Source organism: Lentzea albidocapillata subsp. violacea (genome assembly GCF_900100275.1).
Lineage (GTDB): Bacteria > Actinomycetota > Actinomycetes > Mycobacteriales > Pseudonocardiaceae > Lentzea > Lentzea violacea.
On the sequence record NZ_FNET01000001.1, the window covers coordinates 575,737 to 632,726 of the forward strand.

At 69.6% G+C, this 56,990-nt stretch carries 51 protein-coding genes (2 of these 51 only partly in view); 28 read left to right on the top strand and 23 right to left on the bottom strand.

Translation table 11 applies throughout. The annotated features are described in order from the left end of the window. A protein-coding gene (locus BLR21_RS02325; RefSeq protein WP_090003948.1) for an ATP-binding protein crosses the window boundary here: on the top strand, positions 1-1,038 show its final stretch. Its footprint begins 1,785 nt before the window's first position; only the last 1,038 of its 2,823 coding nucleotides appear in the window; its start codon lies off the left edge, out of view; its stop codon occupies positions 1,036-1,038. Here the strand turns inward: BLR21_RS02325 and BLR21_RS02330 are convergent. Continuing rightward, positions 1,027-1,797: an SDR family NAD(P)-dependent oxidoreductase gene (locus BLR21_RS02330; protein ID WP_090003949.1), complete on the bottom strand. Its 771-nt coding sequence runs from the start codon at positions 1,795-1,797 to the stop codon at positions 1,027-1,029. The two genes, BLR21_RS02325 and BLR21_RS02330, sit on opposite strands and share 12 nt — an antisense overlap. Positions 1,798-1,893: 96 nt before the next feature. On the opposite strand from BLR21_RS02330, the gene BLR21_RS02335 reads away from it, so the two are divergent. Then, complete coding sequence (locus BLR21_RS02335; RefSeq protein ID WP_256334392.1) at positions 1,894-2,526, top strand: TetR/AcrR family transcriptional regulator; 633 nt, start codon at positions 1,894-1,896, stop codon at positions 2,524-2,526. On the opposite strand, the gene BLR21_RS02340 is transcribed toward BLR21_RS02335, so the two are convergent. Genes BLR21_RS02340 through BLR21_RS02360 form a run of 5 tightly spaced genes read right to left on the bottom strand, consistent with a single transcriptional unit; the run spans position 2,495 to position 7,401 of the window. Further along, entirely contained in the window at positions 2,495-3,886 is a 1,392-nt protein-coding gene (locus BLR21_RS02340; RefSeq protein WP_256334393.1) for an acyl-CoA synthetase, read from the bottom strand. The genes BLR21_RS02335 and BLR21_RS02340 overlap by 32 nt on opposite strands. Continuing rightward, positions 3,870-5,186, bottom strand: a complete 1,317-nt coding sequence (locus BLR21_RS02345) for an MFS transporter (RefSeq protein ID WP_090003951.1) — start codon at positions 5,184-5,186, stop codon at positions 3,870-3,872. The genes BLR21_RS02340 and BLR21_RS02345 overlap by 17 nt, the downstream gene beginning before the upstream one ends. A 9-nt stretch (positions 5,187-5,195) precedes the next feature. Continuing rightward, the gene (locus BLR21_RS02350) at positions 5,196-5,654 is read right to left on the bottom strand and encodes a MaoC family dehydratase (RefSeq protein WP_090003952.1); all 459 of its coding nucleotides are present in this window, start codon (positions 5,652-5,654) and stop codon (positions 5,196-5,198) included. Beyond that, entirely contained in the window at positions 5,651-6,526 is an 876-nt protein-coding gene (locus tag BLR21_RS02355; RefSeq protein WP_090003953.1) for an amidohydrolase family protein, read from the bottom strand. The genes BLR21_RS02350 and BLR21_RS02355 overlap by 4 nt, the downstream gene beginning before the upstream one ends. After that, complete coding sequence (locus BLR21_RS02360; protein WP_090003954.1) at positions 6,523-7,401, bottom strand: SDR family oxidoreductase; 879 nt, start codon at positions 7,399-7,401, stop codon at positions 6,523-6,525. The genes BLR21_RS02355 and BLR21_RS02360 overlap by 4 nt, the downstream gene beginning before the upstream one ends. A gap of 90 nt (positions 7,402-7,491) precedes the next feature. On the opposite strand from BLR21_RS02360, the gene BLR21_RS02365 reads away from it, so the two are divergent. Next, positions 7,492-8,283: a PaaX family transcriptional regulator gene (locus BLR21_RS02365; RefSeq protein WP_256334394.1), complete on the top strand. Its 792-nt coding sequence runs from the start codon at positions 7,492-7,494 to the stop codon at positions 8,281-8,283. 195 nt (positions 8,284-8,478) lie between these two features. On the opposite strand, the gene BLR21_RS02370 is transcribed toward BLR21_RS02365, so the two are convergent. Next, entirely contained in the window at positions 8,479-8,874 is a 396-nt protein-coding gene (locus tag BLR21_RS02370) for a RidA family protein (RefSeq protein ID WP_090003955.1), read from the bottom strand. A 95-nt stretch (positions 8,875-8,969) separates the two neighbouring features. Between BLR21_RS02370 and BLR21_RS02375 the strand changes: the two genes are divergently transcribed. After that, positions 8,970-9,935 (top strand): helix-turn-helix transcriptional regulator, encoded by a 966-nt coding sequence (locus BLR21_RS02375; RefSeq protein WP_090003956.1) that lies wholly within the window; start codon positions 8,970-8,972, stop codon positions 9,933-9,935. Further along, complete coding sequence (locus BLR21_RS02380) at positions 9,932-10,126, top strand: hypothetical protein (RefSeq protein WP_090003957.1); 195 nt, start codon at positions 9,932-9,934, stop codon at positions 10,124-10,126. Before BLR21_RS02375 ends, BLR21_RS02380 begins: the two co-directional genes overlap by 4 nt. A gap of 419 nt (positions 10,127-10,545) precedes the next feature. On the opposite strand, the gene BLR21_RS02385 is transcribed toward BLR21_RS02380, so the two are convergent. After that, positions 10,546-12,342: an NAD(P)/FAD-dependent oxidoreductase gene (locus tag BLR21_RS02385; protein WP_090004457.1), complete on the bottom strand. Its 1,797-nt coding sequence runs from the start codon at positions 12,340-12,342 to the stop codon at positions 10,546-10,548. 97 nt (positions 12,343-12,439) lie between these two features. Here BLR21_RS02385 and BLR21_RS02390 point away from each other — a divergent pair, with 97 nt between their 5' ends. Next, a complete protein-coding gene (locus BLR21_RS02390; protein ID WP_090003958.1) occupies positions 12,440-13,609 on the top strand; it encodes a sigma-54-dependent transcriptional regulator family protein in 1,170 nt (389 codons plus the stop codon). On the opposite strand, the gene BLR21_RS02395 is transcribed toward BLR21_RS02390, so the two are convergent. Next, positions 13,567-16,929 (bottom strand): P-loop domain-containing protein, encoded by a 3,363-nt coding sequence (locus BLR21_RS02395; RefSeq protein WP_090003959.1) that lies wholly within the window; start codon positions 16,927-16,929, stop codon positions 13,567-13,569. The genes BLR21_RS02390 and BLR21_RS02395 overlap by 43 nt on opposite strands. Before the next feature lie 118 nt (positions 16,930-17,047). Next, the gene (bdeA, locus tag BLR21_RS02400) at positions 17,048-17,863 is read right to left on the bottom strand and encodes a bis(hydroxyethyl) terephthalate hydrolase (protein ID WP_090004458.1); all 816 of its coding nucleotides are present in this window, start codon (positions 17,861-17,863) and stop codon (positions 17,048-17,050) included. A 226-nt stretch (positions 17,864-18,089) separates the two neighbouring features. Here bdeA and BLR21_RS02405 point away from each other — a divergent pair, with 226 nt between their 5' ends. From BLR21_RS02405 to BLR21_RS02420, 4 genes are all read left to right on the top strand, one after another. Then, the gene (locus BLR21_RS02405; RefSeq protein WP_090003960.1) at positions 18,090-20,459 is read left to right on the top strand and encodes a helix-turn-helix transcriptional regulator; all 2,370 of its coding nucleotides are present in this window, start codon (positions 18,090-18,092) and stop codon (positions 20,457-20,459) included. Between the two features lie 13 nt (positions 20,460-20,472). Beyond that, positions 20,473-20,886 carry an acyl-CoA thioesterase gene (locus tag BLR21_RS02410; protein WP_090003961.1) on the top strand — a complete coding sequence of 138 codons (414 nt, stop codon included), beginning with the start codon at positions 20,473-20,475 and terminating at the stop codon, positions 20,884-20,886. Further along, entirely contained in the window at positions 20,883-21,983 is a 1,101-nt protein-coding gene (locus BLR21_RS02415; RefSeq protein WP_090003962.1) for a zinc-binding dehydrogenase, read from the top strand. Before BLR21_RS02410 ends, BLR21_RS02415 begins: the two co-directional genes overlap by 4 nt. 98 nt (positions 21,984-22,081) lie before the next feature. Further along, positions 22,082-23,275 (top strand): S1 family peptidase, encoded by a 1,194-nt coding sequence (locus BLR21_RS02420; RefSeq protein ID WP_256334395.1) that lies wholly within the window; start codon positions 22,082-22,084, stop codon positions 23,273-23,275. A 46-nt stretch (positions 23,276-23,321) separates the two neighbouring features. Here BLR21_RS02420 and BLR21_RS02425 read toward each other — a convergent pair whose 3' ends face one another. Then, positions 23,322-24,683, bottom strand: a complete 1,362-nt coding sequence (locus BLR21_RS02425; RefSeq protein WP_090003963.1) for an alpha-amylase — start codon at positions 24,681-24,683, stop codon at positions 23,322-23,324. Between the two features lie 495 nt (positions 24,684-25,178). Between BLR21_RS02425 and BLR21_RS02430 the strand changes: the two genes are divergently transcribed. Together BLR21_RS02430 and BLR21_RS02435 are read left to right on the top strand one after the other, a co-directional pair. Next, positions 25,179-26,336: a glycosyltransferase gene (locus BLR21_RS02430; protein ID WP_090003964.1), complete on the top strand. Its 1,158-nt coding sequence runs from the start codon at positions 25,179-25,181 to the stop codon at positions 26,334-26,336. A gap of 24 nt (positions 26,337-26,360) precedes the next feature. After that, positions 26,361-29,357, top strand: coding sequence for an MGH1-like glycoside hydrolase domain-containing protein (locus BLR21_RS02435; RefSeq protein WP_256334396.1), 2,997 nt, complete (start codon positions 26,361-26,363; stop codon positions 29,355-29,357). Here the strand turns inward: BLR21_RS02435 and BLR21_RS02440 are convergent. The 4 genes from BLR21_RS02440 to BLR21_RS02455 form a co-directional block, all read right to left on the bottom strand. Next, positions 29,354-29,962, bottom strand: a complete 609-nt coding sequence (locus tag BLR21_RS02440; protein ID WP_090003966.1) for a TetR/AcrR family transcriptional regulator — start codon at positions 29,960-29,962, stop codon at positions 29,354-29,356. The genes BLR21_RS02435 and BLR21_RS02440 overlap by 4 nt on opposite strands. A gap of 61 nt (positions 29,963-30,023) precedes the next feature. Next, entirely contained in the window at positions 30,024-31,568 is a 1,545-nt protein-coding gene (locus BLR21_RS02445) for an acyl-CoA synthetase (protein ID WP_090003967.1), read from the bottom strand. Further along, a complete protein-coding gene (locus tag BLR21_RS02450) occupies positions 31,568-32,695 on the bottom strand; it encodes a DUF5938 domain-containing protein (RefSeq protein WP_090003968.1) in 1,128 nt (375 codons plus the stop codon). The genes BLR21_RS02445 and BLR21_RS02450 overlap by 1 nt, the downstream gene beginning before the upstream one ends. A gap of 2 nt (positions 32,696-32,697) precedes the next feature. Then, positions 32,698-33,501, bottom strand: coding sequence for an SDR family NAD(P)-dependent oxidoreductase (locus BLR21_RS02455; protein ID WP_090003969.1), 804 nt, complete (start codon positions 33,499-33,501; stop codon positions 32,698-32,700). A gap of 133 nt (positions 33,502-33,634) precedes the next feature. Between BLR21_RS02455 and BLR21_RS02460 the strand changes: the two genes are divergently transcribed. From BLR21_RS02460 to vanX, 4 genes are all read left to right on the top strand, one after another. Then, on the top strand, positions 33,635-34,273 hold the full coding sequence (locus BLR21_RS02460; RefSeq protein WP_090003970.1) for a TetR/AcrR family transcriptional regulator: 639 nt from the start codon (positions 33,635-33,637) through the stop codon (positions 34,271-34,273). A gap of 69 nt (positions 34,274-34,342) precedes the next feature. Further along, positions 34,343-35,305 carry a D-isomer specific 2-hydroxyacid dehydrogenase family protein gene (locus BLR21_RS02465; RefSeq protein WP_090003971.1) on the top strand — a complete coding sequence of 321 codons (963 nt, stop codon included), beginning with the start codon at positions 34,343-34,345 and terminating at the stop codon, positions 35,303-35,305. After that, on the top strand, positions 35,302-36,300 hold the full coding sequence (locus BLR21_RS02470; protein ID WP_090003972.1) for a D-alanine--D-alanine ligase family protein: 999 nt from the start codon (positions 35,302-35,304) through the stop codon (positions 36,298-36,300). The genes BLR21_RS02465 and BLR21_RS02470 overlap by 4 nt, the downstream gene beginning before the upstream one ends. After that, the gene (vanX, locus tag BLR21_RS02475; protein ID WP_090003973.1) at positions 36,297-36,896 is read left to right on the top strand and encodes a D-Ala-D-Ala dipeptidase VanX; all 600 of its coding nucleotides are present in this window, start codon (positions 36,297-36,299) and stop codon (positions 36,894-36,896) included. Before BLR21_RS02470 ends, vanX begins: the two co-directional genes overlap by 4 nt. A gap of 54 nt (positions 36,897-36,950) precedes the next feature. Here the strand turns inward: vanX and BLR21_RS02480 are convergent, their stop codons facing one another. The 5 genes from BLR21_RS02480 to BLR21_RS02500 all read right to left on the bottom strand — a co-directional run bounded on the left by BLR21_RS02480 (position 36,951) and on the right by BLR21_RS02500 (position 40,436). Beyond that, a complete protein-coding gene (locus BLR21_RS02480; RefSeq protein ID WP_090003974.1) occupies positions 36,951-37,352 on the bottom strand; it encodes a hypothetical protein in 402 nt (133 codons plus the stop codon). A gap of 34 nt (positions 37,353-37,386) precedes the next feature. Beyond that, positions 37,387-37,920: a DUF305 domain-containing protein gene (locus tag BLR21_RS02485; protein ID WP_090004460.1), complete on the bottom strand. Its 534-nt coding sequence runs from the start codon at positions 37,918-37,920 to the stop codon at positions 37,387-37,389. Next, the gene (locus BLR21_RS02490) at positions 37,920-38,774 is read right to left on the bottom strand and encodes a lytic polysaccharide monooxygenase (protein ID WP_256334397.1); all 855 of its coding nucleotides are present in this window, start codon (positions 38,772-38,774) and stop codon (positions 37,920-37,922) included. The genes BLR21_RS02485 and BLR21_RS02490 overlap by 1 nt, the downstream gene beginning before the upstream one ends. Positions 38,775-38,954: 180 nt before the next feature. Further along, on the bottom strand, positions 38,955-39,440 hold the full coding sequence (locus BLR21_RS02495; RefSeq protein ID WP_090004462.1) for a GtrA family protein: 486 nt from the start codon (positions 39,438-39,440) through the stop codon (positions 38,955-38,957). A gap of 75 nt (positions 39,441-39,515) precedes the next feature. Further along, positions 39,516-40,436: an AraC family transcriptional regulator gene (locus BLR21_RS02500; RefSeq protein WP_176929420.1), complete on the bottom strand. Its 921-nt coding sequence runs from the start codon at positions 40,434-40,436 to the stop codon at positions 39,516-39,518. A 70-nt stretch (positions 40,437-40,506) separates the two neighbouring features. Between BLR21_RS02500 and BLR21_RS02505 the strand changes: the two genes are divergently transcribed. From BLR21_RS02505 to BLR21_RS02520, 4 genes are all read left to right on the top strand, one after another. Then, positions 40,507-41,133, top strand: coding sequence for a class I SAM-dependent methyltransferase (locus tag BLR21_RS02505; protein WP_176929421.1), 627 nt, complete (start codon positions 40,507-40,509; stop codon positions 41,131-41,133). 123 nt (positions 41,134-41,256) lie between these two features. Beyond that, positions 41,257-41,946, top strand: a complete 690-nt coding sequence (locus BLR21_RS02510; RefSeq protein WP_143027582.1) for a serine/threonine-protein kinase — start codon at positions 41,257-41,259, stop codon at positions 41,944-41,946. Positions 41,947-42,060: 114 nt separating this feature from the next. After that, the gene (locus tag BLR21_RS02515; RefSeq protein ID WP_143027583.1) at positions 42,061-43,224 is read left to right on the top strand and encodes a WD40 repeat domain-containing protein; all 1,164 of its coding nucleotides are present in this window, start codon (positions 42,061-42,063) and stop codon (positions 43,222-43,224) included. A 132-nt stretch (positions 43,225-43,356) separates the two neighbouring features. Further along, on the top strand, positions 43,357-45,054 hold the full coding sequence (locus BLR21_RS02520) for a cation:proton antiporter (RefSeq protein WP_090003979.1): 1,698 nt from the start codon (positions 43,357-43,359) through the stop codon (positions 45,052-45,054). Here the strand turns inward: BLR21_RS02520 and BLR21_RS02525 are convergent, their stop codons facing one another. Continuing rightward, positions 45,055-45,816, bottom strand: a complete 762-nt coding sequence (locus BLR21_RS02525; protein ID WP_090003980.1) for a GntR family transcriptional regulator — start codon at positions 45,814-45,816, stop codon at positions 45,055-45,057. 179 nt (positions 45,817-45,995) lie between these two features. Between BLR21_RS02525 and BLR21_RS02530 the strand changes: the two genes are divergently transcribed. From BLR21_RS02530 to BLR21_RS02550, 5 genes are read left to right on the top strand one after another with little or no spacing between them, the layout of a single operon-like run. Next, on the top strand, positions 45,996-47,231 hold the full coding sequence (locus BLR21_RS02530) for an extracellular solute-binding protein (RefSeq protein WP_218130717.1): 1,236 nt from the start codon (positions 45,996-45,998) through the stop codon (positions 47,229-47,231). After that, positions 47,228-48,172: a carbohydrate ABC transporter permease gene (locus BLR21_RS02535; RefSeq protein WP_090003981.1), complete on the top strand. Its 945-nt coding sequence runs from the start codon at positions 47,228-47,230 to the stop codon at positions 48,170-48,172. Before BLR21_RS02530 ends, BLR21_RS02535 begins: the two co-directional genes overlap by 4 nt. After that, entirely contained in the window at positions 48,169-48,990 is an 822-nt protein-coding gene (locus BLR21_RS02540; protein ID WP_090003982.1) for a carbohydrate ABC transporter permease, read from the top strand. Before BLR21_RS02535 ends, BLR21_RS02540 begins: the two co-directional genes overlap by 4 nt. Then, positions 48,987-50,426 (top strand): beta-N-acetylhexosaminidase, encoded by a 1,440-nt coding sequence (locus tag BLR21_RS02545; RefSeq protein WP_090003983.1) that lies wholly within the window; start codon positions 48,987-48,989, stop codon positions 50,424-50,426. The genes BLR21_RS02540 and BLR21_RS02545 overlap by 4 nt, the downstream gene beginning before the upstream one ends. Next, positions 50,411-51,772 (top strand): cellulose binding domain-containing protein, encoded by a 1,362-nt coding sequence (locus BLR21_RS02550; RefSeq protein WP_090003984.1) that lies wholly within the window; start codon positions 50,411-50,413, stop codon positions 51,770-51,772. The genes BLR21_RS02545 and BLR21_RS02550 overlap by 16 nt, the downstream gene beginning before the upstream one ends. 59 nt (positions 51,773-51,831) lie before the next feature. Here BLR21_RS02550 and BLR21_RS02555 read toward each other — a convergent pair whose 3' ends face one another. Together BLR21_RS02555 and kstR are read right to left on the bottom strand one after the other, a co-directional pair. Beyond that, positions 51,832-52,233 (bottom strand): hypothetical protein, encoded by a 402-nt coding sequence (locus BLR21_RS02555; RefSeq protein ID WP_090003985.1) that lies wholly within the window; start codon positions 52,231-52,233, stop codon positions 51,832-51,834. Between the two features lie 76 nt (positions 52,234-52,309). After that, the gene (gene kstR, locus BLR21_RS02560) at positions 52,310-52,885 is read right to left on the bottom strand and encodes a cholesterol catabolism transcriptional regulator KstR (RefSeq protein WP_256334470.1); all 576 of its coding nucleotides are present in this window, start codon (positions 52,883-52,885) and stop codon (positions 52,310-52,312) included. A 159-nt stretch (positions 52,886-53,044) separates the two neighbouring features. Between kstR and BLR21_RS02565 the strand changes: the two genes are divergently transcribed. The 3 genes in view from BLR21_RS02565 to BLR21_RS02575 are tightly spaced (each overlapping or abutting the next) and all read left to right on the top strand, a layout consistent with a single transcriptional unit that may run on beyond the window. Then, positions 53,045-54,946: an acyl-CoA dehydrogenase family protein gene (locus BLR21_RS02565; protein WP_090003986.1), complete on the top strand. Its 1,902-nt coding sequence runs from the start codon at positions 53,045-53,047 to the stop codon at positions 54,944-54,946. Next, entirely contained in the window at positions 54,946-55,908 is a 963-nt protein-coding gene (locus tag BLR21_RS02570; RefSeq protein ID WP_090003987.1) for an acyl-CoA dehydrogenase family protein, read from the top strand. The genes BLR21_RS02565 and BLR21_RS02570 overlap by 1 nt, the downstream gene beginning before the upstream one ends. After that, on the top strand, positions 55,898-56,990 hold the 5' portion of the coding sequence (locus tag BLR21_RS02575; protein WP_090003988.1) for an acyl-CoA dehydrogenase family protein. 35 nt of this gene lie beyond the right edge of the window; 1,093 of the gene's 1,128 nt are visible here — the first part of the coding sequence; the start codon lies at positions 55,898-55,900; the stop codon falls past the right edge of the window. Before BLR21_RS02570 ends, BLR21_RS02575 begins: the two co-directional genes overlap by 11 nt.

Here is a 56,990-nt window from a genome sequence, read left to right on the forward strand (position 1 = left end):
CTCGACCTGCTGACCGGTCTGGTCAGGGCCCTGGCGGTGAGCGGGGACCTGGAAGGGGCGAGGGAGCGGCGATCGGCGGCGTTGCGGCTTGCCGAAGGTCCGCAGGAGGTCGCCGAGGTGATCGGGTCGTTCGACGTGCCCGGCATCTGGACCACCAACGACGACCCGGCGCACTCCGCCGAACTCGTCGCCGCCGCGGAACGGATCCTGCCCGCCTTCCCCGGCCCGGACGCCACCCGAGCCCGTCTGCTCGCCACGATCGCGATGGAGGACCGAGGCACCGGCGCCCGTCTCGGTGAAGCACGGGAAGCCGAGGCCACAGCTCATGCCCTCGGCGACCCCGAACTGCTGGCGTTCGCGCTGAACGCCCGCTTCATGCACACCTTCCACCGCACCGGCCTGGCCCCGGAACGTGCCGCGATCGGCCGGGAACTCCTCGAGGTCGCGTCCGGCCGCCTGGTGACCCACGAGGTGCTGGGCCACCTGATCCTCGTCCAGGCCTGCTCCGCGCTGGCCGATTTCGGCATCGCCGACCAGCACGCGGCCGCGGCCGACGAACTGGCACAACGCCACGACCTGCCGCTGGTCGGTCTCTTCACCGACTGGTACGCGGCGTTGAAGCTCGCGGCAGCCGGGAAGACAGCCGAAGCCGACAGCGCGTATCGGGCCGCGGCCGGTCGCGTCAGGGGCACCGGCATGTGGGGCGTGGAACGCGGACTCCTGCCGCTGGCCCTGCTCAGCCTGCACGGTCCGTCCACTGTGGACCTCGCCGACGACTGGGGCCCTCATCTGGATTGGGTGCGCCCGCTGGTGTTGCCGCACGACGAGGCGGTGAAAGCCGCGCGTGCTCTTCCCGACGGGCCGGCGGACCTGCTCACGGAGGTCCGTGCCTGCCTGCTGGCGATGGCGGCGACCCGGCTGCGGGACGACGAACTCGCGGAGCGCGCACACGCGCTGCTCCTGCCCGCCAAGGACGAGCTCGTGGCGGGTACCGGGCTGTTCACCTTCGGCCCGGTGGCGGACTACCTACGCGGCTAGTGCCGGTCCGAGCAGCAGACCGCCGTCCAGCACGAACTCAGACCCGGTCGCGAACGCCGCCTCCTGCGAGGCCAGGTAGAGCACCAGCGCGGTGAACTCGCCGGGCTCGCCGAGGCGCGGCACGGCGAACGGTGCGGGGGAGTAGAGGTCGCCGATCGCGGGCTGACCGGCCGCGACCGGTTCGTTGATCAGCGGCGTCGACACGACGCCGGGGTGGATCGAGTTCACCCTGATCCCATCCCTGCCGAGCTCCAGCGCGGCGGTCTTGGTCAGCCCGCGCAGCGCCCACTTGCTCGCGACGTACGGCGCGTAGAACGGCGAACCTACGTTGCCCATGGTCGAGGCGATGTTCACGATCGACCCGCCGCCGGCCCTGCGCAACGACGGCGCGAGGTGCTTGATGCCGAGGAACTGCCCGGTCAGGTTGACCGCCAGGCTCCGGTCCCAGACTTCGCGCGAGGTGTCCTCGATCAGCGCGGCCGCGTGCTGTGCGCCCGCGTTGTTCACCAGCACCGACACCGGCCCGAACCGCTCCTCCGCGGCTCGGACGGCCTCGGCCCAGGCGTCCTCGTCCGTCACGTCGAGCCGCACGGCGAACGCCCGCTCACCGAGTTCTTCGGCGACCTTCGAGCCCGCGTCCAGGTCGCGTGCGGCGATCACGACCCGTGCGCCTTCCGCGTGGAAGCCTCGCACGTGGCTCGCGCCCATCCCGCTCGTCGCGCCGGTGACGAGCACCGTCTTGCCGTCGAAGCGTCCCATCATGTCCTCCAGTGGTGAGTTGAGTGACTCACCTCGGAACGGTAGACACGACGGCATGGTGAGTCAAGTGACTCATCTCATGGCATACTGGACGGCGTGCCGACCTACCACGAGCGCATGGCGGAGCAGAAGCGGACGGCGATCGTCGACGCGGCGACGGGGCTGTTCCTGGAATCCGGCTACGACAAGACCTCGCTCGCGCGCATCGCCGACGCGGCGGAGGTGTCAAAGGCGACGCTGTTCAAGCAGTTCCCGACGAAGGCCGAGCTGTTCGACGCGATCGTCACGGACTACTGGCGCACGGAGGAGGGCGCGCTCACCCCGCAGCCCGGCGACCCGGAAAAGGGCCTGACCGCGCTCGGCAACCGGTACGTGGCGCTGCTGACCCGGCCGGGCATGGTCGCGTTGTTCCGCATCGTCATCGCCGAGGCGCCACGGTTCCCCGAACTCGGGCACACCCAGTTCAAGCTGGGCAAGCAGCCGTTCTTCGACGCGGTGCGCGACTACCTGGCCGCCGAACACAAGGCCGGCACGCTCACCGTCGAAGACCCGGTCCTGGCCGCCACGCAGTTCCTCGGCATGATCTCGAACTTCGCGTTCTGGCCCCGCATGCTGCTGATGAACTGGGCGCCCACCGAGAAGGCCATGGCCCACTCGGTGGACGAGGCGGTCCAGACGGTCCTTGCCCGCCACGCGGTCACAGCGGCAACCGGCGCAGCGCGGGCTTGAGCACCTTCCCGGACCCCGTGCGCGGCAGTTCGGCGACCACCTCGACGTGGACCGGGATCTTGTACTTCGCCAGGCGTGGCAACAGGAACTCCCGCAACCCGGCGGCATCCACCAGTGCACCGTCGCGAGGCCGGACGAACGCCCGGCCGACCTCGCCCCAGCGCTGGTCCGGCACCCCGACGACGGCCACCTCGGCCACGTCCGGGTGCGAGGTGATCGCGTTCTCCACCTCTGCCGGGTAGACGTTCTCGCCGCCGGAGATGTACATGTCCTTGAGCCGGTCGAGCACGTACAGGTGCCCGTCGTCGAGCCGCCCGAGGTCGCCGGTGCGGAACCAGCCGTCCGAGGTGAACGCGGCCGCGGTGGCGACCGGGTCGTTCCAGTAGCCGGGCGTGACGTTCGGGCCCTGCACCTCGATCTCACCGCCCTCCGCCAGCCGCAGATCGCCGAAGAACACCGGGGGACCGGCCGAACCCGCCTTCCGCACGCTGTCGGCGGCCTCCAGGAACGTGGCTCCGGGCGCGGTCTCGGTGAGGCCGTAGCCCTGGCAGAACACCAGTCCCCGGTCCTGGTAGGCGTGGATCACCGCGTCCGGCACCGCCGCCCCGCCGCACAGCAGCACTCGCAACGTCGACAGGTCCGCGCCGGGCCACGAGGGGGACGCGGCCAGGTCGGCGTACATCGTGGACACCCCGAACATCCACGTCACGCGCTGGTTCTCGATCAACGAGACGCACTCGGCGACGTCCCAGCGCGAGGTGATCACGCTGTGCCCGCCCTTGATGAACGTGGGCAGCAACGTCTGGGCGAGCGCGGCGACGTGGAACAGCGGCGCGGTGACCAGCGTGACGTCGTCCGAGGCGACGTCCACGCCGATCATCAGGTTGAAGGTGTTCCACAGCAGGTTGGCGTGACTGAGCAGCGCGCCCTTGGGCCTGCCGGTGGTGCCGGAGGTGTAGAGGATCAGGGCCGTGTCGTCGATGCCGACCGGCTCGTCCAGCGGCTCGCCGGAACCCTGGAGGAGCCAGTCCTCGTACGTGGCCAGCGACACCGCTCGTGGATGCTCCACGACGTGCGACGGCGCGTGCACCAGCACGTGCGCGCCGCAGTCCGCGAGCTGGTAGTTGATCTCCGCCGGGGCGAGGCGGAAGTTCAACGGTACGAAGATCGCGCCGAGCTGGTGCGCGGCGAACATGGTCTCGACGAACGACGGGTGGTTCGGGCCGAGGTACGCGACCCGGTCACCGTGCCGGACCCCTAGTTCCCGCAACCGCCACGCCAGCCGGGTCGTGCGGACGGCCACGTCCTCGTACGAGGTGGAGACCCCGTCGTAGGTGAACGCCTCACGCTTGGGTGCCATGCGTGCTCGGCGGTGTGGCCAGCTGCCCAGTCCCGCGTTCCGCATTCCTGTCTCCTGTCAGGCTGGTCCGGCTGGTCTCGTGCAGCGTCACCGTGCAGATGACGGTGAGCAGGCAGAACGCCGCGAGGATGAACGGAATCGCGCCCGTGCCGGAGGTCTTCTGCACCTGCGCGAAGAGCAACGGCGCGAGCCCCGCGCCCAAGCCCGCGAACTGGTAGCCCAGCGAGGCGCCGGTGTAGCGGCTGCCGGTGTTGAACAGCTCGCTGTAGAGCGCGGCCAGCGGCCCGTACATCATCGGGTGGATCACGGCCTGGCCGAGCACGAGCGCGATGACGATGAACCCGTTGTCCACCATCGGGAACAGCACGAACCCGAACGCCGCCATGAGCACGGCTCCGACGAGCACGACGGGCCGGCGCCCGACTTTGTCGGACATCGCCGACCAGCCGATGATGCCGATCACCGCGAGCGCCGAGGACAGCGTCAGCGCGTTGAGGATCAGCTGCCTGCTGTTGCCCGCCTGCACGCCGTACGCCAGCACGAACGTCGTCAGGGTCGACTGCGCGACGAACGCCGAGAGGCCGACGCCGATGCCGAGCGCCAAGGTGCGCGGGTGGTTGCGCAGGATGTCGAGCAACGGCATGGAGCCCGGCTTCCGTTCGGCCTTGAAGACCGGCGTCTCCTCGACCTTCATCCGCACGAACAGGCCGATGCCCAGCAGCACCACGCTGAGCAGGAACGGCACCCGCCAGCCCCAGTCGAGGAACGCCTGCTCGCCGACCAGCGCGGCGGTGCCGGTCAGCGCGGCCGTCGACAGCACCATGCCGCACGGCGCGCCGGCGTTGGTGAAGCTCGCCCACAGCCCGCGCCGGGAGGTGGCGTGCTCGGCCGACATGAGCACGGCGCCGCCCCACTCGCCGCCGACGGAGATGCCCTGCAGGACCCGCAGCAGGATCAGCCCGGCCGGCGCGAGCCAGCCGACCTGGGAGTAGGTGGGCAGCACGCCGATCAGGAAGCTCGCCACGCCCATCAGGCTCATGGACAGCACGAGCATCTTCTTGCGCCCCAGCAGGTCCCCGTAGTGTCCGAAGAGGATTCCGCCGAGCGGCCGGGCGAGGTAGCCGGTGGCGAACGTGCCGAAGCTCGCGATCGTGCCGACGAGCGGGTCGAGCGAGGAGAAGAAGACCTTGTTGAACACGACCGCGGAGGCCGTGGCGTAGAGCAGGAAGTCGTAGTACTCGATCACGCTGCCGAGGAAGCTCGACGCGACGGCACGGCGTAACTGCGTTGTTGGCGCCATGACTTCACCTCATGTGTAGTGGCGGTAGACGGCACGTGCGACACAAGCGGGCTTCGCGGAGCCCTCGATCTCGACGGTGAAGTCGACGGTGAGCTGCACGCCGTCGCCCGGCACGTCCTCGGCGGACGCGACCTGGCCGAGCAGCCGGATCTTGGCGCCGACGGGTACGGGCGCGGGGAACCGCACCTTGTCCAGCCCGTAGTTCAGGCTCATCCGCACGCCCGAGACCTCGAGGAGCTCGCTCATCAACGGGATGAGCAGCGCCAGCGTCAGGTAGCCGTGCGCGATCGTGCCGCCGAACGGGCCGGAGGCGGCGCGTTCCGGATCGACGTGGATCCACTGGTGGTCGTCGGTGGCGGTGGCGAACGTGTCGACGCGGCTCTGGTCGATCTGCAGCCAGTCGGTGTGCCCGAGGCTCTTTCCCGACAGGGTCCTGAGTTCTGCGATTCCTTGGACGGAGACGGTCACGCGTCCTCCTTCACGAGTCCGAGCAGGCGGGCGGCGTTGTGCTTGAGGATCTTGGGACGTACGTCGTCCTTGATCTCGAGTTTCGCGAAGTCGGCCAGCCAGCGGTCGGGGGTGATGACGGGGTGGTCCGAGCCGAACAGGACCTTGTCCTGCAGCACGGTGTTGGCGTAGCGGACGAGCTGCGGCGGGAAGTACTTCGGCGACCAGCCGGACAGGTCGATGTACACGAACGGCTTGTGCGTGGCCACCGCGAGCGCCTCGTCCTGCCACGGGAACGACGGGTGCGCGAGCACGATCCGCAGGTGCGGGAAGTCCACGGCGACGTCGTCCACGAGCATCGGGTTGGAGTGCTTGAGCCTGATCCCGCCACCGCCGGGCACGCCGGCGCCGATCCCGGTCTGTCCACTGTGGAACAGCGCGGGCACGCCGAGCTCCTCGATCACCTCGTAGAGCGGGTACGCCATCCGGTCGTCCGGCGAGAAGTCCTGGAGGCTCGGGTGGAACTTGAAGCCCCGCACACCGTGCTCCTCGACGAGCCTGCGGGCCTCGCGGACGGCCGTGCGGCCCTTCCACGGGTCGACGCTCGCGAACGGGATCAGCACGTCGGCGTGTTCGGCGCAGGAGGCGGCGATCTCCTCGTTGGAGATGCGGGGATGGCCGGTGGCGTGCTCCGCGTCGACGGTGAAGATCACCGCGGCCATCTTCCGTTCGCGGTAGATCCCGGCGGTCTCGGCGATCGTCGGCTGGCGGTGGGCGGCCTTGAAGTACTTGGCGGACGCCTCGAGCAGCGCTGGGCTGAGTGAACTGTGGCCGTCGCCGGAGATCTCGGCGTGCGTGTGGACGTCGATGGCGATGATCTCGTCGATGTTCATCGGGCCACCGGCTGCGCGATCCCGTAGGTCTCGGGCTCGAACTCGCCGAACCGCCCGGCGATCGAGCCCGCCTGCCAGCCGCCGTCCGCGAACAGGACCTGCTTCTCGGCAGGGTGCGACCAGAGCGCGAGCCGGTCGCCGCCGATGCCGATCGCCTGCCCGGTAACGCCTTTCGCCGCGTCCGAGGCGAGGTAGACGATCAGTTCGGCGACGTCCTCGACGGTGCCCAGGCCCTCGTCACGCCGCACCCACTCCGGCAGCGGCGCGCCGGTGCGTTCCGACTCCTCGATCAACGGCGCGAAGGCCGGGATCGTGCGGGTCATCTCGGTGGCGGCGACGGGGACGACCGCGTTGACGGCGATGCCGGACCGGGCGAGTTCCAGCGCCCAGGTCCGTGCCATGGCGGCGATCCCGGCCTTGGCGGCGGCGTAGTTGGTCTGGCCGAAGTTGCCGCGCTGGCCGGCGGGCGACGAGACCAGCACGAGGCTGCCGCCCGTTCCCTGCTCCCGCATCCGCACGGCCGCGGCGCGTGCGCAGGTGAAGGTGCCGCGCAGATGCACGTTGATCACGGCGTCGAAGTCGTCGTCGCTCATCTTCCACAGCACGCGGTCGCGCAGGATGCCCGCGTTGGTGACCAGGACGTCGAGCCGGCCGAACTCCTCGACGGCGGCGTCGACGAGCAGGTCGGCGGTCTCGGCCGTCCCGACCGGGGCGATCACCGCGCGTCCGCCGATGCTCGTCGCGACCTCGTGGACGACCTCGTCCACGTCGTTGACCACGACCTGGGCCCCGTTGCGCGCCAACGCCTCCGCGTACGCCCGGCCCAGCCCGCGGCCGGCGCCGGTGACGATCGCGACCTTTCCCGACAGCTCCATCAGGCGAGTCCTCTCCGTGGGGGTCCCGCCCAAAGTAGGGCATATTAATGACGCTCGTCTAGATGCTGCCCAACATGTATCGTGGGCGGCGTGACGCCCCAGTCCCTGATGCTGAACTTCCTCGGCCTGTACGTGCTGGGCCGCGACATCGCGGTCTACTCGGGCAGCGTGATCGACGTCTTCGGGCGCGTGGACGTCTCGGAGGAGGCGGTGCGCTCCACGCTGACCCGCATGACGTCGCGCGGTCTGCTCGCCAAGCACCGCAGCGGCCGCAAGGTCTACTTCGGACTCACCGCCCGCGCGACGGGCGTGCTGCAGGACGGTGAGCGCCGCATCTGGCAGCGCGGCGCGGTGAACCGGGACTGGGACGGCACCTGGACCCTGGTCGGCTTCTCCCTGCCGGAGGGCCGCCGCGGCGAACGGCACGACCTGCGCTCCCAGCTGCAGTGGGCGGGGTTCGGCCCGGTGCAGAACGGTCTGTGGATCGCCCCCGGCGCCCACGACGTGAGCGAGCTGGTCGACGGGCTCGCGGAGAACGTCACGGTCTTCACCGCCCAGCACGCCAAGCCGACCGAGGCGGCGGACCTGGCCCGCCGCGCCTTCGACACGGCCGCCATCGCCGCCCGCTACCAGGACTTCCTCGCCAGGTGGCGCGAGCCGGACGCCTCGTTGCCGGACGACCTGGCCCGCCAGCTGGTGCTGCACGGCGACTGGCTCGACCTCGTGCGCCAGGACCCGCACCTGCCCGCCGAACTGCTGGCCGGCGACTGGCCCGCGATCGAGGCGGAGCAGCTGTTCCAGTCGCTGGCCACCCGCTATGCGCAGACGGCGACCCCGCTCGCGGCCGCCGCCATCGAGTCGATCGAGGTACCTGCTATCTAGAACAGTGCCGCGCCTCCCGGCAGCGCCGACCTGACGGGAGCCAGGCCGGCGCTGCCGACTCGTACCGGTGGACTTACTCCGCGGCCGGCACGCGACGGCTGCGTCTGCCCACGCCGATCGTCACCGGAGCGTCACGCCACGGCCGTCCCTTCCAGTTCCACCATCAGGTCCGGCTGCGCCTGCCCACGCCGATCGTCACGCCACGGCCGTCCCCTCCAGCTCCACCATCAGGTCCGGCAGCGCCAGCCTGCTCACGCCGAGCATCGTCGTGGGCGGCGCCACCCGCGCCTGGCCGAGCCGCGCCGCCAGCACGCCGTAGTGCTGGAACAGCAGGTCGACGTCGGTCGTGTGGACGTTGAGCCGCACGAGGTTGGCGAGCGACATCCCCGCCCCGGCCAGCACCGCCTCCAGGTTGTCGAGGCTCAGCGCCAGCTGCGCCCCCATGTCACCGGCGTGCTCGGGCTTGCCGTCCCCGTTCATCGACGTCTGGCCAGCGCAGTACAGCGTGCGGGTCTGCCCGGCGACGACCACGCCCTGGTGGTACCCCAGCTCCGCCGACCACGTCCACGGGTTGACCGGCGTTCGTTCCACAGCCACGACAGCTCCATTCGATCTCTTCGACAGTGCCGTCAGCCTCGCAAGCAATACACGACACCCTCTGTCACGTATTCCCGTACGGTTTTCGCATGCGTGCCGACCGGTTGGTCTCGCTGGTCCTGCTGCTGCGGCGGCACGGCCAGTTGTCGGCGGCCACCCTCGCCCGCGAACTCGAGGTGTCCACCCGGACGGTCCTGCGCGACATCGAGGCGTTGTCCGCGGCCGGCGTCCCGGTCTACGCCGAACGCGGCCGGCACGGCGGGTTCGCACTGCTGCCCGGCTTCCAGACGGAACTCACCGGCCTGAACCACGACGAGGCGCTCGCCCTGCTGGTCGCCGGCTCACGACGAGGCGCGCAGGTGTTCGGCCTCGGCTCGTCGCTCGCCTCGGCCATGCTGAAGGTGGTCGACGCGCTGCCCGAGAGCTATCGGCAGACGGCGGCGGGTGCGGCGGAGCGGTTGCTCATCGATCCGGAGATCGACCTCCTCTCGCGGCGTGCCGTGGAGGAGGAGCTGCCCGACGCGGTGGTGGCGGAGGTCCGTCGCGCGGTGTTCGCGGGACATCGGCTGCGGATTCACTACGCGGCCAAGGATCAAGCCGCAGAGTGGCGGACGGTGGACCCGATCGGCCTCGTCACCGTGCGGGAGCAGGGATATCTGCTGGCCAGGAAGGCGGGGGAGGACCGGACCTACCGGCTGTCGCGGATCCTGGCCGCCGAGGAACTCGACGAACCCGCGCAGCGGCCGGACCGGGTCGACCTCGACCGGGCCTGGCAGGAACGCAGCACGCGGTTCCGGACCGGTGGTGACCAGGTCGCCGTGGTGCTGCGGGTGCACCCCGCGCGGCGGGAGGAACTGGTGGGCACCGCACTGGCCGTGCTCGCCGAGGAGTCCGATGACGACTGGCTGCGGATGGAGGTCACGTTCCAGGACGCGCGGCACGCGGAGTGGGCGTTGTGGCAGCTCTCCACGAGCGCGGAAGCCCTTGAACCACAGTGGTTGCGGGCCGCGTTGAGGGAGCGGGCCACCGCGATCGCCGCCCGGTACAGCCAGTGAGCGCCGAACGTGATTTCAACCGGTACCTGAACGCGCGGATGCTCTCGGTCGTCGGCGCCGTGGTGTCCGCGGTGGCGCTGCCGGTCCTCGTCTACCGGCTGACCGGCTCGGCGGCGGAGGCGTTGCCGTACCTGCTGTTCGCACAACTGTCATGGAACTCGTGGTGCCCGGTGCGACCGGTCTGCTCGTGACGATCGTTGCCCCGGCGGGATTGCTGGCGGTGAACGCACTGACGGCTGTGGGATCGGCGTTGTTGTTGCGTGTGATCACCAGCAGCATGGCCAATCCACGGCCCCTACGCGGCGGAAAGGAACTCGTCGGGGACGTGAGAGAGGGGCTGCGGTTCCTCTGGCACGAACCCATCATCCGGCTGCTCACACTCGTCGGCGCCACGCACTCCGTGGCGAGCGGTGCGTGGATGGCCGTGCCATGGTCCCAGGTGAAGTTGGGTGTTGCCACGGATGTACGGCAGCGGCCGGGTGTCACCCTCACAGGTGTGGCCGGACCGCGTTGGGGTGGCGTCGATGTCCTCCCTTCCCAGACAACGACGCCGCCCCCCGGCGTTGTCCTGAACCGGGGCGCGGCGTCGTCGTTCAGCGTGACCTGTTGCTCAGCTGAGGTGGTGCACCTCCTGCAGGCCGTAGACCGGCGTGGGCACCCCTTCGAACCGCGCCTTCAGCTGCAGCGCCAGGAAGAGCGAGTAGTAGCGCGACTGGTGCAGGTTGCCGCCCTGGAACCACAGCCCCGGCTGCCGGGTGGGCTTCCACATGTTGCGCTGCTCGCCCTCCCACGGGCCGGGGTCCTTGGTCGTGCCGGAACCGAGGCCCCAGCACTTGCCGACCCGGTCGGCCATCTCCTGCCCGGCGAGGTCGGCGACCCAGCCGTTCATGGAGCCGTAGCCGGTGGCGTAGACGACGAGATCGGCCTCCAGTTCGGTGCCGTCGGAGAGCACGACGGTGTTCTTGGTCAGGCGGTCGACCTGGCCGCGGACGAGCTTGATCTTGCCGTCCGTCACGAGCTCGGAGGCGCCCACGTCGATGTAGTAGCCGGAGCCGCGCCGCAGGTACTTGAGGAACAGCCCGGAGTCGTCGTCGCCCCAGTCGAGGTCGAAGCCGGCCTTCTCCAGGCGCGCGTAGAAGTCCGCGTCCCGTTCCCTGATCCGCTGGTACACCGGGATCTGGAACTGCGGCAGGATCCGGTACGGCAGTGAGGCGAAGATCGTGTCGGCGCGGTCGGTCGTGACGCCGGCGGCGACGGCCCGTTCCGAGTAGAGGTCGCCCAGGGCGATGTCCATCAACGAGTCCGAGCGCACGATGTGTGTCGACGAGCGCTGGACCATCGTGACGTCGGCGCCGTGCTCCCACAGCGCCGCGCAGATGTCGTGTGCGGAGTTGTTCGAGCCGATCACGACGGCCTTGCGTCCCGCGTACGCCTCCGGTCCGGGATGCTTCGAGGAGTGGTGCTGGTCGCCCTCGAACAGTTCCGCGCCGGGGAACGACGGCACGTTCGCCTTGCCGGACATGCCTGTCGCGAACACGAGCTGCTTCGGGTGCAGCGTCACGGTCTCGCCGTCCCGGTCGACCTCGACCGTCCACTGTGCACCGTCGTAGGACGCCGACCTGACCTCCGAACGGGTCCAGTACGGCACCTCCATCACGCGCGTGTACATCTCCAGCCAGTCCGCGATCTTGTCCTTGGGCGCGAACACCGGCCAGTTGTCCGGGAACGGCAGGTAGGGCAGGTGGTCGTACCAGACGGGGTCGTGCAGGCAGAGGCTCTTGTACCGCTTGCGCCACGAGTCGCCGGGCCGGTCGTTGCGCTCCAGCACCAGCGCGGGCACGCCGAGCTGCCGCAGCCGGGCGCCGAGCGCGATGCCGCCCTGGCCGCCGCCGATGACCACGACGTAGGGCTGCTGCGCGTACCCGAGTTCGGCCTGCTCGCGCTCGCGTTCCTCCGCCCACGACAACCGATCCTCGATCACACCGTGCCGCACGCCCTTGGACCGCGTCTCCTTCTTGTTCTCCTCGAAGCCCTTCAGCTCGTAGAGGCTCGTCAGGAACGTCCAGGCGCCCTCGTCGTTGAGCCGCAGGTGCCCGCGCGCCCGCCCGGCGGCCGTCTCGAACTCGAGCCACGCCTCCACGACCCCGTCCGCCTCCGCCGGCGTCTCGGTGGTGCGGAAGTTCTCCGGATCGGCGCCGTCGAGACACGCGCTGAGCAGGTCCGCGATGCCCTCACGGCCTTCGACGGTCTTGATGTTCCAGGTGAAGGCGACCAGGTCGCGCCAGTAGCTGTCGGTGGCGAACATCCCGGCGGCGGCGTCGACGTCCCGTGCCTTGAGCGCGGCCTCGAACTGCTCGAGCCAGGCGTCCACGCGAGCTTGTGCCGTGCGATCCATGGTCTGCGTCATCGCCACTCCTCGTCGCTCGTCGTGGTTGCATTCACCCCCTTCCCACGCTTCGGTGAAACCGTTGCACCGGATTGCATCCCTGGTCCATGCTCGACCGGTGAGCGTGCCCAGGGCAGTGCCGCCCGGTCAGCACCTGCCCACGTATGCCCGCGAGCTCGTGCGCATGCACGACGCGGTCATCGCCGGCAGTCACTCCGCCCTGCGCCCGCGCGCCCTCGTCTCCCGCTCCTGGAACCGCGTCCTCGACCTGGGCCTGCGAGCCGACGACGTCAACACCCGCGACTGGCTGGGCCCGTCCGAGATCGGCCGCCGCCAGGAGGCGTCGCCGTTGCGCGAGGTGGTCCCGGACCTGCGCGCGGTCGTCGGCTCCCTCGCCGACGCGTCGCAGTTGCTGCTGGTCGTCACCGACCACGAAGGAGTCATCCTGTGGCGCTCCGGCACCCCGGCCGTCCGCCGTCGTGCCGACTCGCTGGGCTTCTTCGAGGGCGCCGACTGGACCGAGCGCCGCGTCGGCACCAACGCCATCGGCACCGCTCTCGCCGAGGCCGCCCCCGTCGAACTCCTGGCGGGTGAGCACTTCGAGCAGGGCCAGCACCCCTGGTACTGCACGGCGACACCCGTCCACGACCCGCGCACCGGTGTGTTGCTCGGGGTGATCGACGTGAGCGGGCCCGCGCTGACCCTGCATCCGGCGATCGGCGCGCTGGTCGAGACCGGCCGCATGCTGGCCGAGTCGCGGCTGTGGCGGTACCACCAGGAACGTCTCGACCGCCTGCGTACCGCGGCCCTGCTGTCCGGGCCGTCGCTCATCGTGGACGACCACGGCTGGGTGGCGGCTTCGCACGGTGTGGCGGTGGGCTCGCGCATCGCCGTGCCGGTGGCCGGGCAGCCCGTCGCGGTACCGGGCCTCGGGGCCTGCGTGCCGGAACGCCTCGCGGGCGGGTGGCTGATCCGTCCGTCCTCTGTGGACCGAACGGTCAGCCTTGAACTCGATCTGACGCGGACTCCGCAGGTCCGGCTCTCCGGCGGTGACGCGGACTGGCGCCGCACGGTCACGCGGCGCCACGCGGAGATCCTGGTGCTGCTGCACCGGGCCGGTCGGGAGGGGCTGTCCGCCGAGGCGTTGAGCCACGCGCTGTACGGGGACGCCGAGCACGTGGTGACGGTGCGGGCGGAGGTGTCGCGGCTGCGGCGGTTGCTGGGGGCCCTGGTGGAGACGCGGCCCTATCGGCTGTCCGGCGACGTGCGGATGAGCGTCCTCGAGTGATCCGGCTGGCTCCAACCTGCCCTAATACAGGCGACCATCGCTCGCAAGGCATCGGGGTCGACTCGACCGAGTGCCCTCAAGGGCACAGACCAGCGTGCCGTCGTGACGGCCTCCGCGACGAACCTCTTCGCCATGGCGGTTTCCCCGGTTTCCGCTGCCACGATCGCGAGTTCGCCGAGCAGGTGGGCCTGGGTATTACCGTCGTGCAGGGAGCCGACATGGCTCCGCGCGAGTGACCACTCACGTGTCTTGGCGACCGCGATCGTGATCGCGAACATCGCTTTGTCCCGGCCTGACTGGCCTTCGAGGGTGTCGGCTATGCGCTGAGCGTCGGTGATCAGGCCGGCTGCCGCCATGGCCGCTGCCGAGTGCCCGAGCACGGATTCGCGATCGGACTCGCCCATGTCCTCGGCCAGCTTCATCGCACGTTCGTAGTGGCCGGCCAATGCCGAGGCCTTGGCGATCTCGTACGTCGACCGGTCGAGGAAGTGCCATCCTCCTCTCAGCATGTTGCTGATCATCCTCCTCGTGCGAGGTGAGTCGTCGGCGATCATGAGTGCGGAGGAGGCATCGGACATCGGCCAGAGCTGGTCCATGAAATCGAGTCGTGAGATCTGTCTGAAGGCGCGCAGGGCGAGTTCGACGGCCAGTTTCACGTGGACGGGTGCGGCCGCGAGGGCGGCGCTCGCTGTCGCGGTCGCCTGTGTGACCGAGTCAGAAATCGAACTGACGACTGCTCTCGTTCTGTCGGCATCTCCTGCTGCGGCCAAGGCGCACGCGAGCTTCTGGGAGAGCTTGTCGGAATCCGCCTTCGTCGTTTCCCGCCAGAGGGAGACGGCAGCGTCGGCAATACGGCAGAACCGCTCCTGCTCACTCACCGGGTCGACTGACGCGAGCATCACGGTGAGAAGCTCTACGTGCACAGTCACAGAAGTTGTGGCGGCGAAGTCTTCTGCGTCGTCGTACCAGCCCAGCGAGCACAGGGCTGACACCGCGTCAGTCGCGACCTTCTCGCGGTAGGGCGCGCTACCTTGGCGGGAAATCGTCTCGGCGAGTTCGGCCAACACCTCGGCGTCCGCGGTTTCGCCCAGCTTGGCCGCGTGCAACGCGAGATCGCCCAACAGACTTTCGTACTTGTGAGAGCTGGTGAGGGTCGCGATCACGGCGTCAGCGCGCTCGCGCTCGCCCTGGGTGAGTGCGAGCTGAGCCACCTCGACCAGTGCCGAAGCGGCGTCCACTGATGGGCTGATCAGGCGAGCAGCGCGCTCACTGCTCTTCAGATCTCCGCGCGCCACAGTGCAGTCCACGAGCGCGAGCAGGAAACTGTCCCGCTCACCGGCGTCCTCCACGTCTTCCGGCACCTCGAAATCCAGATCGGGCAACATGGATGAGCGATCCGGGAAGCCGGCCGCGGACCTGGTGATCGCAGCCGTTGCGGTGAGCTGGTCGTCGAAGTGGGTCAACTGCGCTGCGAGAGCCTCCGCGTCATCCAGCAACTTCGTGGCGCGCCCGGAATTGCCGCGAGCCAGTGCGCACGAGGACATCTCAGCGAGCAGCATGGCCCGCTCGAGGGGCTCGGACGCGGCGGCCACCAAGCGGTCGGCTCTTCGGGAGTCACCGATCATCTCGGAGCACCTGGTGAGTTCGCTCGTCAGCAGGGTGAATTCACCCAAGGTCTCCGGTTCGGCCTCGTCGAGCAACGTCTGCGCCCGGTCGTGGTGTCCGAGCCGATCGCAGACACCGGCGACGCCGATCAGGGCGCGAGCTCGACTGTCGTCGTCCTGGATCTTGCTCACCGACTTCTCGGCTTCCCTGAGGATGTCGCCGGCGCGCTGGTCGTCACCGGTGCCGACCACGGTCAGTGCGAGGTCGGTGAACGTCAGCGCTCGCCACCGTGGCACGGTGATGCTGTCGGCCGTGTGGTGCGCTCGGTCGAGATCTCCTGAGTCCGCGATGGCGGCGGTCAACAGCGACAACGCCTCTGATCGAGTGAGCGGGTCGACGAAGCCGTGAGCGAGTGCCTCGGCACGCCGTCTCTGTCCGAGCAGTTCCCAGACGGCGGGCAGCTCGACGGGAAGGCTTCCGTTGTGAGCGTCGAGGTCCCCGCGTGTCGCGGCGAGTCTCGTGATGGCAAGCAGGTTCGCGGAGTCGTGATCGGTCATCACCTGCTGGGTGGCGAGGATCTCCGCGTGTGCGGCCGCGTCGCCACCGGTCCGCCGTAGCAGCCGTGCCTGACGTGCCCGATCTGTCGCCAGTTCGACCAGGCGTGCAGGATCTGGGAGCGACCGCAGCATGGGCGGGTACTGGTGCAGGAGGTAGTCGGGAGTCGTCTCGGGCCACCCGTCGTCCTGGTATCCGTCGGCCCAGGCGTGCAGCCGGTCGCGGTATCCGGTGAGACGCGGCCCGAGCATCTCTGTCGCGGTCACCCGCAGTTCTTCGTGCGCCAGGAGATAGGCGTTGTCGCGGCGGGCGAAGCTGCGTCCCGCGACAGAGCGCAGGCGGCGTTCGGTTTCGTACGGCGAGGTTTCGGTCAGCTCGGCCAGGTCTGCTGCGGTGAGGCCACCACCTGCCGCGCAGATCAGGCCGAGCAGGTCCTTTTCCAAGTCGTTGGAGTGCAGCAGGGCTTTGAGTTCGCGTTCCGCCTCCCGCCGCATCGCAACCGCGGCCGGGGACGGAACGAGCGCACGGATCTCCGCCGCACCCGATCGCAGTGGGTGGTCGTCCGGGGCGTCTGCGGGTGGGTTGGGACGGCCGGCCACGACGACCCGCATGCCGGCTGGGAGTCGCACCGGCAGCAGGGACGCGATGCTGTGCCCGCCGGCGCCGTTGTCCTCGTCCAGGCCGTCGACCACGAGCACGAAGGACTCGTCGCGGGATCGGCAGTCGGCGGTCGCGGCGTCCAGCAACCGCAGCACGTGAGCGTGTTTGGTGGTCTCCGTGAGCAGATCCGGGATCTCGGCCCCCATCAGGGTGACGAGTTGCTCCAGGACGTTGTCGAGGAACGCCGTCTGGTCGTTCTGGCCGGGCAGCCGTCCGGTGATGAAGAACGAGACGACCCGGACGCCGGCGGGGGGATCCAGCACGAACGACGACAGAAGGGCGGTTTTGCCGGACCACGCCTCCGCTCGCCACCAGAGGTATCGGCCCGAGGTGGCCGGCGCGGTGCAGAACTCGGCGAGTTCGGCCAGTTCGTGCTCGCGTCCGATCAGGTCGGCGGGCGCGATCTGGTCCACCTGATGCAGATAGGCGCTTCGCGTGACGGGGACGTCGATGCGGAACTTGCTGGTCGCTCGCACGGCGACGCCTGGCTCCTCCGCCACGCACGTCTCCTCGGTATCCGTTCGGACACCAATCATGCCTCAGGAGACGGCGTGGGCTGACGTGGGTCGGGTCGCGGCGCCCCGCGCTCGGTCAGCGCCGCGACCCGTGTTCAGATGATCAGGAGTGCGGGCACGTGTCCCGGTACTCCTCGATCAGCGTGCTGCGCCCCGGCGCCGGGCAGAGGAACTGCTCGTAGCGGGTGTCGTTGTCGATGAACCGCTTGAGCCACGAGATGCTGTACTTCGCGATCGTCGTGTTGGACGAGTTCGGCGCGAAGTGCGAGGCGTTGTTGAGTTCCAGGTACGCCTTGTCCAAAGTGGACGGCAGGCTCGTGTAGAACGGCTCGGAGTGGGCCGAGACCGAGGCGACGGAGTCGTTCTCGGCGCCGACGACCAGGGTCGGGACGCGGACGGACGACCAGTTCTTCGTGGTGTGCCAGGCAGTCAGCGGGATCGCCGCCTGCAGTGCCGGGCGCTGGCTCGCGGCGCGCAGGGTTCCGCCGCCGCCCATCGAGTGACCCATGACGCCCAGGCGGGACGAGTCGATCCGGCTGCGGACCGAGCTCTGCTGGGTGAGGTAGTCGAGGGCCGCCAGCAGCTGCGAGGCCCGGCTGTCGGGCTGGTCGTAGCGCGAGTTCGTGTCGATCGTGAAGATCACGAAGCCCTGGGAGGCGAGGCGCGGGCCGAGCCACGAGATGCTCGACTGGGTGCCGGTGTAGCCGGGGGAGATGGCCACCGCGCCGAACGTGCCGGCGGAGGTGCTGGTCGGGTAGTAGATCGTGCCGCCGCCGAAGCCGCTCACCAGTGACGACACGGAGGTCTCCGAGACGGCGAACGGGCCGCGGCTGGCCTCGATGCTGGAGTTGGTGGGGGCCGGCCCGCGTTCGTACGGGTTGTCGGCGGCCTGGGCCACGGTGCCGCCGAGCAGCACCATGGAGAGCGCGACGGGGATCAGGGTGCGGAGTTGCACAGCGCTGTACACCTCATTCGGCAGGGGAACAGGGGGAGGAACGACCTCGACCCTGCAACCACGGACTCCACGTGCGCATCGGTGCAACCACCGGTCTCGGTGAACAGCTTCGGTGGCAAAACTAACGGTGGTAGGTGAATTTGCCGCTTACCCCTTCCGGAGGAGCGGCCACCGCCGTAACACTGGGCCGATGCTGCGTGGCCGAGAGCGGCAACGCGTCGCCGTGGACGCGTTGGTGGAGCGTGCGCGCGTTGGGTGCGGCGGAGTGCTTGTGCTGTGTGGTGAGGCTGGTTCGGGCAAGACTGCGCTGCTCAACGCGGTGGAGGACGACTACGACGCGTTGTTGTGCGTAGACGTCCCCGAGCTTGATGACGACCTCATGCAGCTTGCGCGTGACGTAGGAGGTACGAGGGGCGCGCTGCTCATCGCCACCGAGGGTGAGCCACGCGGGCTGCCGAGCGTCACGCTCGATCCACTGGACGCCGTGACGAGTATTCGCGTGCTGCACGACCTCGTGCCCGGCCTGCCCTCCGCCCTCGCCGCCGACCTGGTGGAGCTGGCCTGCGGGAACCCGCTGGCGCTGGTCGAGCTGGCCGGATCGCTCACGTCCGCGCAGCTCGGCGGCATCGCGCCGGCGCCGCAGGTGCTGCCGGAGAACAGCTCGTTGCGGCTGAGGTGGCGAGCCCGCTTCGCCGCGTTGTCTCCCGAAGCGCAGCACGTCGTCGCGATGGTGGCGGTCGACGAGGAGGTCGACGCCGAGACGCTCGACCTGGACGCGGTGACCGAGGCCGGGCCGTTGTTCGACTCGCGCAGGCTGGTCCGATCCGTGCTGCAGGCCGACGTGCCGCTGGCCCTGAGGCGCCGCGCCCACGCCGTTCTGGCGGAGACCCTGCCGCCGGGTGCCCGCCGCACGTGGCACCAGGCGGTCACGACGCAGGACGCCGGGCTCGCGGACGTCCTCACCACCTACGCTGAACATGCGCAGCGGTGTGGCGACTTCGCGACGGCCGCCCGCGACCACGACCGCGCCGCCCGCCTCACGACCGATCCCGAACAGAAGGCGCACCACCTGCTCAAGGCCGCCGCCGACCACTGGGCGCGCGGCGCGCCGCACCGGTCGCGGGCCGTCCTGCGTACCGCGACGAAGATGACCTGCACGCCGGAGCTCAGGGCGTTGATGGACCTGGTCGTCGGCGGCATCGACCTCGGCGAGAGCCTCCCCGACGTGGCGGCGGACCGGCTCATCCGCGCAGCGAAAGGCCTGGTCGGCACCCGGCGGGAGCTCGCGGTGGCCGCCCTGGGGTTCGCGGGCGAGGCGGCCAGCATCGCCGGGGACCACCGCCGCTACACCGCCGTCGCCGAGTTCGCGAAGGAGATCCGCCGCGGCGACGAGCCACCGGCCACCCGGCTCACGCTCGACCACCTCACCGGGATGCTGGCGACGTTCGACGGCAGGCACGACGAGGCGCTGCCCGCGTTGCGCACGGTCGTGGACCTGGCCGACCAGGTCCCCGGACCGCAGGCGCGGATCTGGGCGAGCCAGGCCGCCTACGTGCTCGGGGACGCCACGAGGTCGCACGAGATGGCGACCAGCGCGGTCACGGCCGCGCGGGAGAGCGGGTTCACCGCGCTGGTGCCGTGGGCGCTGGTGTACCGGGCGTTGTCGGCGTTGCTGCTGGACCAGCACGCGGCGGCGCTGACCGCGGCCACCGAGGGCGTGCACGCGGCGACGGCGATCGGGCAGCACAACGCCGTGGTCGACCACCTGACGATCCTCGCGCTGCTGGCGGCCCTGAGAGGTGACGCGGACACGGCGCTGCACCGCATCGACACCGCCACCGAGCAGATCACCCAGCGCGGCCTCACCCGGCCCGGCACGTTCGGCGCCTGGGCGTTCGCGTGCGTCGACCTGGCGCGCGACCGGCCGGCCGACGCGCTGGACCGCCTCCGGCTGCAGCCAGGGCACGCCGGCATCAAGGTGATGGCCGCGCCGCACGTGGTCGAGGCCGCCGTGGCCTGCGGCAGACCGTCCACAGCGGACAGAGCGTTGCTGCCGTTCGAGAAGTGGGCCGGCACCACGGGAAGCCCGGCCCGCCTCGCGCTCTCGCACCGCTGCCGCGGCCTGCTGGAGAGCGGTACCGCCGACGAGCATTTCGAGGAGGCGATCCGGCTGCACCGCGCCAGCGGCACCGCCCTCGAACTCGCCAAGACCGAGCTGCTGTACGGGAACCGGCTGCGCCGCGGGCGCAAACCCAAGGCAGCGCGCGAACACCTGCGCGACGCCGTGCGCATCTTCCAGTCCTACCAGGCTGATCACTGGATCGAGCGGGCCCGCGCGGAACTGCGCGCGGCCGGCGACTCCACCAGCGAGCCCAGGGACCACCCCGGCCTGACGCCGCAGCAGGCGCAGATCGCCAGGCTGGTCGCCGAGGGCGCCACGAACCGCGAGGTCGCCGCGCGGTTGTTCCTGAGCCACCGCACCGTCGAGCACCACCTGCGCAACATCTTCGCGCGGCTCGGCGTGCGGTCGAGGGTCGAGCTCACCAGGAGACTCGACTGACGATGGAGGTTGTGTGCGCGAGCAGTACCGGCACTGGCAACGGATTCCGACCCGGTGGGCGGACAACGACGTCTACGGCCACGTGAACAACGTCGTCCACTACGCGTTCATGGACACGGTGATCAACACGTGGCTGATCGGCGCCGGGCTGGACATCCAGGCCGGGCAGCAGATTGGGCTCTGCGTGGAGTCCCACTGCAACTACCGCGCCTCGGTGTCGTTCCCGGAGGCGCTCGACGCCGGGCTGCGGGTGGGGCACCTCGGCAGGTCGAGCGTGCGCTACGAGATCGGGTTCTTCTTCGAGGGACGCGAGGACGTCGTGGCGGATGGCCACTTCGTGCACGTGTTCGTGGACCGCGAGACCCGCAAACCGGTGGAGATCCCCGCGAACCTGCGCACGGCGATGGAAGGTCTGGTGGTGGCGTGAAGACGCGAGGCGCGGTGCTGACCGGAGTCGGCGGGCCGCTCGAGATCGTGGACCTCGAACTCGACCCGCCCGGTCCCGGTGAACTGCTGGTGCGCGTGCACGCCACCGGTCTGTGCCACTCGGACCTGTCCGTGATCGACGGCTCGCGCATCCGGCCGTTGCCCATGGTGCTCGGCCACGAGGCCGCGGGCGAGGTCGTGCAGGCCGGCCCGAACGCCGAGTTCGAGGCAGGCGACCACGTCGTGCTGTCGTTCGTGCCCGCGTGCGGTGCCTGCCGCCGGTGCGCGTCGGGCCGCCAGGCGTTGTGCGAGCCCGGTGCCGCAGCGAACCGCGACGGCACGCTGCTCAGCGGTCAGCGCCGCTGGACCCTCCCGGACGGCACGCGTCCGCACCACCACCTCGGTGTGTCCGGGTTCGCCGAGTACACGGTGATCTCCGGCCGGTCGGCCACCCGAGTTCCGGAGGACCTGCCGTTCGACGTCGCCGCGCTGTTCGGCTGCGCCGTGCTGACCGGTGCGGGCGCCGCCTTCTACAGCGCCGAGGTGAGGCCGGGGGAGAAGGTCGCGGTGTTCGGTCTCGGCGGTGTCGGCCTGGCGGCGGTGCTCGCGGCCGTGACGGCGGGCGCGACGCAGGTCGTGGCGGTGGACGTGGTCGAACACAAGCGCAAGCTGGCACTCACGCTCGGCGCGACGCACGAGGCCGCGGGTGGCCCGGACGTCGTCGCGCATGTCCGGGATCTGACCGGTGGCGGCGCGGACAAGGTCATCGACACGACCGGTGTGGCGGCGGTGCTAGAACAGGCCTACGCCGCAACGGCCGTCGGCGGCACCACCGTCACCGTCGGCCTGCCGCACCCCGACCGCACCGTGTCGCTGCCCGCGCTGAACCTGGTCGCCGAGGAACGCACGCTCAAGGGCAGCTACCTCGGCTCCTGCGTGCCCCGCCGTGACGTGCCGCGGTTCGTGGATCTCTACCGCGCGGGACGGCTGCCCGTCGACGGCCTGCTGTCCGGGCGGCTGGGGCTGCACGAGATCAACGACGGGTTCGCGAAGCTCGCCTCCGGAGAGGCCGTCCGACAGGTCGTCGTCATGCGGTGATGCCCGATTCGGTCCGTCCGGGCACGAATCGGGCAGGACAGTTCCGGTGTCAGCTGTTGACCACCGAGGGCTGTCTGCGCCACGGTGGGAGCGCTCTCATGTTCGTCGCTGTCCGCAACGGGGCGGGTGGCGATCCCTGTACGGACAAGGAGAAGAGCATGCGCTTCACCATGCCAAGAATCGTGCCCGCGCTGGCACTCGTGCTGGTCGGATCCACTTTCACCGTGCCTGCCCAGGCGTCGGAGAAGGAGATGTCACCCGGCCTGCTCACCGCGATGAGCTCGGCGTTCGGGCTGACCGAGGCCCAGGCGCGGCTGCGTCTGGCGAAAGAACAACGCGCGTCGGTCATCGCGCCGCGCGCCGAAAGCGAGGCCGGTGCCGCACTCGCCGGCAGCTGGTTCGACGAGGCGAAGAACCGCCTGGTCGTGGCCGTGACGGACCGGACAGCCGCACGCAAGGTCGAGGCCACCGGTGCCGAAGCCGTGGTCGTCGGTCGTTCGGCCGGGTCGATGACGGCGCAGAAGAACCGCCTCGACGCCCTGTCCGCATCCGGTTCGGTGCCGTCCGCCGTCGCGAGCTGGCACCCCGACCCGCGCACCGGAACCGTCGTGGTGAACGTGGAGGCGGGCAAGCAGACCGCCGAGGTGGCCTCGTTCCTGGACAAGGCACGTCAGCTCGGCTCCATCACCGTGCGCACCGATGGTGTGCAGCAGCCGCAGCCGTTCGCGGCCGGCACGGTCGGCGGCGACCCGTACTACACCGGCAACGTCCGCTGCTCCATCGGTTTCTCGGTGCACGGCGGCTACGTGACGGCGGGCCACTGCGGCGGGAACGGCGCGGCCGTCTACGGCTGGGACCGCTCCTACCAGGGCAACTTCGCCGGATCCTCCTTCCCCGGCAACGACTACGCGTGGGTGCGCATCGGCGGCGGCTGGTGGACCGTGCCCGTCGTGCTCGGCTGGGGCCGCGTTCCCGACGCGCTGGTGCGCGGTTCGTGGGAGGCACCGGTCGGCACGTCGGTCTGCCGCTCGGGTTCGACGACCCAGTGGCACTGCGGCGTGATCCAGAGCCGCAACGAGACGATCCGTTACGCGCAGGGCGACGTGCACCAGATGGCGGGCACGAGCGTCTGCGCCCAGGGTGGCGACTCCGGTGGTTCGTTCATCACCGGTGACCAGGCCCAGGGCGTCACGTCCGGCGGCTACGGCAACTGCACCAGCGGCGGTCGCACGTGGTTCCAGCCGATCAACGAGATCCTCAACGTCTACGGCTTGAGGCTGCACACCGCCTGATGAGAACTCCCGGCTGTCCACCGCGTGAAGCGGTGGACAGCCGGTTTCAGCGTGCGTTGACGTGCAGCGCCAGGGCGGTCCCGGCGCCGAGCGTCGTCGTGAACCGACCGGAGGAGTCGATGGTCACGCGGACGCAGCCGTTCTCCTGGACGTTGCAGTAGCTCCCGGCGGGCAGCGCGGTCTGGAACGTGCGGGTCACCGCGAACGTCTCGCGGTTGATCGCGACGAAACCCTTGCTGCCGCGGCCGAACGCGATCAGGTCGAACCCGTTGTCCTGCCAGTTGTTCACGTCGGTGCCCGCGACGGTGTTGCGGAACGCGACCATGTTCGCGACCTGAGTCCAGGCGTGCTGGCACTTCCAGCCGCTGTAACAGACGGAGTTTCCAGGTGGACCGGCGTCCTTGTCGCTGAACTCGTAACCCGAATACACCTGTGGCGCACCGTAGTTCCACGCCAGCATGAAGACGTTCGCCAGCGTGTAGGTCGAGCCGTCCTTGTACGTCAAGGTGGAGTTGTTGCGCTCGGTGTCCCAGTTGTCGACGAAGGGCCGTGCCTGACCGCTGGGCAAGAAGCCCCACGGCTGCCCGAACGTCCTCAGGTAGGCCAGGTTCTCGTTCTGGAAGATCCGCTTGAGGTCGTAGGCGTAACGGAACTCGTCCACGTCACCCGACCCCGTGTACTCGCCGGGCTGCACGGCCTCGCCCGCGCCGTAGATCACCTCGTGCACCCAGAACACGTTGGGGTTGCTCAGCTTGCCCTTGATCGCGGCGAGATCGCTCGCGGCCATGTGCTTGGCCGCGTCGATGCGGAACCCGTCGACGCCCATCGAGATCAACCGGTTCAGGTACGCGGCGATCGCCCCGCGCACGTACTCGCTGCCGGTGTCCAGATCGGACAGACCGACGAGCTCGCAGTTCTGGACGTTGTAGCGGTCCTGGTAGTTGCTGATCGGCGAGCGGCACGGGTGGAAGTCCCAGTCGCTGTACACGCCGGGGTAGTTGTACTTGGAATAGCCGGTGCCGCCGGTGCCCGTGCCCGATCCGGCGCTCATGTGGTTGATCACCGCGTCGGCGATGACCTGCACACCCGCGTTGTGGCAGGTGCCGACCATGTTCCGGAAGGCGTTCTCGTCGCCGAGCCGCCCGGCGATCCGGTAGCTGACGGGCTGGTAGCTGGTCCACCACTGCGGACCCTGGACGTGCTCGGTCGCGGGCGAGACCTCGACGTAGCCGTAGCCCTTGGGGCCGAGAACGTTCGTGCATTCCGCCGCCACGCGGGCGAACGGCCATTGGAACAGGGTGACGGTGACGTCCTTGGCGCCCGGTGGCGCCGCAAGACTTTGCACCGGTGCGGACAGTCCGACGATCAGCAGCACCGCGAGAAGGGTGCGCGAAGCCGAGGAAACCACGTTGTCTCCTTGCTGCAGGGGTTCACTGAAGGTCGTAGCACCCGCAGGCACATCCGGCAAAGCGTTGCAAGAACTTTCTGGAGTAATTCGGCCTAGTGCGCAGGTTTGTCTCGTGCGCGGCGGGCGAGCCGCGTCGCCTGTGCCGAACTCGGCGGCCACGCCCGCCGCTGCGGCCTTGGCCCGCGTGTCGTCACAGTTCGGTTTTGCCTAAGGGACCATCAAGCCTTGCCCAAATGAGATGCGGACTCCGTCGTACGGTCCCTAACCTCGACCCATGAGGCTTGTGCTCTGGCTCACACTCGCGGGCGTGTTCGCGCTCAGCGGTGACCACGCGCTCGCGGCCGTCCTGGTGATGCTGCTCCTCGGCTGCGCTACCGACCGCGTGCGCTGAACCGTCCAGCTCCGGCTGCACGGTTCGATTCATGCTGGCCGGTGAGACCCGCCCGACCGACACGAACACTGGACAGGCCGGGCGAAGAAGGCTAGATCTGCCCGGTGCGAGTCGTGGTTGTCTCCGGGGGCGATCCCGGTCATGTGGTGCCGGCCATCGCGTTGTGCCTGCGGTTCACGGAGGCCGGCGACACCCCGGTCCTGCTGACCGGGGAACGCTGGGTCGACCCCGCGATCGCCGAGGGGATCGCGGCCTCGCGCGTGCCCGGCCTGTCGCTGGACGACCTGAAGGACGTGCCGGATCTCGGGCGGGCGCTGCACGACCAGGCCGCGACGCTGGCGTTGGCGCTCGCCCCCCAACTTGCCGCGCTGGAACCGGATCTGGTGGTGTGCGACGTCCTCGCGCTGGGTGCGAGCATGGCCGCCGAACTGGCCGGCGTGCCGTGGGTGCAGCTGTCGCCGCATCCGCTCTACGAACCGTCGAGGTGGCTGCCGCCGATGGGCAGCGGGCTGGCGGCCGGCACCGGCGTGCGCGGGAAGCTGCGTGACTCGGTGCTGCGGGCGCTGACGGCCAGGTCGCTGAGGCAGGGTGAACGCCAGCGTGCCGTTGTGCGGCAACGGATCGGGCTCGACGCCCAGGGGACGGGACCGGCGGCGCGGTTGATCGCGACGTTGCCCGCGCTGGAGGTGCCGCGGCCGGACTGGCCGCGCGACGCGCACGTCGTGGGGCCGCTGCTGTGGGAGGCGAGCAAGGAGACGCTGAACCCGCCGCCGGGTGACGCTCCGCTGGTGATGATCGCCCCCTCGACGGCGTGGACCGGGACGCGGGGCATGGCGGAGATGACGCTGGAAGCGTTGCAGGGCAAGGGTGTGCGGGCCGTAGTGTCGACGTTCGCGCCCACGCCGGCCGATCTGCCGTCGTGGGCGCGGTCGGGGCCGGGTGATCAGGACGCGCTGCTGCGCCAGGCCGCGGTGCTGGTGTGCGGCGGCGGGCACGGGATGCTGGTCAAGGCGTTGCGGGCCGCCGTCCCCGTCGTGGTGGTGCCCGGCGGCGGTGACCAGTGGGAGATGGCGTGCCGGGTCGCACGGCAGGGGAGCGGGCTCGTCGTGCGACCGTCCACCGTGGAGGGGCTGGGGGGCGCCGTGTCGCGGGTCCTGGGCGACCCGGGCTTCGCCGCCGCGGCGGCCCAGGCAGCGGCGACGATCGACGATGTTCGAGATCCTGTGGAGGTATGTCGGACTGCGTTGAGTCTTGCGCGTTGAGAGCGCTCCCACTTCAATGGGCCCATGCGCGTGTCAATGACGATGCTCGTGGTGGCGGTGTTGACGATCTCGACGGCAGGGCCGGCGGTGGCACGGCAGGACCGCGCGGCGGCACCTGACCCGTACCCCTCGGTGGGTGCGGGCACGAACTTCCTCGACCACGCCGGGCTGTTGGGGAACGTCCCGGAGCCGGCCTGGTACGAGGCGAACGTCCCGTTCGTCGACCTCCCGGACCGGGAGATCCGTGACACCTACTACTACCGCTGGCGCACCTACCGCGAGGCGCTCAAGTACACCGGCCCGAAGGACGGCTGGATCGTCTCCGAGTTCCTCGGCCCGGTCGGCTACTCGGCCCCGAACGGCGGCATCGTCGCGGCGGCGGGCCACCACGTCTACGAGGGCCGCTGGCTGCGCGACCACCGCTACCTGGACGACTACGTCGACTACTGGCTGCGCGGCTCCGGCGCCGGTCCGAAGCCCGCGACCGACTTCCTCAACGAGAACACCACCGACTGGGCCCACCAGTACTCGTTCTGGGCCGCCGACGCCGTGGCGGCACGCGCCGCGGTCGACGGCCGCTCCCGGTTCGCCACCGACCGGCTGCCCGAGCTCGTGCGGCAGTGGCAGCGCTGGTCACCGCAGTTCGACCAGGACCTTGGGCTCTACTGGCAGACGCCGGTCTGGGACGCGATGGAGTACACGGCCAGCTCGTACCAGAGCCCCGATCCGTACCACGGTGGTGACGGCTTCCGGCCGACCCTCAACGCCTACCAGTACGGCGACGCGCGGGCCATCGCGCAGCTGTTCAGGGCGCGCGGAGACGCCGCGGGCGCGCGCCCGTTCGACCAGGCCGCGGACGCGTTGCGGGCCAACCAGGAGCGGTGGCTCTGGGACGACGCGGGCAAGTTCTACAAGCACGTCATGCGCGACGACAACCCCGGCCGCACGAAGCTCGCCGACCGCGAGGCGATCGGCTTCGTGCCGTGGTACTTCCACATGCCGCCCGCGGCGAACAGTGCGGCGTGGGCGCAACTGACCGACCCGCAGGGGTTCGCGGCGCCGTACGGACCGACCACCGCCGAGCGCCGCAGCCCGTGGTTCATGCGGGACGCGCTGAACGGCTGTTGCCGCTGGAACGGCCCCAGCTGGCCGTTCGCGACCAGCCAGACCCTGACCGCGCTGGCGAACCTGCTGATCGACTACCCGGCGCAGTCCTACGTCGACCGCGACGACTACCTCGCGGTACTGCGCGGCTATGCGTTGACACAGCGCAAGAACGGCGAACCCTACGTCGCCGAGGCGCACCACCCCGACGAGAACCGCTGGCTGTACGACGGCAAGGGCCACAGCGAGGACTACAACCACTCGACGTTCAACGACAACGTGCTGTCCGGCCTGCTCGGCATCCGGCCGCAGCTCGGGACCGCGGTGTCGATCGCGCCGCTGGTCCCGGACTCCTGGGACCACTTCGCCGCCGAGAACGTGCCGTACCACGGGCACAACCTGACCGTGCTGTGGGACAGGGACGGCAGCCGCTACGGCAAGGGCGCGGGCCTGCGGGTCTGGCTCGACGGCAGGCTCAAGCACACCCAGGCAGGCCTGGCGCCGGTGCGCCTGACGATCCCGGCACGGACCTCGGCGGACGTCCCGGAGCTCGTCGACGACTTCGCGAACGTCAGCCGCGCCCGGTTCCCCGCCGCCCGCGCGTCCCACAGCTACAGCGCCGACCCGCCTGCCAAGGCGATCGACGGCCAGGACTTCCACCTCGACGTGCCCGGCACGCGCTGGACGTCGTACGGCAGCCCGAACTCCGCGGACTGGCTGGAGGTCGACCTCGGCGCGCCGGCACCGATCTCGGATCTGCGCGTCGTGTTCTACGACGACGGCGGGGGAGTGCGCGTGCCGACGACCTTCGACCTGCAGTACTGGGACGGCCAGTGGCGGGACATCCCCGGCCAGCGAAGAACTCCCGCGCAACCGGTGGCACGTCAGCTGAACCGCGTCCTGGTGGAACCGGCGGTGACCACCAGCCGGGTGCGGATCCTGCCGCGCCGTGCGGACGGCGGAGCCGTCGGCATCACGTCGTTCTCGTCGTGGCGGTCGCCGGTGCGAGGGCTGCGGGCCTCCATCCCGGACGATCTCGCGGTCCGCGCCGGAGCGGTCGAGACGACCACGACCTTGCAGGCACAGCAACCGTTGCGCGGTGTCCGGGCGACGCTCGCCGTACCGCCGGGGTGGACGGCGGTGCCACTGTCGTCGGCCTACGCCGCACAGCTCGGGACGGGCCGGCGTCTCGTCACCCGGTGGCGCGTCACCCCTGCCGGCCTGGGACTGGGTGAACGGGCGCCGATCCGTTTGCTGGCAACGGCATCCGGCGACAGCGGTGTCACGTCGGCACTGAGCTCCGCGCAGACCGTCTTCGATCCCGCCGCCTACTCCACCGTCGTCTGGGACGACACGTTCGACTCCGGCCTGGCTGCTTACCGAGTGGACGGCCCGTTCGGCGAGCCGCCGCCGGCGTTGCAGGTCGGGGACGGCGTGCTGACCGCCAGTGCCACTGGTCGCGCGGGCTCGGTGCTGGCCGCGCCGGTGACCGGTGATGTGCGGGGGACCGCCGTTGTCGTCGAGCCTCGGTCGTTCGCGGGCTCGGCGCCCGAGGACAGCCTGTTCCTCGGCCAGTCCGCCGGGAACCGCGACTTCGCCCTGGCCTGGTTCAACAACGCGGGCAAGGCTTCCGGCGTGGACGTGACCGTGGCGGGCGTTCGCCGCGGTGACGAGGCCACCGGCGGCTGCTGCGCGACCCTGACCTGGGCACCGGGCGACCGGCTCGCCGTGGTGGTCGAGAACGGTCAGCTGACCAGCTGGCAGGAGCACGCGGGCCGGTGGACGCTGCTGCGCTCCGCGCCGATCGGGTCCGTAGTGGATCCCTCGGTCGTCGCGGGATGGGCACCGGCTCTCGGACTGAGGCTGGACGCGGGCGCGCTGAAGATCGACCGCTTCACCGTGCGCACCAAGGCCTAACCGCAGACGCGCTCGACCAGGACCTGCCAGCTGGTGGTCAGGTTGTGCACCACGGCTTCCGGGTCGGGCGCGTCCTCGTCCTGGGTCCGCAGGTAGAGCAGGATCGGCCCTTCCAGCGCCGCCACGAGCTGCAACGCGAGGGTGCCGCTGGCGGCGTCGTCCGGACACGCCTCGGTGAGCAGCATGTGGACGTGGAACAGCGAAGGGCTGTCCCCGGCGGGCACGGGCCGGCCGGGGTCCAGGGACGCGCGCGCCAGGACCGTGTGCTCGACGAGGAACTCGAGCCGGGCCCGCCCGAACGCGACCAGCCGCTCGGCCGCCGGCGCCCCAGGCCCCAGCGGCGGCGGCCCGGTCATCACCCGTTCCTGGAAGAGCTTCTCCTCCTCGTCCAGCAACGTGTGGAAGATGCCCGCACGGGTGCGGAAGCGCCGGAACACCGTGCCCTTGCCGAGTCCGGCCCGTTCGGCGAGGCCGTCCATCGTGACCTTGTCCGCGCCCAGTTCCGCGACCATCTCCCGGGCGACCTCGATCAGGTGGGCACGGTTGCGCGCGGCATCGGCCCGTTCCTCGCGAGGACGGCCCAACGGCAGCGCGACTGGTTCCACGGCCAGAACGCTACCCGTCGATCTCCGCTCAGCCGTGGAAGGAAACCGCTCGGCAGCGAGGTCAAGGGACCTCGAGTGTTGCGAGCCGTTGCCTGATCTCGGCCTTCAGCACCTTGCCCACCTTGGACCGCGGCAGGTCGGGCCAGATCTCCACCTGCTTGGGCGCCTTCACGCCACCCAGTTGCTCCTTCACGAACGCGATCAGCGCGGCCGGGTCGGCGTGTCCGGCGGCACGCAGCTGCACGACCGCCGTCACCCGCTCGCCCCACTTCTCGTCGGGCAGCCCGACCACCGCGCTGTCCTGGACCGCCGGGTGCGCCCGCAACGCCTGCTCGACCTCGGCCGAGTAGACGTTGAACCCGCCGGTGATGATCATGTCCTTGGCGCGGTCGACGATGAACAGGTAGTTGTCGGCGTCGAGGTACCCGATGTCACCGGTGTGGTGCCAGCCGTGCGTGCTCACCTCGGCCGTGGCCGCCGGGTTCTCGTGGTACCCGGCCATCACCAGCGGGCCACGCACGACGATCTCGCCGCGTTCGCCGGCGGGCAGCAATGCGCCGTCCGCGGCCATGATCGCCACCTGGGTCAGCGGTGTCGGCCTGCCCGCTGACGACAACCGCTCGTGCGCGATCGAGCCGTCGGGCAGGAAGTGGTCCGCGGGGGCCAGCGTGGCGATCATGTTCGGCGCCTCGGTCTGCCCGAACAGCTGCCCCATCACGGGCCCGATCCGGTGCAGCGCCTCGGTCAGCCGTACCGGGGACATCGGTGCCGCCCCGTACCAGAGGCATTGCAGCGAACCGAGTTCCGTCGAGTCCAGCGCGGGGTGGTCGAGCAGGCCGTAGATCACCGTCGGCGGCAGGAACGCGTGCGTGATCCGGTGGTGCTCGATCAGCCGCAGGAACTCGCCGAGGTCCGGCGCCGGCATGATCACCGTCTCGCCGCCCAGCGACATGATCGGGAACGTGAGCACGCCCGCCGAGTGCGTGAGCGGGGCGAGCGCCAGGTACCGCGGCCGACCGCTGAACGGGTAGCTCATCAGGGTCAGCGCGGTCGCGGTCTCCATGTTGTGCCCGGTCAGCCGCACGCCCTTGGGCCGCCCGGTCGTGCCACCGGTGCCCGCCAGCATGCAGAGTTCGTCGTCGGCCACGGTCACCGGTTCCGGCTCGCGTCCGAAGCGCGAGAGCCAGTCGGTGAACGTCACCGCGCCCTCCACCTCGCCGTCCAGGCACACCAGCGTGGTCAGCGCGGGCAGGTCGCCCCGGATGCGGTCGACCAGCGGAGCGAACTTCGCCTGGAAGAACAGGCAGCGGCACCCGAACAGGTCGAGCAGCTCGCGGTTCTCCGCCGCCTCGTTGCGGGGGTTGACCGGGCACCACACCGCCCCGGCCCGCGAGATGCCGAACACGCAGGTGAGTGCCAGCGGGTCGTTGGCCGACAGCACCGCGACCCGGTCGCCCGGCCCGATTCCACTGCCCTGCAGCGCTCCCGCGATGGCGCGGGAGCGCTGCTGGACCTCGGCGTAGCTCTGCGAGGAGCCGTCGATGGTCAGACAGGGGGCGTCGCCTCCGAGCGACGCCCCCTTGTCCAGGTAGTCGCAGAGCTGCATCAGCGGTGCACTTCGAGGATCGGGTCGAGCACCAGGCCGAACGACCGCAGCGCGCCCAGCAGCTCCCGGTGCCCGAACGCCTGACAGGCCGACGCGAACCCGGTCCGGCGCGGCGCGTCCTGCAACAGGTGCACGGCGGCGTGCACGTTCAGCAACGCCGTCTGCTTGTAGTTGCAGTTGCCGTGGATCACGCAGTGCGCGCGGCCCAGCGGCCCCGAGGCGTGCACGGAGTCGAGCGAGATGTTGATCCGCGGGTTCTCGCGCGGCGGCATCTCACTGCGCACCTGCGCGGAGAACGCGTCGACGATCTCGTACTTCTCCGCGTCCGACTTGCCCTCCATCTGCTCCAGCGCCGCCGCGACGATCTGCGGTACACCGAGCATCAACGGCCGGTTGAACACACCGCCGAGCGCCCGCACCGACGCGACGCGCGGGTCCCTCTTGAACCACACCGGATGCGCGGTGCCGCCCCACGGCAGTGCCAGGCCCAGTTCGTGCTGGCCGGGCACGACGAGCTCGTAGAGACCCGCGTCGGCGGGCCATTCCACGTACTCGTTCTGCTCCAGGAAGTACGCCTTCGAGAACGCCGCGTTCGTGAGGATGGTGTTGGTGGAAGCGACGGTGGGGTACCCCTTCCAGAACACCCCGATGTCCAAAGTGTCCAGTCCGGGCTGCTCCAGGCAGATCTGCGCGGCGATCTCGCCGACCGTGTACATCTGCGCGATGCCGGGGGAGATCAGCAGGCCCTGCTTGGCGAACTCGGCGCCGTACCGCGCTTCGGCGTCGATCATCCAGTCCTGCTCGCCGTTGGTGTCGGTGTAGTGCGCGCCGACGTTCAGGCTCGCCCGCACCGCTTCGTGGCCGTAGCGGGAGAAGGGGCCGACGGTGTTGAGCACGACCTTGGCGCCGGTGAACGCCTCGGTCAGCGCCTCCTCGGTGTGCTCGACCTCCACGACGTCGTAGGAGACCGTGTCGATGCCGGGCACGGCGTCGACGGCTTCCTTGACCCTCTTGCCATCGCGGCCGGCGGCGAGGAACGGGATGCCGTACTCACGCAGGTACTCGCAGATCAGGCGACCGGTGTAGCCGGAGGCTCCGTAGACGACGACAGGCTTGTCGGTAGGCATGGTCACATCCCCATTCCGCCATCGACCGGGAGACCCGCCCCGGTGATGAACTTCGAAGCGTCCGAAGCGAGGAACACCACGGCGTCGGCCATGTCGTCGACCTGCCCGAGCCGGCCGAGCGGCGTGAGCTCCACGACCGCACCGACGGCGGCCTCGACCGAGGGGAAGAGGCCCAGCTGGGCGCAGTCGACGGCCAGCTGGTTGCCCATCGCGGTGGGCGTGAGGCCGGGGTAGATGCAGTTGACCCGCACGCCGTAGCCGAGCTTGCCGGACTCCGCGGCCGCGACCCTGGTCAGGCGGTCGATCGCGGACTTGGTCGCCGAGTAGACGCTGATGCCGGGGAAGGCGATGGTCGCCGCGACGGACGCGATGCTGATGATCGAGCCGCCGTTGCCCGCGGCACCTCCCGGACGCATGGCGCGCAGGCCGTGCTTCATGCCGAGCGCGGTGCCCAGCACGTTCACGTCCAGCATTTTGCGGACGTCGGCGGAGTCGAGTTCGGTGATCAGGCTGGTGATCTCGATGCCCGCGTTGTTCACGAGGATGTCGAGGCCGCCGATCACGTCGACGGCCGTGGCCACCGCTGAGGCCCAGCTCGCGTCGTCGGTGACGTCCAGCGCCACGAACTCCGCCGTCGCTCCCGAGTCACGCAACGCCTGTGCGGTCTGCTTGCCCTCGTCCTCCAGGATGTCGCCGATCAGAACCGACGCCCCGGCCGCCGCGAGAGCCTGCGCCATGCCGGCGCCCAGCCCTCGTGCGCCGCCTGTGACCAGCGCTTTCCGTCCGCTCAGCTGATAACTCGTCATTGAGTCGCCTCCTCGGTGAGATGGCCCACACACTAGCCATTCCTTGACAGTCGTCAAGTTTTTCTTTGACGACTGTCCAAGATTTTTTGGACGAATGGTCAAGGTTTGTCTCGGTGAGCGATAGGATCCGGGGGTGACAGAGGTCGCTTCGCGCAAGCAGGACCGGATCGCCCGCCGGCAGGTCGACAAGTTCGACGCCCGGCGGACGGAGCTCGCCGTGGCGACGCTGCACACGCTCGCCGAGCTGGGCTACGCCCGCACGAGCCTGCGGGAGATCGCGCAGAACTCCGAGTTCTCCCACGGGGTCCTGCACTACTACTTCGCGGACAAGCGCGACCTGATCACCGAGGCGGTCCGCCAGTACGAGGTCGTCTGCGTGACGCGCTACGACGAGGTCGTGGCCACGTCGACGACGGCGGAGCAGTTGCGCGCCGAGTTCGTGGCGATGTTCTTCGACACCCTCGGCCAGGACGCGCCGCTGCACCGCCTCTGGTACGACCTGCGCAACCAGAGCCTGTTCGACGAGTCGTTCCGCGCCGACGTGCTGGAGATCGACGGCCACCGCGAGGACATGGTGTGGCGGGTCGTCAGCCGCTACGCCGAACTGCTCGGTGGCACGCCCTCGGCGTTGCCGGGCACCACCTACGTGACGCTCGACGGCATCTTCCAGCGGGCGCTGCTGCACCATTTCACCGGAAACGCCGGCACCGTCGCGCAGTTGCGCAGTGAGCTGCCCGCCGTGATCGACCTGCTGGTGACCAAGGCCGAATAGCGGCCGTATCGCGGGCATATCAAAAACCGCATACGGACCGGCAACGCCATGTCTTCTTGACTGGGAGGCATGGCAACAGGCATCACGATTTACGGGTGCGAGCCGGACGAGGCCGTCCTGTTCCGGAGAATGGCACCCCGCTGCGGCGTGACGCCGACCATCACCGAGTCGGCGGTGTCCGAGGCCAATGCCGAACTGGCCCGCGGAAACCAGTGCGTCAGCGTCGGTCACAAAACCCGCGTAACCGATTTCACCCTTCTGGCGCTCGGTCGCGTGGGCGTCCGGTACATCTCCACCAGGAGTGTCGGCTTCGACCACATCGACGTGGAGTACGCCGAGAGCCTGGGCATCACCGTCGGGAACATCGCCTACTCGCCCGACAGCGTCGCCGACTTCACGGTGATGTTGATGCTGATGGCCGTGCGTGACGTGAGATCCGTCCTCCGGCGCGCTGACCAGCACGACTACCGCTTGAACGCGGTGCGCGGCAGGGAGTTGCGCGACCTGACGATCGGCGTGATCGGCACCGGGCGCATCGGCGTGGCGGTGCTGGACCGGCTGCGCGGCTTCGGCTGCGGCGTGCTGGCCCACGACAGCCGGCCCCGCAACTCGGCCGACTACGTGCCGCTGGACGAACTGCTGCGGGTGAGCGACATCGTCACGCTGCACACCCCGCTGAACCCGGGAACACATCACCTCCTCGACCGCGACCGAATCGCGCTGATGAAACCCGGCGCGATCGTCATCAACACCGGACGTGGCCCGATCATCGACACCAAGGCCCTGGTCGAGGCATTGGAAAGCGGCAGTCTCGGCGGCGCGGCACTGGACGTCGTCGAAGGTGAGGAAGGAATCTTCTACACCGACTGCCGCGAAATCGACATCGACAGCGAGGCGCTGCTGCGACTGCGGAGAATGCCGAACGTGCTGATCACTCCGCACACCGCCTATTACACGGACCACGCCCTGAGCGACACCGTCGAAAACAGTCTCATCAACTGCCTGAGCTTTGTGAACGGGGGAATGCAGTGACCAGGGTGAAGATCGGAATCATCTTCGGCGGGACGTTCGAGGAGCATCCCGTCTCGGTGAAGTCCGCGGGGGAGGTCGCACGGAGCCTCGACCTCGCGAAGTACGACCCGTTCTGGATCAAGATCACGCGCGGCGGCGACTGGAAGCTCTGCGCGGGCCCGGACGCGGAGGACGGCCGCCCGGTCGTGCTCTCACCCGACGGCCTGCTCGTCCTGGGCGACGGGCGGTTCGAGGCGCTGGGCCTGGATGTCGTGTTCCCCGTGCTGCACGGCAGGCTGGGGGAGGACGGCGCGGTGCAGGGCCTGCTGGAGGTGACGGGCATCCCCTACATCGGGTGTGACGTCCAAAGTTCCGCGCTGTGCATGGACAAGTCGCTCACCTACGTCGTCGCGCGAAGCGCAGGAGTCGCGACGCCGACGTTCTGGACCGGTACGCCGGACTCGCCGGCCTATCCGGTCTTCGTCAAACCGGCCCGCTCCGGATCGTCGTTCGGCGTCACCAAGGTGTCCACCGAGGACGAGCTGCAGGTCGCGCTGGAGGTCGCCCGGCAGTACGACTCCAAGGTCGTGATCGAGGAGGCCGTGCCGGGCAGCGAGATCGGCTGTTCGATCCTGGGCGCGGGGGACGACCTGGTCGTCGGCGAGCTGGACCGGGTCGCGCTGACCCACGGCTTCTTCCGGATCCACCAGGAGAGCACTCCCGAGACCGGTTCGGAGAACTCGACGTTCATCGTGCCCGCGGACATCCCGGCGGAGTCGCGCGCTCTCGTCCAGGAGACGGCGAAGGTCGTCTACCGCGCGCTGGGCTGCTCGGGCCTCGCCCGGGTGGACATGTTCCTGACACCGAACGGGAAGGTGGTCCTCAACGAGGTCAACACGATGCCCGGCCTCACCTCCTACAGCCGTTACCCGAGGATGATGGCGGCTGCGGGACTGTCGCTCGGCGACGTGATCGACCGCCTGGTGTCGCTGGCGCTGACGGGAAAACTCCAGTGAACGCCGGCTTCGTCTTCGTGGACGTGCCCGGAATCCGCTGGGACGCCAAGTACGCCACGTGGGACAACTTCACCGGCAAGCCCGTCGACGGTTACCTGGTCAACCGGATCGTCGGCACGAAGGCGCTGGTCGCGGCCCTGACGATGGCGCACGAGAAGGCCGAGTCGCTCGGTTTCGGCCTGCTGCTGTGGGACGGCTATCGCCCGCAACGCGCCGTCGACTGCTTCCTGCGCTGGGCCGAGCAGCCCGAGGACGGCCGGACCAAGGCCCGGTACCACCCGCGCATCACCAGGGCCGAGATGTTCGAACACGGTTATGTGGCCACGAAGTCGGGCCACAGCCGCGGCAGCACCGTCGACCTCACGCTCTACCACCTCGACACCGGTGAGCTCGCCTCGATGGGCGGCGGTCACGACCTGATGGACCCGATCTCGCACCACGGTGCGGCGGTCGGTGAGGTCGAAACGGCCAACCGGCAGCACCTCTGCTCGATCATGGAGGCCTGCGGGTTCCGCCGCTACGACAGCGAGTGGTGGCACTACACGCTGATCGACGAGCCCTATCCGGACACCTACTTCGACTTCCCGATCGGTTAGTGGCGTGACCCGGTACGTCGGCGCGGTAATCCGGCAACGTTCCGGGCCACACCACTAGAGCATCGGTGGCATCAGCCGATAGCTCTCGGCGTAGTAGTCGTCGGTGCGCCTGCGGTAGCTCTCGTGGTCGTCCGGGTCGTACTCCGGCGCGTTCTTGATCTGCTCCTTCGTGCGGTCGACGTGGACCTTGCGTTCCGCGTGGTCCACGTGCCGCACGGTGCCGACCGGGAGCACGACCTTGCGGCCGAAGATCCACGGCCCGGTGTCGACCATCAGGCAGTCGTGCGGCACCTTGGCGTTGTCCTCGTCGATCTTGCCGATACCACCGTCGGTGGCCTCGACGTCGTAGCCGATCAGGCCGGTGTCGGGGCGATCCGCGAGGTCCTGGTCGCGGTCCGGCTCACCGGTCCACGACGGATCGCGCCACACCCAGGGGAGGAACGGAACGGGTTGCATGCGGGCCTCCTTCGGTCCGCCATGGGGTACCCCGTTACGCCCGGTCGAGGAACTTCTTCATCATGCCGATCTGCGCGGTGCGGGACTTGTCGATCCGGTCCGCGAGGTCCTTCACCTCCGGGTTGGCACCACTGCCGGTCTCCCACCGTGCCATCTGCACGGCGTCGTCCTGGTGGGCGATCATGACGTTGAGCAGGCGCTGGTCGAACTCCGCACCGCGCAACGCGGTCAGCCTCGCGACCTCCTCGGGATCGGACTGCCGCATGCCGCCGTGACCCGTGTGCGAGTCCGGCGGTGCCGTCAGCGGTTCACCCCACGACGTCAGCCAGCCCTTCATCGTCTCGGCCTCGGTCGCCTGCGTCTGTGCGATCGCGGCCGCCAGCATGCGCAGTTCCTCGTTCTGCGCCCGGTCCCGCGCGAGGGCGACCATCTCCACTCCCTGCTGGTGATGGGGCAGCATCATCTGCAGGAACATCACGTCCAGCGGATCGCCGCGCAACACGGCGTCCGGCTGCGTGGCCGCGCAGCCGGACACCACGAAGGCGAGCGCCAGCAAGAAGAACCGCATCAGAGGCGTCGCCACAGGGCGGGCGTGGCCGGCGGTTCCCAGCCGGAGATGGCGGTGTGCGCGAGCTGGCACTCGTAGTTCACACCGTTGTAGGTGACGCGGTTGCCGACCGAGTAGGTCGTGCCCGCGGCCCATGTTCCGCCCACCGGCGGCTGCGTCGTGGTGGTCGTGGTCACCGGCGGCCGGGTTGTCGTGGTGGTCGTCGGCGGGGTGGTGGTGCCGCCGCCGAAGTCGACGTCCGAGCACGTGTAGAACGCCTCGTTGCTGCCGACCACGCGCTGCCAGATCGAGTAGATGATGTGGCGGCCCGAGCGGTTCGGGATGTTCAGCGTCCAGTTCGTGAACGTGCTGGGGTTCTGGCCGTTGAACGTCTGGATGTGCACGAGGTCAGACCAGCGCAGCGGCTGCGTCGGGCTCCAGCCGTCCCTGGTGATGTAGAACTCGAAGTTGCTGTTCGAGTGGGGTGCCGACGCGTGGTAGGTCACGGTCAGCGGCCCTGGCGAGACCCGCTTGGCGGGCCAGTCGGCGCGTTGCAGGTCGAGACCGCGGTACTTGTCGCGACCCGCGCTGCAGAGCTTGCCGTCCGGGATGAGCTGGCGGTGGCGCCCGCCGGCCTCGAGCAGCGAGACCTCGTTCCAGTCGTAGTACGCCTGCGTGCCACCGGCGGCCACGGCCGCCTTGCACGCGTCGGACTTCGGGGTCTCCGGACCCTCGTTCTTGCACGTGTAGACCCGGCTGGCCGGATCGGACATCGTGCCGTGGGCGATCGCGGGCGTCGTGGGGACGATGAACGCGACGACGACCGCCGTGGTGGCGGAGAGGCTCGCTAGGGCAAGCCGGGTACGTGTCTTCACAACGCCTCCTGGCAGGCGGAGGTGGCGAACACTTCCGCGAGGGAGGTGGTTCGCGTGACGGGTCGGCGGCCCTGGTTCACGAGTGTAAACAATTGGTTGAACCAGTTGCTTGGGCCGATCGGACGAATCGACCTTCGTGCCGGGGGGCGACGGCAACGGCCGTCGCCGGCTCGCGGTAGGTCAGTCCTTGCTGTCGCGGAAGATGACCCAGCGCATCACGCTGTACATGAACGCGGCCTCGCACGCGCCGGCGACGATCCGGGACAGGTGGTACTGCAGGCCGATCTCGGTCAGCGCGCTGCCGACGCCGAGGATGAACGCCAGGTAGTTGATCGCGATCGCGACGGCGTACAGGCCCGCCTGCGGTCCGACCGGCGCGTGCGAGCGGAAGTTCAGTGCCCGGTTGAGCACGAAGCTCAGGCCGAACGCGAGCACGTAGGCGATCGTGAACGCGAGCGGCACCGGCAGGCCGAGACCGCTGCGGAACGCGGTGAGCAGCAGCAGGTCGATGCCGAACGTGAACCCGTTGATCAGGGCGAACCCGAGGAGGCTCGGCGCCACGACGCGGGACAGGCCGAAGGGCAGCCGCCTCACCACGACTTCCATCAGGTCGTGGAACCTCGTGCCGAGGTCTTTGTCGTTCATCGTGGGCGTCCCGCCGGTCATGGTCACGACAGTGCCACGACGCAGAGGGACGAACCCGGCGAAACGCCTGATGATCGACAGGCCGTCCACAGGAGTTCAGCGGGCGTTCAGGTGGTTGAACCGCCGCCAGCGCGTGGGGCTCATCCCGTGCAGCTTGCCGAACGTCCGCGCGAAGTAGCCCGCGTCCGAGAAGCCCACCTGCCGCCCGATGTCGCCGACCGGCAGGTCCGTGACGGCCAGCAGCCGCCGCGCCTGGACCATCCGGCGCTCGGTGATCCACTCCTGCACCGTGCGGCCGGTCCGCCTGCGCACCGTCGAGGTCAGATGGCCGGGGGAGATGCTGACCGCGGCGGCGACCTCGCGCAGCGACAACGGTTCCGGGTAGCGCCGTTCGATCACGTCGAACACCTCGGCCAGCAGTGGCTCGGCGTTCTCGCGCAGGTCGCCGACGACGTCCGCGGCGAGCCTCGACACCGCGACCAGCAGCAGCGTCAGATGCGCCGAGACGGCCTCGCGGTAGCCGTCGCGGCGGTGCCGCAGTTCGTCGTGCAGCGTCTCGATGCGAGCGGTCCACTCGGCGTGCTGGTCCTGGGGGACCTTGAGCCGCAACGCGCCGGTGGCGCCGCCGTGGACGAACGGGAACAGCAGCGGGTGCGTGCGCCACGCCAGGTGTGCGCCGGGAGCCTCGGGGCCGAGTGCGTCGGCGGTGAAGAAGACGCTCCAGCCGCGGGCGCCGAGGAGATCGTCGCTGCGGGCCTGGCCCATCACGTCGCCGGGCGCGATGACGAACAGGTCGCCGGCCTCCACCTGCCTGACGTGCCGGCCGTGGCGGACCACGCCGCCCGCGGCGGGGAAGTAGGCGATGCCGGGGAAGTCGTGGGAGTGGGCCTCGTGCGCGCCGTCGAAGTCCGCGCCGTGCCCGAGCGGGACGACCGCCACGGACAGCTCACCGGGAACCGGCTGCCAGGCGTACCGCGCGGGCTCGTCGCCCTTCAGGGGCGTTCGCTGGGTTCGCACCGTCAAATCGTCCCATTCAAACCGTGGATCGGCACAGAAATACTGCCCTGACCGCAGTCAGAATCGAAGCATGACCGAAGTATCGTCCCAGGAGCGGGACTACCTGCCGGGAATGGGCAAGCACTACCTGCTGCCCCTCTACGAAGTGGTGCACCTGGTCTCCGGGCTCGCCGGCGTGCACGACGAGATGGTCGCGGCGGCCGGGCTGCGCGGCGGGCAGCGCGTGCTGGACGTCGGCTGCGGCACCGGAAACCTGTTGCGGACCACCGGAAAGCGCCATCGGGACGTCGAACTGTTCGGCGTGGACCCCGACCTGAAGATGCTGGCGCGGGCGGAGCGCAAACTGCGCCGCGCAGGGCTGCGGGCGAGGCTGGACAAGGGGTTCGCGCAGGAGCTGGCGTTCCCGGACGCCTCGTTCGACGCCGTCTTCTCCAGCCTGATGCTGCACCACCTCGACACCGCGTCGAAGGACGAGATGCTCGCCGAGGTCCGGCGCGTGCTGCGGCCCGGCGGCGTGCTGGTGCTCGCCGACGCCGTGTTCCACGACCACGGGCCGACGAAGGACCACCTGCGCGACAACGTCGGCGACGCCGTGCCGAAGCGGATCGCCGAGGCCGGGTTCACCACCGAGCCGACCAGGAGACGGAAGCTGCGGATGTTCGGCGCGGTCGGAATCGAGGTCGCGAGAGTCCACTAGGGACAGATCCATTGTCGACCGATTGACTGTGCACGATGTTTCTTTGCTACCAGCAGTTCCAACAGATTGCGAACTTGCCGGTCGCCGTCGTGGGAGCGTGTTCTCCCATCTAGGCTGCGCGCCGTGACAGATGCGACGGGAAGTCTGGTGGCGCAGCGCTACCGGCTCGTTCAGGTGATCGGCACCGGCGGCATGGGCCGGGTGTGGCTCGGCCGTGACGAGGTCATCGGCCGTGAGGTGGCCATCAAGGAACTACTGCTGCCCGCCGGGCTCGACGCGCAGCAGCGGGCGTTGCTGTGCCAGCGCGCCATGCGTGAGGCGCGGCTCGCCGGCCAGCTCAACCACCCCGGCATCGTCACCGTGCACGACGTGGTCGAGTACCACGGCACCCCGATGATCGTGATGGAGTTCGTCCGCGGCGGGTCGCTGTCCGACGCCATCCGGTCGCAGGGCGCGCTGCCCCCGGACCAGGTCGCCTACCTCGCCACGTCGATGCTGAGCGCGTTGCGGGTGGCGCACCAGGCCGGGATCGTGCACCGCGATCTCAAGCCCGCCAACGTGTTGCTGTCCGGCGACCGGGTCGTGATCACCGACTTCGGCATCGCCAGGCTCACCGGCGACGTCCCGCTGACCACCGACGGTTCCATCGTCGGCACGCCCGCGTACATGGCGCCCGAGCAGGGCACCGGCGCGGCGATCACCCCGGCGACGGACATGTGGTCGCTCGGCGCGACCCTCTACGCCGCCGTCGAGGGCAGACCGCCGTACCAGGGCCAGGACTTCATGACGACCCTGTCGATGCTGCTCACCTAGGAGCCGCCGCCCCCGCAACGCGCCGGGCACCTCACGACGCTGCTCGGTGCGCTGCTGCGCAAGAACCCCGCCGACCGCGCCACCGTCGACCAGGCTCTCGCGCTGCTCGCCGGCGTGCCGGTCGTGCTGCCCGCCCCGGCGAAGTCCGGCGTCAGCAGGCGCACGGCGCTGCTGGCCGGCGTCGGCGTGGTCGTGGCGGCCGGCGGCGGCACCGCGTGGTGGCTCGGTACCAGGAAGACCGGCGGTGAGGGGGCCCAGCTGCCGTCCACCGGCGACAACAGGGCGGCCTCGGACAAGGAGGGCGGCTCCGAGCAGTCGACGACCTCATCGGTGACCGAGCCGGGACGGCCCGAGGAGTTCACCGAGCACGTCCAGCTGGTCGACCACAAGGCATCGGTGTCGTCGGTCGCGTGGAGCCCGGACGGCAGGATCCTCGCCAGCGCCGAGGACGGCCTGGGAGCCGGAGGTGCCGTCGTCCGCATCTGGGACACCACGACGAACAAGCTCATCGGCACCGTGCAGAACCCGGACGGCCCCGGCGGCGCGTCGGCCTGCGCGGTCGCGATCAGCCCGGACGGCAAGATCCTCGCGGCGGGCGGCAACCGCACCGGCGGCTTCACCACGTACCTGTGGAACATCGCCGACCGCTCGATGATCGGCGGTCTGGACGACAGCCGTTCCATCATGAAGACCCTGCGCTTCCACCCGGACGGCAGGACGCTCGTCGGCATCACCCACACCGGCCGCCTGCTGGTCTGGGACGTGGCGACGCGCAAGGTCAAGATCGGCCTGACCGAGGCCCAGGGTAGCAGCGAGCTGTCGTTCAGCCCGGACGGGAAGCTGCTGGCCTACGCGGGCACCAAGTACCAGGAGATCAAGATCGTCGACCCCGCCACGGGCAGGACGGTCAAGACCATCAACGACTCGACCGGCGACGGTGGCTCGTTCTCGCCCGACGGCAGGAGCCTGGCGGTCGTCGACGGCGACGGCAAGAACAGCATGCAACTCTGGGACGTGGAGTCCGGCCAGAGCAAGGCGGTGTTCCCGCGCGCCGACGACGGACTCACCATCGCCAGCGCGCTGTTCCACCCGGACGGCAAGACGGTCGCGACCTGGGGACAGGGCAACTTCGTCCAACTGTGGGACGTGGCGTCCAAGAAGGTCCGCGCCACGGTGATCGGTGCGGGCGGCCAGATCCAGACGGTGGCGTTCTCACCCGACGGCAAGCGGATCGCGGCCGGTGGCGACGACAAGTCGGTCCGGATCTGGAAGATCTAGAGCCTGGAGGCACCGTCCTGCAGGTCTGTTCGGTGAGAGCCGTCCGGATCTGGAAGATCTAGCGTCCGGTTCACGTGCTGACCGGCGTGCCTGCGCGGGCGAGGTCCGTCCCGATCAGACAAACTGCACGCCATGCAGGAATGGGCCTTGCTCGCCGTCACGGCCGTGCTGATCATCGTGGCGGTGTCGTACGTCGCGCCCAAACTGGGCGTGGCGGCACCCGTGCTGCTCGTGCTCGTCGGCATGGGCTGCAGTCAGCTGCCGGGAGCGCCGCACCTGTTCGTCGAACCGGAGTGGATCCTGGTGGTCGTGCTGCCGCCGATCCTGTACTCGGCGGCGGTGAACGTGCCGGTGGTCGATTTCAGGCGCAACTTCGCGACCATCGGCGCGCTGTCGGTGCTGCTCGTGGTGGTGTCGGCGTTCGGCACGGGCCTGCTGATCTGGTGGCTGCTGCCGGAGATCGGGTTCGCCGCCGCGCTCGCGCTGGGCGCGGTGATCAGCCCGCCGGACGCGGTCGCCGCCACGTCGATCGGCAAGAAGCTCGGCCTGCCGCCCCGCCTCGTCACGATCCTCGAAGGCGAAGGGCTGGTCAACGACGCGACCGCGCTCGTGCTGCTGCGCACGGCCATCGTCGCGATCACCGCCAGCGTGTCGTTCGGCAGTGCGCTGGGCGACTTCGCCTATGCCGTGTCGGCGGGCGTCGCGGTCGGTGCCGCCGTCGGCATCGTGTCGGTGTGGGCGCGGGCGCGGATCCAGGGCCAGCCGGTGCTCACCACCGCGATCTCCTACGTGGTGCCGTTCCTGGCGTTCATCCCGGCCGAGGAGGTGCACGCGTCCGGCGTGATCGCCGTCGTGGTGGCCGGGCTGATCACCGGCCACCAGAGCGCGCGCCGGTTCACCGCGCACGACCGCATCTCCGAACGCACGAACTGGCGCACGATCCAGCTGTTGCTGGAGAACGGCGTCTTCCTGCTGATGGGCTTCGAGCTCACGTCCGTCATCGGTGCCGTGGCGGACGACGAGATCGCGCGGACGCTCGTGCTCGGCGCGCTCGCTACGGTGGCGCTGGTCGTGCTGCGCGTGGCGTTCACCATCCCGGTGATCGCCCTGCTGCGCCGCCAGCAACGTCGCGCGGACGCGTTCACCGGCAAGCTGGAGTCCTTTGTGGATCGCTTCACCGCGCGAGGCCCCACGCCCGGTGAGGAGAAGCGGTACGACCGCGGAATCCGCATGCTGCAACGCAAGCAGGCCGACGTGGCGTTCTACGCGAGCGAAGGCCTCAGCTGGCGCGGTGGCGCGGTGCTCGCCTGGTCGGGCATGCGCGGCGTGGTGACGGTGGCGGCGGCGCAGACGCTGCCCGAGGACCTGCCGTACCGCTCCGAGCTGATCCTGATCGCCTTCACCGTCGCGATCCTCACGCTCGTCGTGCAGGGCGGCTCGTTGCCGCTGGTGATCAGGTGGCTGGGCATCCGCGGCAACGACCAGGATCATGAACGCCGCGAGTACGCGCGGCTGGCGGGTGAGCTGGTGACGGCGAGCCGGACGTTGCTGGAGAGCTCGACGCTGTGCCGCGAGAACGGGGAGCCGTTCGACGAGCACCTGCTGGAACAGACCCTCGAGCGGATCATCGCGATGAGCGAGGGCATCGAGAAGAAGCTCACCGAGCAGGACCCGGACATGTCGATGCACCAACGTTTCGAGCTGCAGCGGATGATGGCGGACGCCCAGCAGAACGCCCTGCTGGACGCGCGCGCCAGTGGCACCTACGCCTCGCACACCCTGGAGAAGGCCCAGAACTTCGTCGACAGCCAGAGCACCCGGTTCATGTGATCAGAACGGATCGCCGCTGACCCGTGCCTGCACGTCCACGGTGTTGCGCGGCGAGGCCCCGAGCGTCAGCCGCGAGACGATCCGGTACCGGTCGCCGCGGTAGATCGAGTGCACGTACTCGACCTGCCGGCCCTCGGCGTCCGTGGTCAGCCGCTCGAACAGCAAAGCCGGTGCCAGCACGGGAACACCGAGCAGCGAGGCCTCGGAGTCGTTCACCACGGTGGGCTCGATCGACTGCACGGCCTCGGAAACGTGGACACCGTGCTCGCGCAGCCGTTCGTAGAAGTCGCCGGACTCCATGTCGTGCAACGTCAGCGAGGGCGCGACCTGAGCGGGCACGTGCAGGTACTCCAACGCCATCGGCTCGCCGTCGACCAGCCGCAGGCGGGCGATGTAGTGGATGTCGGCGGCGGGGGAGAGGTGCAGGCGGCGGCCCACCCTGGCGCCGGCCGGGATGCGGGCGTGTTCGAGCACGCGGGACGACCACGTGCCGCCGGCCTGCGGCAGGGACATGGATCCCGTGTCGGAGACCATCTCCTGGGTGATCTTGGCGCGCGCCACGAAGGTGCCCCGGCCGTGCTGGCGGACGAGCAGGCCGGTGTTGACCAGTTCCTCGACGGCCGAGCGAATGGTGGGGCGGGAGACCGAGAGCTGCTGGCACAGCACGCGTTCGGCGGGGATGGGGGCGCCCGCCGGATGGGTCTCGATGAGCTCGAGCAGGTAGTCGCGGACGCGCTCGCGCTTCAGGATCGCTTCGGCCATGCCCCTCCGCTTCGTCGGCGGCCAGTATGGCATACCACTGGTAAGTAACCAGTCCGATGAAGATCGAGAGCGCTCCCACGCGTCCAACCAGGGTATTGACCTGAGAAGTGGTCTATGCCACTTTCTACCCACTCCCATCGGACCTGACCAATTGGTCACATCCCAGCGAGAGGTGAGTCGTGTCGCGCTCCGCTGCCTTACTCGTCCTGGCGCTCACGTTGTCCGCCTGCGGTTCGTCCGCGGGCGGAAGTGAGAAGCAGGAGATCACCGTGTGGCTCATGAAGGACACGGCCACCGAGGAGTTCGTGTCGAAGTTCGAGAGCGAGTTCGAACGTGATCACGCGAATCTCGACCTGAAGATCCAGATCCAGGAGTGGAACGGCATCACACAGAAGGTGACCAGTGCTCTGGCCAGCACTGATCCGCCGGACGTGATTGAGGTCGGCAACACCCAGGTCGCCCAGTACGTGGCCAGCAAGGGTGTCACGGACCTGTCCTCCAGGAAGGCCGAGCTGCAGGGCGACGACTGGATTCCGGGGCTGAGCGAGCCCGGCGCGGTGGACGGCAAGCAGTTCGGGATCCCGTTCTACGCCGCCAACCGGGTCGTGATCTACCGCACGGATTTGTTCGAAGCGGCCCAGGTCACGCCCCCGAAGACGCGCGAGGAGTGGCTCGCCGCCACCGCCAAGCTCGACCAGGGTGACCAGCAGGGCATCTACCTGCCCGGCCAGAACTGGTACACGCTGTCCGGGTTCGTCTGGGACGAGGGCGGCGACCTGGCGAAGCAGGACGGCGACCGCTGGAAGGGCTCGCTCAACACGCCGGAGGCGTTGGCGGGCATGGACTTCTACCGGCAGCTCCAGGCGCTCGGCGACGGTCCGAAGGACTCCGACGAGGCCAAGCCGCAGCAGACGGACGTCGTGGCGGGCGGCAAGGTCGCGCAGTTCATCGCGGTGCCCGGCGCGGCGAAGCTCGTCACCAAGGCCAACCCGGCGCTGGAGGGCAAGATCGGCTTCTTCCCGATCCCCGGCAAGACGGCGGACAAGCCCGGCGCGGTGTTCACCGGCGGCTCCGACCTCATCGTCCCGCTGGCGTCCTCACGTCAGGACGGCGCGTACGAGGTCGTCAAGGCGCTCGCCGGCGAGAAGTGGCAGGTGGAGCTCGCGAAGGCGATGAACTACGTGCCGAACCGCAAGTCGCTCGCGTCCTCGGTGGCCGGTGATCCCGGCACGGCGGCGATGGCGGCCGGTGCGGCCAACGGGTTCGCCACGCCGAACTCGCCGAACTGGGCGGCGGTCGAGGCCCGCAACCCGATCAAGGAGTTCCAGACCGCGGTCCTCACCGGCGCCGATCCCCGCACGGCGGCGGCGAAGGCCGACGAAGTGATCACCCAAGCCCTCAACTCCGGCAAATGACGCTCCTCGCCGAGAGGCCGGTGCAGGAGACTGCGCCGGCCCCGCCGAAGCGCCGCAAACGACCCGTTCTGCCGTACCTCCTGATCGCGCCCACCCTGCTCACCACCGCGTACCTGCTGGTGTACCCGTTGGTCCGCAACGTGATCATCTCGCTGCAGGAGTTCGGGTTGCCGCAGCTCGTGCGCGGCGACGCGAAGTTCGTCGGTCTCGCGAACTACGTGAAGGTGCTGTCCGACCCCGAGTTCTGGGCCGTGGTCAGGCGGACGCTGTGGTTCACCGCGATCAACGTCGTGCTGATCATGGTGTTGTCCACCCTGGTCGCGCTGCTGCTCGTGCGCCTCGGCAAGTGGCTCAGGTTCCTCGTGATGGGCGGGCTCGTGCTCACCTGGGCGACGCCGATCATCGCGGCGACCACGGTGTTCCAGTGGCTCTTCCAGTCGCGGCTCGGCGTCGTGAACTGGGCGCTGGTCGCGCTGGGGTTCGAGGAGTACCGCGACTACACGTGGTTCGCGGACGGCGAGGCGACGTTCGGCATCCTCGTGACGCTGATCGTCTGGCAGTCGATCCCGTTCGCCGCGCTGTCGCTGTACGCGGCGATGATCACCGTGCCGCAGGAGCTGTACGAGGCCGCGCGGATGGACGGCGCCGGCGCGTGGCGGGTGTTCTCGACCATCACCTTTCCCATGCTGCGTGCCATGTTCGGGCTGATCACGTGCCTGGAGGTGATCTGGGTCGTCAAGGCGTTCGTGCAGATCTGGGTGATCAGCCAGGGCGGTCCGGGCCAGGCCACGACGACGCTGCCGGTCTACGCCTTCCAGGTGGCGCAGTCGCTGCAGCGCTACGACCTCGGCGCGGCCGTGTCGATGCTCATGGTGCTGCTGCTCGTGCTCGCACTGCTGGCGTACTTCCGCCAGCTCTACCGGCAGGAGCGGGAAGCATGATCGGCCGGATCTCGCGCACCACGGCGGCGCTCGTCGTGTTCGTCCTCTCGGTGTTCCCCGTCTACTGGATGGTGCTCACCGCGTTCAAGCCCACCAAGGACATCCAGAGCGCGACGCCGACGTTCCTGCCCGTGCCTATCACGTTCGACCACTTCGGCACGGCGATCGCCGCGAAGGGGTTCTTCTCGTTCTGGCGCAACAGCCTTCTGGTGGCGGGCGGGGCGGTGCTCCTGGCGCTGCTGGTCGCCCTGCTCGCGGCGTTCGCGATCGCCCGGCTGCAGTGGAAGGGCCGCAGGGCGTTCGTGCTGATGGTGTTCGTCGCGCAGATGACGCCGTGGGAGGCGCTGCTCATCCCGATCTACGTGATCGCCAGGGACACCGGCATGCTCGACACGCTCTGGATCCTCACGCTCGTCTACTTCATGATGACGCTGCCGTTCACCATCGTGACGCTGCGCGGGTTCCTCGCCGCCATCCCGGCCGATCTGGAGGAGGCGGCGCTGGTCGACGGCTGCACGCGCGAGCAGGCGTTCCGCAAGATCGTGTTCCCGCTGCTCGCGCCCGGTCTGCTGGCGACCTCGCTGTTCGGGTTCATCACCGCGTGGAACGAGTTCGCCTTCGCCAACGTGCTGATCATCAAGGACCAGGACGACCGCACGCTGCCGGTCTGGCTGTCCTCGTTCAACAACACCTTCGGCACCGACTGGGGAGCCACCATGGCCGCGTCGACGCTGTTCATGCTGCCGGTGCTGCTGATCTTCATCGTGTTGCAGGGCCGGGTCACCACCGGCATCGTCGGAGGGGCGGTGAAAGGGTGATCGTTCCACTCCCGACCAGGATCGTGCGCCGCGGCAAGGGGTTCACGCTGGACGACGGCACGAGTGTGCGCGTCACACCCGGAGCCGAACCCGCGGCGAGACTCCTGCGCACACTCCTCAGACCCGCCACCGGACTCCCGTTGCCGATCGCCGGCCACGGCCAGATCTTCATCGCCCTGGACGCCAAGCTCGTCGGACTCGGCGCGGAGGGCTACGCGCTCACGGTCACCGAACACGGCGTCCTGCTGCGCGCCGGCACACCGAACGGCCTGGCGCACGGCGTGCAGTCCATCCGGCAACTCCTGCCGGCGCAGGCACTCCGGCCGAGCAGGGTGTCCGATGTGGAGTGGACGCTGCCCGGCGTCGACATCCGTGACCTGCCCAGGTTGCCGTGGCGCGGGTTCATGCTCGACGTGGCCAGGCACTTCCAGCCGGTGCACGTGCTGCGCAGGTTCATCGACCTGATGGCGTTCCACAAGCTCAACGTCCTGCACCTGCATCTGACCGACGACCAGGGCTGGCGCATGCCGGTGCCCGCGCACCCGCTGCTGACCTCGATCGGCGGCTGGCGTACCGAGACCAACGGCGACGGCGTCCCGCACGGCGGCACCTACACCCGCACCGAGCTGGAAGGGCTGGTCGCGCACGCGGCCGAACGCGGCATCCGGATCATGCCGGAGATCGAGATGCCCGGCCACGCCCGCGCCGCACTGGCCGCCTATCCCGATCTGGCCGCCTATCCCGATCTGACCGCCTACCCCGACCTCGGCACAGCGCCGGAACCGCTGCCCGTCTGGACCCGTTGGGGCATCAGCGATGCGGCGTTCGGCATGCACGCGATCGGCTTCGTCCGCGACGTGCTGGCCGAGGTGCTGGAGGTGTTCCCCGGCGAGCACGTCCACCTCGGCGGCGACGAGTGCCTGCTGCCGGAGGACGTGCACGGCCGGTTCCTCCGCCAGGCGAGCGAGTACCTGCTCGACCGGGGCCGCGTCCCGGCCGCGTGGGAACCGAGCGGCGACCAACGTTGCGTCCTCATGCCGTGGAAGGACGAAACCCAGGCGGTCAAGGCACTGGACCAGGGCCAGCCCGTCGTGATGGCCCCGCACACCTCCACCTACCTCGACTACCCGCAGTCGGACGGCCCGCACGAACCACCCGGCCAGCCCGGGTTCGTCGTGACGGCCCGCGACGTCTACCACGTGCCGCTGCCCGACGGCGTGCTCGGCGCCCAGTGCCAGCTGTGGACCGAGCACGTCCGCTCCCGTGACCACCTGGAGTACCTGGCATTCCCCCGTCTTGCCGCGCTGGCCGACACCCTCTGGTCCCAGCGCCCCGAGTGGGAGGGCTTCGCCACCCGGATGCGCCTCCACTCGTCCAGGCTCGCCGCCCTGTCCGTCCCTGCCGAAATGAGGAGAGAACGTTGCGAGTACTCCTAGCCGCGTCCTGCGCGGCACTGGCGGTGGCCGCGCTGGCCGTCGCACCGAACGCGTTCGCCGCCGACGCGATCACCGCCCTGTACCGGACCAGCGCGTCCGGCGCGACCACCGACCAGGCCGAACCGTGGTTCAAGCTGGTCAACTCGGGCAGCACCAGCGTGCCGCTGTCCGACGTGAAGATCCGCTACTACTTCAGGAGCGACACCCCGGACGTCGGCTACCGGTTCGCCTGCTCGTGGGCCGTGCGCGGCTGCGGCAACGTGACCGGCCAGTTCGGCACCCTGACCGGCGGCCCGGCCGACCGCTACCTGGAGGTCGGCTTCACCTCCGGTGCGGGCGCGCTGAACCCCGGCGCCGACTCCGGCGACCTGCAACTCCGCTTCTACCGCACCAACTGGGGCCCGATCGCCCAGTCCGACGACTACTCGTTCCGCAACCAGAGCTCCTACTCGGCGTGGAACAACATCACGGTCTACCGCGGCAGCACGTTGCTGTGGGGCACCCCGCCCGGCGGCAGCCCGCCCACCACCACGACGACGACGGCGCCGAACCCCAACGGCCCCAAGCTGTTCGACGACTTCGCCTACACCAACTCGAGCGACTCGCGGATCGGCCAGCGCGGCTGGACCGTCCGCTCGGGCGGTGGCGGGCCCGGTGTCCCCGGTGCCGAATGGGACGCCTCGCGCGTCACGTTCCCGACTGTCGACGGCCAGAAGGTCATGCGCCTCGACTCGTGGAACAACGGTTCCGCGGCGAAGCAGACCGAGATGTTCCACCAGCGGAAGTTCTTCGAGGGCACCTACGCGTCCAGGGTGAAGTTCAGCGACGCGCCGGTGTTCGGCCCGGACGGTGACCACGTCGTGCAGACGTTCTTCACCATCACCCCGCTCGACGCGCCGATGGCCCCGAACTACGGCGAGATCGACTTCGAGTATCTGCCCAACGGCGGCTGGGGCGAGCCGGCCAACATCATGTACGAGACGACCTGGGAGACCTACCAGAACGAACCGTGGGTCGCCGACAACATCCACAACGAACAGCGGCAGAGCTACAGCGGCTGGCACGACCTCGTCTTCCAGGTCGCGAACGGCCGGGTGAAGTACTACATCGACGGCAACCTGGTCGCCGACCACGGCGACAAGTACTACCCCGAGACGCCTATGTCGATCAACTTCAACCTGTGGTTCATCTCTGGCGGCCTGCAGGGCAGCAGTGCCGAGCGGGCCTACCAGCAGGAGGTCGACTACGTGTACTTCGCCAAGGACCAGGTGCTGAGCCCGGCCCAGGTGAGGACGGCGGTGCAGGACTACCGCAACGCGGGCGTCACGCACACCGACAACGTCTGACCGGACGGGCGCCCCGAAGACCTTCGGGGCGCCCGTCGCGTGCGTCGTGGCGAGGGTGGTCAGGTGCCGGTCACGGATTCGCAGCTGACCGTCTCGCCGGGCTTCCCGGTCGCGGACGCGAGCTCCTTCACCCCGTCCAGCAGGATGCGGCACGTCAGCACCTGGCCGGCCTTGGGCGTGGCGGAGACCTGAGCCCTCTCACCGGCGTTGATCACGACCTCGAACGTCCACGGCAGCGGCTTCTCGGTGGTGACGACCTTCGGTGTCTCCTTGCGATAGCGCGTGGCCGACTCCGAGTACGTCACCTCCACGAGCGTCTCGGCGGGCTGCGCCGACACCTCGTAGGTGATGGCCCAGGCCTTGCCGGTCAGCGTCGTCCAGCCGCCGTAGTGGTTCACCAGCAGCACGGTTCCGCCGCCCACCACGGCCAGTACGGCGAGGACGACCACGAGCGTCTTCATAGGACAGACGGTAGTGGTGGGTGCGTGCGCCTGCATCGTTCGGCGGTGTGACTCGCTGGTCATCCCGCAGGACGACTCACTTCAGCAGCAGGCGGACCGTGAGTTCGAGGCGGTTCGCGACGTCCGTGGCCGTGGCACGGCGCGTGACCCACGCGACCAGGTTCGACAGCCACACGTCGCCGATGACGCGGGCGATGGCCTTCTGCTCGTCCGTCGGCGCGTCGTCGCTCATCGCCTTCGTGAACATGCTCTCCATGAGCAGCGAGACCCGGTCGATCTCGGCGCCCGCGGAGGCGTCGGCGAAGGTGAACGCGCGCGTCATCGCCTCGGTGAGGTGCGGGTTGCGCTGCAGGCCCCTGGTGATGCGGCCGAGCACGAACAGCACGCGCTCGTACGGCGAATCGCCGGGAACGGTGGTGCGGTCCATCTTCTCCTGCGCGCGCTCCAGCTCCACGGCGAGGCTCGACACGAGCAGGTGGACCTTTGAGGGGAAGTAGCGGTACAACGTGCCCAGCGCGACGTCCGCCCGGTCGGCCACCGCGCGCATCTGGACGGCGTCGAACCCGCCCTTGGACGCCAGCGCGATGGTCGCGTCGACGATCCGCTTGCGACGCTCGCGCTGGGCGGCCGAGCTGAGCTCGTCGCCCGCCATGAGCGCGTCCGTGCGCGACTTCGAAGGTGACACGGAGATGATCCTCCTGGAACGTGTTGCAGCTGCCTTCGCATCATACTCGATCGGTTTGGCAGCCATGATCTGTTGCCGGAAATAGAACACGTTCTATAAACTTCTTCACGTACTGGAGGAGGCCGCATGCCGATCGCCACGACCGGGGAACAACGCGCCCTGCGCGACAGCGTGGACGCCGCCAGGGGTGAGTGGGCCGATCTCGTCAAGGTCGGATTCTTCGAGGTGACGAGGGAGGGCGGCACGGTCGCCGATCTCGCGGTGATGCTGGAGCGGGCGGCCGAGAACCTCGTGCCGGGACCGTTGCTGCCCACCGCACTCGTGTCGGTGCTGTGCCCGGATTTCGAGGGTGTCGCCGGGTTCGGGTTCTCGTCCCGGCACGTGGTCGGTGCGGCCGAAGCGACGCATCTGTTGCTCAAAACGGACAACTGGATGCTCGTGCCGGCCGGGCAGGTGACCGTCACCCCGCTGGAAGCCGTGGACCACTCACGTTCGCTCGGGTCGGTGGTGGTCGGCGAACCGGGCGAGGCGGTGGCCGACCCGACCGATCTCGCGGTGACGCTGATGGCCGCCGAGGCGAGCGGAGTCGCCGCGTGGTGCCTGAACACCGCTGTGGAGTACGCGAAACAGCGGCAGCAGTTCGGGCGAATCATCGGGTCGTTCCAGGCCGTGAAGCACCTCTGCGTGGAGATGCTGTGCCGCGCGGAGCAGGCCTCGTCGGTCGCCTGGGACGCCGCCCGGTCGGTCGGTGACGACGAGCATCCGCTGGCGGCCGCGGTGGCGGGTGCCGTCGCGTTCGACGCGGCGGTCCGCAACGCCAAGGACTGCATCCAGGTGCTCGGCGGCATCGGCTTCACCTGGGAGCACGACGCGCACCGCTACCTGCGCCGGGCGTTGGCGCTGCAGCAACTCGCGGGCGGCGTCGCGCGGTGGCGGCGGCGAGTCGCCGAGCTGGCGCTGGCCGGTGCGCGTCGATCGCTCGCCGTCCAGGTCGAGTCCGATCCGGACGTGCGTGCGTTCGCGGAGGAGATCGCCGGACTGGACCCCGCCGTTCAACGGGAACGGCTGGCGAGCAGCGGGTTCCTGGTGCCGCACTGGCCCAAGCCGTACGGGCAGGACGCCGGCCAGGCACGGCAGCTGGTGATCGACAGCGAGTTCGCCCGCGCCGGGGTGCGCAGGCCGGACCTGATCATCGGCGGCTGGGCGGGGCCGACGATCCTCCGGCACGGAACCGCCGAGCAGCAGGAACGGTTCGTGCCACCGACGTTGAGCGGCGAGCTGACCTGGTGCCAGCTGTTCAGCGAACCCGAGGCCGGTTCGGACCTGGCGTCGTTGCGCACCAAGGCTCTCCAGGTCGACGGCGGCTGGAAGCTCACCGGGCAGAAGGTCTGGACGTCACTCGCGCACCAGGCCGACTGGGCGATCTGCCTGGCCCGCACGGACTCCAGCGTGCCGAAGCACAAGGGCATCACGTACTTCCTGGTCGACATGCGCTCCGCGGGCGTCGACGTGCGGCCGTTGCGGGAGATCACCGGCGACGCGCGGTTCAACGAGGTCTTCCTGGACGACGTGTTCGTGCCGGACGACTGCGTGGTCGGCGCGGTGAACGACGGCTGGCGCCTGGCCCGCACGACCCTCGCGAACGAACGCGTAGCCATGGGCTCGTCGCTCGGCGAACCCCTCGAGAACGTCCTGAAGTCCCCGGCCGCTCCTGACCACGCGGAACGGCTGGGCGCCCTGGTGGCGCAGGGTCTCGCGGTGTCGGTGCTGGACCTGCGGGCGAGCCTGCGGGTGCTGAGCGGGCAGGAGCCGGGCGCGGAGTCCAGCGTGCGCAAGCTCGTCGGCGTGCGGCAACGGCAGGACGTGGCCGAGTTCGCGGTCGAGCTGCTCGGGCCGGACGGCGCCACGGACAACGAGCTGATGTACGAGTTCCTGCTTTCGAGGTGTTTGAGCATCGCGGGCGGAACGACTCAAGTCCTGATGAACCTGGCAGGCGAGCGGATTCTCGGTCTACCGAGGGAGCTTTGATGGATTTCAAGCTCGACGAGACCCAGCGCGAGATCGCCACCCTGGCGGCCGACGTGCTGGGCAGGGAGAGCGCCACCCCCTGGAAGGCGTTGGGAGAGGCGGGGTTGCTGGCCCTGGCCGTGCCGGAACGCCTTGGCGGTGACGGGTTCGGCGTGCTGGAGACGGCCGTGCTGCTCACCGAGGTCGGCCGGCGGGCAGCCGACGTCCCGGCGCTGGCCACGCTCGCGCTGGGCGTGCTGCCGATCGTGCGGTACGGAACGCCGGAGCAGCAGGACGCGTTGCTGTCGTTGGTGACCGAACAGCACGGGGTACTGACGGCGGCACTGAGCGAGCCGTCGCGACCCCTGCCGGCAGAACCTGCCACCACAGCAGGTCCGGACGGCATCTTCGGCGTGAAGATCAACGTGCCGTACGCGGCCGAGGCTTCCAGGATCCTCGTCAGCACGAACAACGGCGTCTTCGTCGTCGACCCGGCACAGCCCGGCGTGTCCACATCGGACGGAACCGTGCTGCTCGAAGGCGCCCGCGGTGACCTGCTGGAAGGCGCGGCGGAAGGCATCCGCCGGTTCGCGCTGGCCGGCGCCTGCGCGGTGGCGGACGGCGTCCTGGCCGGAGCCCTCGACCTCACCGTGCAGCACGTCGGCACCCGCCACCAGTTCGGCAAACCGCTGGCCACCTTCCAGGCCGCCGCGTTGCTGGTCGCGGACGTCTACATCGCCTCGCGCACCCTGCACCTGGCCGCGCTGACCGCCGCGTGGAGGCTCGACGACAACGACCTGGACACGGCTGCCTACTGGCTCGCGGCGGAAACCCTGCCGGCCGTGCACACCTGTCACCACCTGCACGGCGGCCTCGGGCTCGACATCACCTACCCGATGCACCGCTACTACGGCATGGCCAAGGAGCTGACGCGGTTCGTCGGCGGAGTGGAGCACCGCTTGGGAGCCATCGATGTTCATTGACCTCACCGCGGAGCAACGCAGGCTGCGCGACGAGCTCCGTGAGTACTTCGCGACCGTCATGTCCGCCGCCGAACGCGAGGCGATGCTCACCGAACGGCACGGCGCCACCTACCGCGAACTCGTGCGCCGGCTGGGCCGCGACGGCAGGCTCGGCGTCGGCTGGCCGAAGGAGTACGGCGGCCTGGGGTTCGGGCCGGTCGAGCAGCAGATCTTCGTCAACGAGGCCGCCCGCGCGGACGTCCCCCTGCCGTACGTGACGCTGCAGACCGTCGGCCCGACGCTGCAGACGTACGGAACGCAGGAGCAGAAGGACTTCTTCCTGCCGAAGATCCTCAGCGGCGACCTCCACTTCGCCATCGGCTACACCGAACCCGACGCGGGCACGGACCTGGCCGCGTTGCGCACCAAGGCCGTCCGCGAGGGCGACCACTACGTCGTCAACGGGCAGAAGACGTTCACGACCGGTGGTCACGACGCGGACTACGTGTGGCTGGCGTGCCGCACCGGAGCGCCGGACTCGCGGCACAAGGGCGTCACGATCCTGATCGTCGACACCACCGACCCCGGCTACTCCTGGACGCCGATCATCACCTGCGACGGCGCGCACCACGTCAACGCCACCTACTACAACGACGTCCGCGTGCCCGAAGCCCGCCGGGTCGGCGAGGAGGACAAGGGCTGGCGGCTGATCACCACCCAGCTCAACCACGAACGCGTGATGCTCGGCCCGTCCGGCCGGCTCGGCGCGCTGGTCGAGCGGGTCCACGACTGGGCGTCCGAACGCGGGCTCCTCGACGAACCGGACGTGCGGCGGGCGTTGGCCGAGGCACGGGCGGTCCACCGCGTGAACGAGCTGCTGAACTGGCAGGTCGCCAGCGGCGAGGTCGAGGTCGCGGACGCCAGCGCCACCAAGGTGTTCGCGGCCGACCGGACCCAGCACATCGGCCGGTTGCTGGAAGAGCTGGTCGGACGGCACGGCGCTCCGACCGAACTGACGAAGTGGCTGGACGTCCAGGCACGGCGCAACCTCGTGCTGACGTTCGGCGGGGGAGTGCAGGAGATCCAGCGCGAGCTGATCGCCA

Bases quoted from the DNA above. Each gene is read 5' to 3' on its own strand.
- BLR21_RS02385 (WP_090004457.1), bottom strand. From the start codon at position 12,342: ATGACGCAGACCATGGATCGCACGGCACAAGCTCGCGTGGACGCCTGG.
- BLR21_RS02465 (WP_090003971.1), top strand. From the start codon at position 34,343: ATGGCAACAGGCATCACGATTTACGGGTGCGAGCCGGACGAGGCCGTC.
- BLR21_RS02555 (WP_090003985.1), bottom strand. From the start codon at position 52,233: ATGAAGACGCTCGTGGTCGTCCTCGCCGTACTGGCCGTGGTGGGCGGC.
- BLR21_RS02355 (WP_090003953.1), bottom strand. From the start codon at position 6,526: ATGAACATCGACGAGATCATCGCCATCGACGTCCACACGCACGCCGAG.
- BLR21_RS02505 (WP_176929421.1), top strand. From the start codon at position 40,507: ATGACCGAAGTATCGTCCCAGGAGCGGGACTACCTGCCGGGAATGGGC.
- BLR21_RS02455 (WP_090003969.1), bottom strand. From the start codon at position 33,501: ATGACGAGTTATCAGCTGAGCGGACGGAAAGCGCTGGTCACAGGCGGC.
- BLR21_RS02435 (WP_256334396.1), top strand. From the start codon at position 26,361: ATGCGCGTGTCAATGACGATGCTCGTGGTGGCGGTGTTGACGATCTCG.
- BLR21_RS02340 (WP_256334393.1), bottom strand. From the start codon at position 3,886: ATGGCACCCAAGCGTGAGGCGTTCACCTACGACGGGGTCTCCACCTCG.
- BLR21_RS02405 (WP_090003960.1), top strand. From the start codon at position 18,090: ATGCTGCGTGGCCGAGAGCGGCAACGCGTCGCCGTGGACGCGTTGGTG.
- BLR21_RS02360 (WP_090003954.1), bottom strand. From the start codon at position 7,401: ATGGAGCTGTCGGGAAAGGTCGCGATCGTCACCGGCGCCGGCCGCGGG.
- BLR21_RS02525 (WP_090003980.1), bottom strand. From the start codon at position 45,816: ATGGCCGAAGCGATCCTGAAGCGCGAGCGCGTCCGCGACTACCTGCTC.
- BLR21_RS02375 (WP_090003956.1), top strand. From the start codon at position 8,970: ATGCGTGCCGACCGGTTGGTCTCGCTGGTCCTGCTGCTGCGGCGGCAC.
- BLR21_RS02445 (WP_090003967.1), bottom strand. From the start codon at position 31,568: ATGCAGCTCTGCGACTACCTGGACAAGGGGGCGTCGCTCGGAGGCGAC.
- kstR (WP_256334470.1), bottom strand. From the start codon at position 52,885: ATGGCGGGCGACGAGCTCAGCTCGGCCGCCCAGCGCGAGCGTCGCAAG.
- BLR21_RS02485 (WP_090004460.1), bottom strand. From the start codon at position 37,920: ATGCGGTTCTTCTTGCTGGCGCTCGCCTTCGTGGTGTCCGGCTGCGCG.
- BLR21_RS02450 (WP_090003968.1), bottom strand. From the start codon at position 32,695: ATGCCTACCGACAAGCCTGTCGTCGTCTACGGAGCCTCCGGCTACACC.
- BLR21_RS02570 (WP_090003987.1), top strand. From the start codon at position 54,946: ATGGATTTCAAGCTCGACGAGACCCAGCGCGAGATCGCCACCCTGGCG.
- BLR21_RS02495 (WP_090004462.1), bottom strand. From the start codon at position 39,440: ATGACCGGCGGGACGCCCACGATGAACGACAAAGACCTCGGCACGAGG.
- BLR21_RS02540 (WP_090003982.1), top strand. From the start codon at position 48,169: ATGATCGGCCGGATCTCGCGCACCACGGCGGCGCTCGTCGTGTTCGTC.
- BLR21_RS02535 (WP_090003981.1), top strand. From the start codon at position 47,228: ATGACGCTCCTCGCCGAGAGGCCGGTGCAGGAGACTGCGCCGGCCCCG.
- BLR21_RS02520 (WP_090003979.1), top strand. From the start codon at position 43,357: ATGCAGGAATGGGCCTTGCTCGCCGTCACGGCCGTGCTGATCATCGTG.
- BLR21_RS02330 (WP_090003949.1), bottom strand. From the start codon at position 1,797: ATGGGACGCTTCGACGGCAAGACGGTGCTCGTCACCGGCGCGACGAGC.
- BLR21_RS02345 (WP_090003951.1), bottom strand. From the start codon at position 5,186: ATGGCGCCAACAACGCAGTTACGCCGTGCCGTCGCGTCGAGCTTCCTC.
- BLR21_RS02565 (WP_090003986.1), top strand. From the start codon at position 53,045: ATGCCGATCGCCACGACCGGGGAACAACGCGCCCTGCGCGACAGCGTG.
- BLR21_RS02480 (WP_090003974.1), bottom strand. From the start codon at position 37,352: ATGCAACCCGTTCCGTTCCTCCCCTGGGTGTGGCGCGATCCGTCGTGG.
- BLR21_RS02420 (WP_256334395.1), top strand. From the start codon at position 22,082: ATGTTCGTCGCTGTCCGCAACGGGGCGGGTGGCGATCCCTGTACGGAC.
- bdeA (WP_090004458.1), bottom strand. From the start codon at position 17,863: ATGGTGCTGCTCGGCGGCACCGTGGCCCAGGCCGCCGACAACCCGTAC.